Origin of the sequence: Burkholderia sp. BCC0506 (assembly GCF_902833145.1) — a bacterium.
Classification (GTDB): Bacteria; Pseudomonadota; Gammaproteobacteria; order Burkholderiales; family Burkholderiaceae; genus Burkholderia.
Window position 1 is genome coordinate 170911 of the sequence record NZ_CADFEN010000012.1, and the last position, 56503, is coordinate 227413.

The 56503-nt window shown below is 68.0% G+C and carries 55 protein-coding genes, 1 tRNA gene and 1 riboswitch (1 of these 57 cut by a window edge); of the genes, 43 read left to right on the forward strand and 13 right to left on the reverse strand.

Annotation, left to right across the window (positions count from 1 at the left end; genetic code table 11):
* Both fliD and HWX62_RS25785 read right to left on the reverse strand, forming a co-directional pair.
* Positions 1 to 1197 carry the 5' portion of a flagellar filament capping protein FliD gene (gene fliD, locus HWX62_RS25780; protein WP_175930911.1) on the reverse strand. Its footprint begins 312 nt before the window's first position, so the window shows 1197 of its 1509 coding nt (coding positions 1-1197); the start codon lies at positions 1195 to 1197; its stop codon lies off the left edge, out of view.
* Positions 1198 to 1329: 132 nt separating this feature from the next.
* Positions 1330 to 2487 carry a flagellin gene (locus HWX62_RS25785; RefSeq protein ID WP_175930910.1) on the reverse strand — a complete coding sequence of 386 codons (1158 nt, stop codon included), beginning with the start codon at positions 2485 to 2487 and terminating at the stop codon, positions 1330 to 1332.
* Positions 2488 to 3018: 531 nt separating this feature from the next.
* On the opposite strand from HWX62_RS25785, the gene rpsU reads away from it, so the two are divergent.
* Positions 3019 to 3231: a 30S ribosomal protein S21 gene (rpsU, locus tag HWX62_RS25790; RefSeq protein WP_006401410.1), complete on the forward strand. Its 213-nt coding sequence runs from the start codon at positions 3019 to 3021 to the stop codon at positions 3229 to 3231.
* A 160-nt stretch (positions 3232 to 3391) separates the two neighbouring features.
* On the opposite strand, the gene HWX62_RS25795 is transcribed toward rpsU, so the two are convergent.
* Positions 3392 to 5515, reverse strand: a complete 2124-nt coding sequence (locus HWX62_RS25795; RefSeq protein WP_175930909.1) for a TonB-dependent receptor — start codon at positions 5513 to 5515, stop codon at positions 3392 to 3394.
* Positions 5516 to 5744: 229 nt separating this feature from the next.
* On the opposite strand from HWX62_RS25795, the gene HWX62_RS25800 reads away from it, so the two are divergent.
* Positions 5745 to 6980, forward strand: coding sequence for a PepSY-associated TM helix domain-containing protein (locus tag HWX62_RS25800; protein ID WP_175930908.1), 1236 nt, complete (start codon positions 5745 to 5747; stop codon positions 6978 to 6980).
* Between the two features lie 90 nt (positions 6981 to 7070).
* Here the strand turns inward: HWX62_RS25800 and HWX62_RS25805 are convergent, their stop codons facing one another.
* The gene (locus HWX62_RS25805) at positions 7071 to 7673 is read right to left on the reverse strand and encodes a DNA-3-methyladenine glycosylase I (RefSeq protein ID WP_175930907.1); all 603 of its coding nucleotides are present in this window, start codon (positions 7671 to 7673) and stop codon (positions 7071 to 7073) included.
* 142 nt (positions 7674 to 7815) lie between these two features.
* Here HWX62_RS25805 and HWX62_RS25810 point away from each other — a divergent pair, with 142 nt between their 5' ends.
* On the forward strand, positions 7816 to 8697 hold the full coding sequence (locus tag HWX62_RS25810; RefSeq protein WP_175930906.1) for a BadF/BadG/BcrA/BcrD ATPase family protein: 882 nt from the start codon (positions 7816 to 7818) through the stop codon (positions 8695 to 8697).
* Between the two features lie 163 nt (positions 8698 to 8860).
* Entirely contained in the window at positions 8861 to 9685 is an 825-nt protein-coding gene (locus HWX62_RS25815; RefSeq protein ID WP_175930905.1) for a Cof-type HAD-IIB family hydrolase, read from the forward strand.
* Between the two features lie 131 nt (positions 9686 to 9816).
* Here the strand turns inward: HWX62_RS25815 and aqpZ are convergent, their stop codons facing one another.
* Positions 9817 to 10557: an aquaporin Z gene (gene aqpZ / locus HWX62_RS25820; RefSeq protein WP_175930904.1), complete on the reverse strand. Its 741-nt coding sequence runs from the start codon at positions 10555 to 10557 to the stop codon at positions 9817 to 9819.
* Between the two features lie 300 nt (positions 10558 to 10857).
* On the opposite strand from aqpZ, the gene HWX62_RS25825 reads away from it, so the two are divergent.
* Positions 10858 to 11154, forward strand: coding sequence for an H-NS histone family protein (locus HWX62_RS25825; protein WP_006489320.1), 297 nt, complete (start codon positions 10858 to 10860; stop codon positions 11152 to 11154).
* 103 nt (positions 11155 to 11257) lie between these two features.
* On the opposite strand, the gene HWX62_RS25830 is transcribed toward HWX62_RS25825, so the two are convergent.
* Positions 11258 to 12322, reverse strand: coding sequence for a glycosyltransferase family 4 protein (locus HWX62_RS25830; protein WP_175930903.1), 1065 nt, complete (start codon positions 12320 to 12322; stop codon positions 11258 to 11260).
* A gap of 662 nt (positions 12323 to 12984) precedes the next feature.
* Between HWX62_RS25830 and flhD the strand changes: the two genes are divergently transcribed.
* The 24 genes from flhD (at position 12985) to metF (ending at position 38056) form a co-directional block, all read left to right on the forward strand.
* A complete protein-coding gene (flhD, locus tag HWX62_RS25835) occupies positions 12985 to 13305 on the forward strand; it encodes a flagellar transcriptional regulator FlhD (protein ID WP_011350590.1) in 321 nt (106 codons plus the stop codon).
* Positions 13306 to 13397: 92 nt separating this feature from the next.
* On the forward strand, positions 13398 to 13952 hold the full coding sequence (flhC, locus tag HWX62_RS25840; RefSeq protein ID WP_175930901.1) for a flagellar transcriptional regulator FlhC: 555 nt from the start codon (positions 13398 to 13400) through the stop codon (positions 13950 to 13952).
* 180 nt (positions 13953 to 14132) lie between these two features.
* Positions 14133 to 14993 carry a flagellar motor stator protein MotA gene (gene motA, locus HWX62_RS25845; protein WP_175930900.1) on the forward strand — a complete coding sequence of 287 codons (861 nt, stop codon included), beginning with the start codon at positions 14133 to 14135 and terminating at the stop codon, positions 14991 to 14993.
* A 13-nt stretch (positions 14994 to 15006) separates the two neighbouring features.
* On the forward strand, positions 15007 to 16026 hold the full coding sequence (gene motB / locus HWX62_RS25850; protein ID WP_175930899.1) for a flagellar motor protein MotB: 1020 nt from the start codon (positions 15007 to 15009) through the stop codon (positions 16024 to 16026).
* A 24-nt stretch (positions 16027 to 16050) separates the two neighbouring features.
* Positions 16051 to 16428 carry a response regulator gene (locus HWX62_RS25855; RefSeq protein WP_124484107.1) on the forward strand — a complete coding sequence of 126 codons (378 nt, stop codon included), beginning with the start codon at positions 16051 to 16053 and terminating at the stop codon, positions 16426 to 16428.
* A 33-nt stretch (positions 16429 to 16461) separates the two neighbouring features.
* The gene (gene cheA / locus HWX62_RS25860) at positions 16462 to 18735 is read left to right on the forward strand and encodes a chemotaxis protein CheA (protein WP_175930898.1); all 2274 of its coding nucleotides are present in this window, start codon (positions 16462 to 16464) and stop codon (positions 18733 to 18735) included.
* 48 nt (positions 18736 to 18783) lie between these two features.
* Complete coding sequence (gene cheW / locus HWX62_RS25865) at positions 18784 to 19299, forward strand: chemotaxis protein CheW (RefSeq protein WP_059578098.1); 516 nt, start codon at positions 18784 to 18786, stop codon at positions 19297 to 19299.
* 37 nt (positions 19300 to 19336) lie between these two features.
* Positions 19337 to 21295: a methyl-accepting chemotaxis protein gene (locus HWX62_RS25870; RefSeq protein ID WP_175930897.1), complete on the forward strand. Its 1959-nt coding sequence runs from the start codon at positions 19337 to 19339 to the stop codon at positions 21293 to 21295.
* 3 nt (positions 21296 to 21298) lie between these two features.
* Positions 21299 to 22291: a CheR family methyltransferase gene (locus HWX62_RS25875; RefSeq protein WP_175930896.1), complete on the forward strand. Its 993-nt coding sequence runs from the start codon at positions 21299 to 21301 to the stop codon at positions 22289 to 22291.
* Positions 22288 to 23016 carry a chemoreceptor glutamine deamidase CheD gene (gene cheD, locus HWX62_RS25880; RefSeq protein ID WP_175930895.1) on the forward strand — a complete coding sequence of 243 codons (729 nt, stop codon included), beginning with the start codon at positions 22288 to 22290 and terminating at the stop codon, positions 23014 to 23016. The genes HWX62_RS25875 and cheD overlap by 4 nt, the downstream gene beginning before the upstream one ends.
* Positions 23013 to 24104 (forward strand): chemotaxis response regulator protein-glutamate methylesterase, encoded by a 1092-nt coding sequence (locus tag HWX62_RS25885; protein ID WP_279610480.1) that lies wholly within the window; start codon positions 23013 to 23015, stop codon positions 24102 to 24104. Before cheD ends, HWX62_RS25885 begins: the two co-directional genes overlap by 4 nt.
* A gap of 67 nt (positions 24105 to 24171) precedes the next feature.
* Positions 24172 to 24567, forward strand: coding sequence for a chemotaxis response regulator CheY (cheY, locus tag HWX62_RS25890; protein WP_006754880.1), 396 nt, complete (start codon positions 24172 to 24174; stop codon positions 24565 to 24567).
* A gap of 2 nt (positions 24568 to 24569) precedes the next feature.
* On the forward strand, positions 24570 to 25301 hold the full coding sequence (gene cheZ, locus HWX62_RS25895; RefSeq protein WP_175930893.1) for a protein phosphatase CheZ: 732 nt from the start codon (positions 24570 to 24572) through the stop codon (positions 25299 to 25301).
* 254 nt (positions 25302 to 25555) lie between these two features.
* Entirely contained in the window at positions 25556 to 26059 is a 504-nt protein-coding gene (locus tag HWX62_RS25900) for a DUF2844 domain-containing protein (protein WP_175930892.1), read from the forward strand.
* Between the two features lie 16 nt (positions 26060 to 26075).
* Positions 26076 to 27308: a DUF3443 family protein gene (locus HWX62_RS25905; RefSeq protein WP_175930891.1), complete on the forward strand. Its 1233-nt coding sequence runs from the start codon at positions 26076 to 26078 to the stop codon at positions 27306 to 27308.
* A gap of 162 nt (positions 27309 to 27470) precedes the next feature.
* Positions 27471 to 27968, forward strand: a complete 498-nt coding sequence (locus HWX62_RS25910) for a VOC family protein (protein ID WP_175930890.1) — start codon at positions 27471 to 27473, stop codon at positions 27966 to 27968.
* A gap of 414 nt (positions 27969 to 28382) precedes the next feature.
* Complete coding sequence (gene flhB, locus HWX62_RS25915; RefSeq protein WP_175930889.1) at positions 28383 to 29582, forward strand: flagellar biosynthesis protein FlhB; 1200 nt, start codon at positions 28383 to 28385, stop codon at positions 29580 to 29582.
* On the forward strand, positions 29579 to 31681 hold the full coding sequence (gene flhA, locus HWX62_RS25920; protein ID WP_175930888.1) for a flagellar biosynthesis protein FlhA: 2103 nt from the start codon (positions 29579 to 29581) through the stop codon (positions 31679 to 31681). The genes flhB and flhA overlap by 4 nt, the downstream gene beginning before the upstream one ends.
* Positions 31678 to 33474 (forward strand): flagellar biosynthesis protein FlhF, encoded by a 1797-nt coding sequence (gene flhF / locus HWX62_RS25925; RefSeq protein WP_175930887.1) that lies wholly within the window; start codon positions 31678 to 31680, stop codon positions 33472 to 33474. Before flhA ends, flhF begins: the two co-directional genes overlap by 4 nt.
* Positions 33467 to 34285, forward strand: coding sequence for a MinD/ParA family protein (locus tag HWX62_RS25930; protein ID WP_175930886.1), 819 nt, complete (start codon positions 33467 to 33469; stop codon positions 34283 to 34285). Before flhF ends, HWX62_RS25930 begins: the two co-directional genes overlap by 8 nt.
* A 22-nt stretch (positions 34286 to 34307) precedes the next feature.
* Positions 34308 to 35042: an RNA polymerase sigma factor FliA gene (locus tag HWX62_RS25935; RefSeq protein WP_006484033.1), complete on the forward strand. Its 735-nt coding sequence runs from the start codon at positions 34308 to 34310 to the stop codon at positions 35040 to 35042.
* 122 nt (positions 35043 to 35164) lie between these two features.
* A riboswitch (S-adenosyl-L-homocysteine riboswitch) is annotated at positions 35165 to 35290 on the forward strand.
* Between the two features lie 32 nt (positions 35291 to 35322).
* A complete protein-coding gene (ahcY, locus tag HWX62_RS25940; RefSeq protein ID WP_175930885.1) occupies positions 35323 to 36741 on the forward strand; it encodes an adenosylhomocysteinase in 1419 nt (472 codons plus the stop codon).
* Positions 36742 to 36837: 96 nt separating this feature from the next.
* Positions 36838 to 37191 (forward strand): phage holin family protein, encoded by a 354-nt coding sequence (locus HWX62_RS25945; protein WP_006477367.1) that lies wholly within the window; start codon positions 36838 to 36840, stop codon positions 37189 to 37191.
* Between the two features lie 34 nt (positions 37192 to 37225).
* Positions 37226 to 38056, forward strand: a complete 831-nt coding sequence (metF, locus tag HWX62_RS25950; protein WP_175930884.1) for a methylenetetrahydrofolate reductase [NAD(P)H] — start codon at positions 37226 to 37228, stop codon at positions 38054 to 38056.
* Positions 38057 to 38150: 94 nt separating this feature from the next.
* Here the strand turns inward: metF and HWX62_RS25955 are convergent, their stop codons facing one another.
* A complete protein-coding gene (locus HWX62_RS25955; RefSeq protein WP_175931032.1) occupies positions 38151 to 39629 on the reverse strand; it encodes an amidase family protein in 1479 nt (492 codons plus the stop codon).
* An 81-nt stretch (positions 39630 to 39710) separates the two neighbouring features.
* Entirely contained in the window at positions 39711 to 40403 is a 693-nt protein-coding gene (locus HWX62_RS25960) for a dienelactone hydrolase family protein (protein WP_175930883.1), read from the reverse strand.
* 224 nt (positions 40404 to 40627) lie between these two features.
* Between HWX62_RS25960 and HWX62_RS25965 the strand changes: the two genes are divergently transcribed.
* Entirely contained in the window at positions 40628 to 41710 is a 1083-nt protein-coding gene (locus tag HWX62_RS25965; RefSeq protein ID WP_175930882.1) for a nitronate monooxygenase, read from the forward strand.
* Between the two features lie 415 nt (positions 41711 to 42125).
* Positions 42126 to 43268 carry a branched-chain amino acid ABC transporter substrate-binding protein gene (locus HWX62_RS25970; protein WP_034209563.1) on the forward strand — a complete coding sequence of 381 codons (1143 nt, stop codon included), beginning with the start codon at positions 42126 to 42128 and terminating at the stop codon, positions 43266 to 43268.
* Positions 43269 to 43357: 89 nt separating this feature from the next.
* On the opposite strand, the gene HWX62_RS25975 is transcribed toward HWX62_RS25970, so the two are convergent.
* Positions 43358 to 44575, reverse strand: a complete 1218-nt coding sequence (locus HWX62_RS25975) for an MFS transporter (RefSeq protein ID WP_175930881.1) — start codon at positions 44573 to 44575, stop codon at positions 43358 to 43360.
* Between the two features lie 242 nt (positions 44576 to 44817).
* Between HWX62_RS25975 and HWX62_RS25980 the strand changes: the two genes are divergently transcribed.
* From HWX62_RS25980 to HWX62_RS25990, 3 genes are all read left to right on the forward strand, one after another.
* Positions 44818 to 45477: a pyridoxamine 5'-phosphate oxidase family protein gene (locus tag HWX62_RS25980; RefSeq protein ID WP_175930880.1), complete on the forward strand. Its 660-nt coding sequence runs from the start codon at positions 44818 to 44820 to the stop codon at positions 45475 to 45477.
* A 355-nt stretch (positions 45478 to 45832) separates the two neighbouring features.
* On the forward strand, positions 45833 to 46126 hold the full coding sequence (locus HWX62_RS25985; protein ID WP_034209561.1) for an H-NS histone family protein: 294 nt from the start codon (positions 45833 to 45835) through the stop codon (positions 46124 to 46126).
* A 243-nt stretch (positions 46127 to 46369) separates the two neighbouring features.
* On the forward strand, positions 46370 to 47527 hold the full coding sequence (locus tag HWX62_RS25990) for a cation diffusion facilitator family transporter (protein WP_175930879.1): 1158 nt from the start codon (positions 46370 to 46372) through the stop codon (positions 47525 to 47527).
* Between the two features lie 51 nt (positions 47528 to 47578).
* Here the strand turns inward: HWX62_RS25990 and HWX62_RS25995 are convergent, their stop codons facing one another.
* The 3 genes from HWX62_RS25995 to HWX62_RS26005 all read right to left on the reverse strand — a co-directional run bounded on the left by HWX62_RS25995 (position 47579) and on the right by HWX62_RS26005 (position 49429).
* On the reverse strand, positions 47579 to 48049 hold the full coding sequence (locus tag HWX62_RS25995) for an Lrp/AsnC family transcriptional regulator (RefSeq protein WP_006477376.1): 471 nt from the start codon (positions 48047 to 48049) through the stop codon (positions 47579 to 47581).
* 79 nt (positions 48050 to 48128) lie between these two features.
* Positions 48129 to 48788, reverse strand: a complete 660-nt coding sequence (locus HWX62_RS26000; RefSeq protein ID WP_175930878.1) for an exonuclease — start codon at positions 48786 to 48788, stop codon at positions 48129 to 48131.
* A complete protein-coding gene (locus HWX62_RS26005; RefSeq protein WP_175930877.1) occupies positions 48785 to 49429 on the reverse strand; it encodes an MBL fold metallo-hydrolase in 645 nt (214 codons plus the stop codon). Before HWX62_RS26005 ends, HWX62_RS26000 begins: the two co-directional genes overlap by 4 nt.
* A gap of 655 nt (positions 49430 to 50084) precedes the next feature.
* On the opposite strand from HWX62_RS26005, the gene HWX62_RS26010 reads away from it, so the two are divergent.
* The gene (locus HWX62_RS26010) at positions 50085 to 50696 is read left to right on the forward strand and encodes a septal ring lytic transglycosylase RlpA family protein (protein WP_175930876.1); all 612 of its coding nucleotides are present in this window, start codon (positions 50085 to 50087) and stop codon (positions 50694 to 50696) included.
* A 78-nt stretch (positions 50697 to 50774) separates the two neighbouring features.
* Here HWX62_RS26010 and rsmI read toward each other — a convergent pair whose 3' ends face one another.
* The gene (gene rsmI / locus HWX62_RS26015; protein WP_175930875.1) at positions 50775 to 51662 is read right to left on the reverse strand and encodes a 16S rRNA (cytidine(1402)-2'-O)-methyltransferase; all 888 of its coding nucleotides are present in this window, start codon (positions 51660 to 51662) and stop codon (positions 50775 to 50777) included.
* 49 nt (positions 51663 to 51711) lie between these two features.
* Here rsmI and HWX62_RS26020 point away from each other — a divergent pair, with 49 nt between their 5' ends.
* The 8 genes from HWX62_RS26020 (at position 51712) to HWX62_RS26055 (ending at position 56352) form a co-directional block, all read left to right on the forward strand.
* Positions 51712 to 52140, forward strand: a complete 429-nt coding sequence (locus HWX62_RS26020) for a YraN family protein (protein WP_175931031.1) — start codon at positions 51712 to 51714, stop codon at positions 52138 to 52140.
* Positions 52141 to 52266: 126 nt separating this feature from the next.
* A complete protein-coding gene (locus HWX62_RS26025) occupies positions 52267 to 52851 on the forward strand; it encodes an SIS domain-containing protein (protein ID WP_175930874.1) in 585 nt (194 codons plus the stop codon).
* A gap of 17 nt (positions 52852 to 52868) precedes the next feature.
* Positions 52869 to 53669, forward strand: coding sequence for a BON domain-containing protein (locus tag HWX62_RS26030; protein WP_175930873.1), 801 nt, complete (start codon positions 52869 to 52871; stop codon positions 53667 to 53669).
* The gene (locus tag HWX62_RS26035; RefSeq protein WP_175930872.1) at positions 53666 to 54028 is read left to right on the forward strand and encodes a c-type cytochrome; all 363 of its coding nucleotides are present in this window, start codon (positions 53666 to 53668) and stop codon (positions 54026 to 54028) included. The genes HWX62_RS26030 and HWX62_RS26035 overlap by 4 nt, the downstream gene beginning before the upstream one ends.
* A 65-nt stretch (positions 54029 to 54093) precedes the next feature.
* Positions 54094 to 54169: transfer RNA gene (locus HWX62_RS26040), tRNA-Ala, on the forward strand.
* Positions 54170 to 54390: 221 nt separating this feature from the next.
* Entirely contained in the window at positions 54391 to 54921 is a 531-nt protein-coding gene (locus HWX62_RS26045) for a hypothetical protein (RefSeq protein ID WP_175985258.1), read from the forward strand.
* Between the two features lie 33 nt (positions 54922 to 54954).
* Positions 54955 to 55659 carry a PspA/IM30 family protein gene (locus tag HWX62_RS26050; protein ID WP_175933039.1) on the forward strand — a complete coding sequence of 235 codons (705 nt, stop codon included), beginning with the start codon at positions 54955 to 54957 and terminating at the stop codon, positions 55657 to 55659.
* 33 nt (positions 55660 to 55692) lie between these two features.
* Positions 55693 to 56352: a YqiJ family protein gene (locus HWX62_RS26055; protein ID WP_175933041.1), complete on the forward strand. Its 660-nt coding sequence runs from the start codon at positions 55693 to 55695 to the stop codon at positions 56350 to 56352.
* The last annotated feature ends 151 nt before the right edge of the window (positions 56353 to 56503 follow it).

Genomic DNA, 56503 nt, shown 5'->3' on the forward strand with positions numbered 1-56503 from the left:
ATTGTTCTGCAGTGCGCCATTGAGCGCGGTGCTGTCGACCTTGAGCGTGCCGTCGGCCTGCAGCGTGACGCCGATCGACGCGAGGTTGACCGTCGAGCCGTTGGCGCTCACGCCGCTCGCGACAATCGATGCAAGCGCGTTCTTGATCGTGTTCAGCGTCGAGTCGCCGAGCAGCGGGCCTTGCGACGACGCGCCGGACGTGAAGCTCGACAGCGAGCCCATCGTCGTGACGAGCGTGTTGTAGAGCGACGCGAAGTTGTTGATCGCGGCGGCCTGGGATTTCGTGTCGGTGGCGACCGTCAGCGTTTGCGGTTGCGTCGCGCTGACGGCGGCGCTGGTCAGGTTCAGCGTGACGCCGGTGATCGCGCTCGTCACCGTGTTGCTCGCGCTGGTGCCGGCGATCCCGTTGATCGTGTACGCGGCGTCCTGCGCGGCCGTGCTCTGCTTCCACGCGGCGCTGCCGTTCGCCGACGTGATCGTCGACTGGCCGCCCGTCGTGCTGGCCGTGGACGTGACGCCGAGGCTGGACAGGCCGTTGTCGCCGGAAACGTTGCTGAGCGCGACGCCGATCGTGTTCGCCGCGCCGGTCGGCGTCGAGCTGAGCACGAGGTGGGCGCCGTCGCTGCCGTTGACGACCGACGCGACGATGCCCGGGTTACCGGTCGCGGTGTTGATCGCGGCGGCGATGCCGGACAGCGTGTTGTTCGTGCTGTTCACGTCGACGGTGAACGACTGGCTGCCGAGCGACAGCGTCATCGTGCCGGTGCCGAGCGCGGTCGACGCGCCGAACGCGGCCGACGACAGCGACTGCGACGTCGCGATCTGCGTGACGCCGACCGAATAGCTGCCGGCCACCGCGCCGGCGCCCGCGGTCGCGGTGAGGCCGGTGCCGCTCGCGGTCGCGGTGAAGGTGTTCTGCAGCGAGCCGTTCGACAGCGTCGTGAGGCTGGCCTGCAATGCGCTCAGCGCGGCCGACAGCGCGCCGTACGCGGAAATCTGGGTGTTGTCGCTGCTTTGCTGCGCGTTGAGCGCGGCGGCCTGGCCGGCGGTCTTCGCATTGACGAGTGCCGTCACGAGCGAGTTGACGTCCATCGACGAGTTGCCGGTCGAACCGCTGATGATCGATTGGGCAGCCTGCTGCAGCTGGCTGTTGGCCGAATTGTTGGCGGCTGTGACGGCGGAATTGATCGTCGACATCGTGGTGCTCCGTGCGGCGGATGATCCGTGAGATTCTGGGTGAAGACCTGGCGGCGGGGCGAGGCCCCGCGCGCCAAGTGACTGCGGCCGGGCCGCGCATCACGCGGGGCCCGGCCGTGGGTTGCTACGCGATTACTGCAGGAGCTTCAGGACCTGCTGCGGCAGCGAGTTCGCCTGCGCGAGCACCGAGATGCCTGCTTGCTGCAGCACCTGGTTCTTCGACATGTTCGCGGTTTCCTGCGCGAAGTTCGCGTCGGTGATCTGCGACTGTGCCGACGACAGGTCGGTCGATTCCGCTTGCTGCGCGGTGGCGATTGCCGTGAAACGGTTTTGTGCCGCGCCGAGTGCCGCCTGCACGTTGTTCACCGTCTGCAGCGCGTTGTCGATCGACACCATCGCGACGTTCGCACCGCTGACCGTGCTGATGTCGAGGCCCGACACGGTCTTCGGCGTGTTGACGGCGTTGATTTGCGCAACTGCGTTGGAGATCGCGGTGAGCGACGCCGACGACATGCTCGTGCTGGTTGCGCTCGAGCTGATCGTGATTTGCGTGACGCTTGCGCCGTTGGACGCAGTACCGGCCGACGTCGTGAAGATCGCCGCTGCCGTTGCACCCGTGATTGCCGTGCCGTTCTGGTCGGTGTACGTGAAGCCGCCCTTGCCGTCCGACGTCACGTTGACAGCCGTGATCGCTGCGCCCGACGACGTGTACTTGCCGGCAGAATCGAGGCTCAGGCCCGTGACCGTACCGACCGTCTGGCCGCTCTGCACGAGGCCGCCACCAATTTGCGCCGCCGACATGCTCTGGCTCAGGTCCAGCGAAATCGTCTGGCCGACGTTCGCACCGACCTGGAACGACACGATGCCTGCGTTGCCGTTCAGGATGTTCGTGCCGTTGTACGTCGTTTGCGACGCGATACGGTTCACTTCCTGGATCTGCTGCGCGACTTCCTGCTGCAGTGCTGCCTGGTCGGTCGTGGACATCGTGCCCGTCGACGCCTGGACGGCCAGCTGGCGGATACGTTGCAGGCTGTTCGTCAGCGACGACAGTGCGCTCGAAGCCGTTTGAATCATCGACACGCCGTCGTTGGCGTTCGACACGCCCTGGTTCAGACCGTTGATCTGGGTCTGCATCCGGGTCGAGATCGCGAGGCCTGCTGCGTCGTCCGCTGCGCTGTTGATGCGCTTGCCCGACGACAGGCGCGTGATTGCCTGGGACAGGGCGTTTTGCGAGCCGTTGAGGTTCTGCTGTGCAACCAGCGAGTTGATGTTGCTGTTAATTCCGAGCATGAAAAAATCTCCTGTTTAAGCCGAAAGCCCTGGAAAGCCGTTTTGGCGTCGGCGGAAGCACTCGTTCATTGCTGGCCGCCTCAGAGCAGGATTTCGGCGCACCAAAACAAAACTTGAGGGGTGCATGGAGATTCGGCCCGATTTTTTATCCTTCTTTGTCATTTCGGACCGGCCCCGGCGCGACGCCGGATTAAACGGGGGCAGAAACCGGCCCGGCACGGCCTCGGCACGCAGTCGCGACGCTGTGCACGCGCGACCGACAAAAGGGTGGTTTTGTCTGTGATTCCCTGCTATCATGGCGGGCTGAATTGAGATTTTCTGTCACGCCTTTGCCGGTTTCGGCATGTCTGCTGGCAGTCAAACGCGGCGCTGCACGCGGTTGTGAAGCGTACTCGCGGTGCTTTCCGCCTCTCTTTTCCGGCCTCCGAGGCCGTATTTCCGCTCGTTTCGCCTGTTGTGGGGACGCTCGGATGGCCGGTGCGTGGCGCTTGGCCGCTACGTTTTTGACCGTTTAAGCAATTTAGGAACGACATGACGACGATTCTTCTGAAAGAAAACGAGCCGTTCGAAGTGGCGATTCGCCGCTTTCGTCGCGCTATCGAAAAAAATGGCCTGATCGCTGAACTGCGTGAGCGCCAGTCTTACGAAAAGCCGACCGCAGTCCGCAAGCGCAAGAAGGCAGCAGCCGTCAAGCGCCTGCACAAGCGCCTGCGCAGCCAGATGCTGCCGAAGAAGCTCCACTAAGAGCATCTGACGGTTCGCCGCGAAACGGCGGAGTGTGCCTCGAAAGAGGCCGCTCCGCCGTTTTGCTTTTGGGGCCGGGAAAATCCGGGGCCGCGACGGCCGACGGGCCGCGCGGTGTTTCCGGCCGGAGGCCGGCGTATGCAGCCGCCGAGCGCGGCGTTCAGAAGTCGATCTTCGCGCTCAGGCTCACCGTGCGCGGGTCGCCCGGTTTCACGTAGTCCGCGTACTGGTATTCCCAGTAACGACGGTTCAGCACGTTGTCGATCGATGCGCGCAGCGTCACGTCGTGGCGGCCGACCCGCGTCAGGTAGCGCGCGCCCGCGTTGACGACGAGAAAGCCCGGCGCGTCGAGACCGCCGGCCGCGCGCAGCGGCGTCGCGCCGGTGAATTTCGCGTCGACGCCGAGCGTCAGCCCCGGCACGCCGGGCACCGCATAGCCGACTTCGCCGGCGAGCACGAAGCGTGGCGCGCCGGCAACCCGGTTGCCGTTGTTGCCGATTCCGTTCGCGTACCACGAATCGAGCAGCATCGCGTCGACGCCCGCGTTCCAGTGCGCGCCGAATTTCGCGCGCGCGCCCACCTCGATCCCCTGAATGATCGATTCGCCGTCCTGCACGTAGACGTTCGCGGCATTCGCGTATTCGGCGCTGCGCTCGATGCGGAACAGCGCGGCCGTCGCGCTCCAGCGCGCGTGCTCGCTCTTGATCCCGAGCTCGTACTGCTTGCTGCGCAGCGGCTTGAGCACCTGGCCCGCGTTCGCGTAGACATCGTTCACGCGGCTGCCCGGCTCGAGCGATTCGGCGTAGCTGGCGTACGCGGTGGTCGTCGGCGCGAGCTTGAACATCACCGCGAAAGTCGGCGTCACCACGCCGTTCTGGCGGTAGCCGGGATCCTCCGCGCCGCTTGGCTGGAATGCGCGCTGCTCGTAGTTCATGTAGCGCACGCCGGCCAGCACCGACCAGCGCTCGGTCAACTGCACGGTGTCGCTCGCGAACAGCGATTTCTGCACGATCTCGCTCGTGCGGTACTGGATGAAGCCGTGCGGACTCTCGTAGCGGTACGGATTCGGTGCGTAGAGGTTGCCGGCGCCGAGCGGCACGAAGACGCTGTTCGCCGAATAGTCGTTCGCCTGCTTCTGCCACGACGCGCCGAGCACGATCTGGTGGCTGAACGGGCCCGTGCGCACCTTGCCGTCGACCATCGCGCGCCACTGGCTGAAGCGGTGATCCTCCATGCCGACGTAGCGGCTGTCGGTGTAGTTGCCGGCCGCATCCTGCAGGTACAGCGTGCTTTCGTTGCGCCGGCGCGTCGCCTTGCTGTAGCTGTACGCGACGTCGAGCTGCCAGTCGGGCGCGAGCTGGTATTGCAGCCCGGCCGTATAGAGCTGGAGGTTCGTGTTCAGGTACTGGTCCTTGCCGCCCAGATTCGTCGAGCCGCCGCTGATCGTGGCGGGCAACGCGCCGCCCGGATAGCTGCCGGTGAAGATCGACGGCGTCTGGCCGGTCGTGCGGCGTTCCTGGTACAGCGCGCCGAACGACACCGACAGGTCGCGCGTCAGATTCGCCTGCAGCGCGAGCGACACGCTGTCGCGGCGGATGTTGCCGTCGTTGTACGTCTTGCCTTCCTCGTGCGTCGCATTCAGCCGCGCGCCGAACATGTTGCCCGGCCCGAAGCGCTGGCCGAGATCGACGTGCTCGGTCCACACGTTGGTGCTGCGGTAGCCGATATCGACGCTGCGCACCGGCTCGGCGCCGGGCTGCTTCGTCACGTAGTTGACGACGCCGCCCGGCGTCACGAAGCCGTACAGGAAACCGCCGAGCCCCTTCAGCAGCTCGACGCGCTCGAGCTGCTCGTACGGCATCGTGATGCCGTACGTGACGAACGGCAGCCCGTCGATCTTGTAGCCGTTCTGCCAGTCGAGCTGCATGCCGCGCACGGTCATGTAGCTGGCCCAGGCGCTGTAGGCGCCGCTGTTGTCGGATACCGACGCGTCGTTCGCGAACACGTCGCCGAGCTTGTACGGCTGACGCGCCTCGAGTTCTTCCGACGTGACGATGGTCGTCGAGAACGGCGTGTCGAGCTGGCGGCGCGCGCCGAGCGCACCGGTCGACATCGTGTCGGTCAAGTGTTGCGGCGAATCGTGCGCGGCCGTGATGGTGAGGGCAGGCAGCACCGCGGCGTCGCCGGGCGAATCATCCGCATGCGCGAGCGAGGCGGCAAGGCAGGCGAGGGCGGCGGCCGCGCGGCGGGGGCGGACGGGAGGGCGGGCGAGACGGACGGTCATGGCGAGTGAGTAAAAATGCAAGTAAGAATCATTCGCATTGCGTTAAAATGTCGCGCATCGTATCAAAACCCGCCGACCGCGCAACAATTCCATGCCGCGTACAAGGGCATCCGGCCTCGCCAGACGGGGTCGGCTGACCGCCGCGCGGCACCCGACATCAGATGAACTGCCTCCCGTCGAATCGGGGCCGCCGCTCGCGCCGGCCCGCTTCCCATTCGCTGCGCACGCGATGAATGCGTTCCTGCGACCGTTCCTCGTCCGCCTGCACCGCTGGTTCGGGCTCGCCACCGCGCTGTTCCTGTTCGTCGCGGGGCTCACCGGCGCGCTGATCGCGTGGGACCACGAGCTCGACGCGGCGCTGAACCCGGATTTCTATCTCGCGCGCAGCGGCGCGGCGCCGCTTGCGCCGCTCGAACTCGCGGCGCGCATCGAGGCCGCCGATCCGCGCGTGCAGGTGACCTATCTGCCGCTCGCGGTCGAACCGGGGCGCACGCTGCAGGCCGGCGTGACGCCGCGTACCGATCCGGCGACCGGCCAGCCGTACGCGCTCGGTTTCAGCCAGATCGCCGTCGACCCCGCGACCGGCGCGGTGCAGGGCCGCCGCGAATGGGGCGCGCTGTCGCTCGCGCGGATCGACCTGATGCCGTTCATCTACCGGCTGCACTATTCGCTGTTCCTGCCCGTGTACGGCGGGATCAACTTCGGGTTCTGGGTGATGGGCGTCGTCGGCATCGTATGGGCGGTCGACAGCCTGATCGCGCTCGTGCTCGCGTTTCCGAACCTGAAGAGCTGGCGCAAGTCGTTCGCGTTTCGCGTGCAGCGCGGCGGCTATCCGCTCGTGTTCGACCTGCACCGCTCGGGCGGCGTGTGGGTGTGGGGGCTGCTGCTGGTCGTGGCGGTCACGTCGATCTCGATGAACCTCGCCGTTCCCGTCGTGCGCCCGCTGGTCTCGCTGGTGTCGCCGCTCGCCGAGACGCCTTACACGAATCCCGAGCATTTCCCGCCGGCCCCGCCCGGCAGTCACGTGCTGCCGCGCGAGCGGATCGTCGAGATCGCCCGCTCGGCCGGCCGCGACGCGGGAATTGCCGCGCCGCCGGGCGCGCTGCTGTTCGCGCCGGCGATGAACGCCTATGCGGTGGGGTTCTTCACGCCCGGCAACGACCACGGCGACGTCGGGCTCGGCAATGCGTGGCTGTACTGGAATGCGGTGACCGGCCAGCCCGTCGCGGCGCAGGTACCGGGCCGCGGTTCGGCCGGCGACCTGTTCATGCAGGCGCAGTTTCCGCTGCATTCGGGGCGGATCGCCGGCGTGGCCGGACGCGTCGCCGTGAGCGTGCTCGGCATCGTGATCGCGATGCTGAGCGTGACGGGCGTCTGCATCTGGGTGAAGAAGCGCAGCGCACGCGGGCAGGCAGCGCGGCGCGCGCGGCCGGTCGTGCCGGCCTCGTCGCGCACCGCGCGGTAAGGGCCAGCGGCGCGCAGCACGCGGCAACTGGGCAGTGCAACCGCAGCAGGGCAGCGGCGCTGCACCGACTGGGACCTGGCGGCTGCGCCGTCAGCCTGCCTTGCGCCGGCGGGCCGGCTGCTTGCCGCCGAGCGCCGCGCATTGCGCGTGACACGGGCAGCCGGTTTCGTGATCGTTGACCATGCCGGTCGCCTGCATCAGCGCATAGCAGATCGTCGAGCCGACGAACTTGCAGCCGTACGCCTTCAGCGCCTTGCTGAGCGCGTCGGACTGCTCGGTCGACGCGGGCGCGTCGCGGTACGACCGCCACGCATTCTGGACTGGCGTATTGTCGACGAACGACCACAGGAACGCGGCGAGCGACCCGTGCTCTTCGCGGATACGCTGCACCGCACGCGCGTTGACGACCGCCGATTCGACCTTTGCGCGGTTGCGTACGATGCCCGGGTTCTCCAGCAATTTCTCGATGCGTTTGGGTGTGAAGCGCGCGACGGCATCGACGTCGAAATCGGCGAACGCTTCGCGATAACCCGCGCGCTTGTTCAGGATCGTCGACCACGACAGCCCGGCCTGCGCGCCTTCCAGGATCAGCATTTCGAACAGGTGGCGATCGTCGTGCGACGGCACGCCCCACTCGGTATCGTGATAGTGAGCGTCCGCTTCCGTCTTGACCCAGTTGCACCGCTGCGACATCGTCTGCCTCGTTTTCAGTGTCGATTCGATCGCGCCAGCATAGCGGAAGCCCTTTTCGCGGGATAGCCGGCCGAACGGCAGATGGGCGCGCGGCGCCGATCCGGTTAAGCTTGGCGCCTGTTCGAATCAGCGGGATGAAGGCATGGCGGCATTACTTTTTGCGATCGGTATCGACGGCGGCGGCACGGGCACACGCGCGGTGCTGGCCGACCGGCACGGGCGCGAGCTGGCGCAGGGGCGCGGCGGCCCGTCCGGGCTCGGTCTCGGCATCGAGCGGGCATGGGCGTCGATCGGTGCAGCCTGCGCGGACGCGTTCACGCAGGCCGGCCTCGCGTTCGACTGGTCGCAATGCGCACTCGGTTGCGGGCTCGCCGGCGTCAACAACGCGGCATGGCTCGCCGCATTTCGCGCGCAGGCACCGCTCGGTGCGCTCGCGATCGAGAGCGACGCATACACGACCGTCGTCGGCGCGCACGGCGGCGCGCCGGGGCTCATCGTCGCGCTGGGTACCGGCAGCATCGCGGCGGCGCTCGACGCGGCGGGCGCGTGCCGGATCGCGGGCGGCTTCGGCTTTCCGTCCGGCGACGAGGCGAGCGGCGCGTGGCTCGGCGTGCGCGCGCTCGCCTATGCGCAACAGGCGCTCGACGGCCGCGTGCCGCGCGACGCGTTCGCCGCGGCCCTGCTCGCGGAAACGGGCGCACAGGATCGCGACGCGCTCGTCCAGTGGTCGTGCGATGCGAACCAGACGATCTACGCGCGTCTCGCGCCGATCGTGTTCGCGCACCGCGCGCATTCGGTCGCGAGCGCGCTGATCGCGCAGGCCGGCGACGAGATCGGCAAGATGATCGACGCGCTCGATCCGCAGCAGGCGCTGCCGGTCGCGCTGTGCGGCGGGCTGGCGGATGCGCTCGCGCCGGCCGTGCCGGCGCGGCACGCCGCACGGCTGCGCGCGCCGCTCGACGATTCGGCGCATGGCGCGTTGCGGCTCGCGCTCCAGGCGTTGCGGGCGGCGGAAGGCGGCTGACAGTAGCTGAAGGCGGCGCGGCTGAAGGTGGGCGGCGCGCACGGTGGATGCCGCGTCGCAGCAGTACCGCAGGCGCCGCCTGGCCGGCAACGGCCGGGCGCGCTGCCGGGCGCGACGTTAAAATGACGCTTCCTCCGTGCCCGACGCGCCACTTTCCCGTCCCATGTACAAAGTCATCGCCACCGATCTCGACGGTACGCTGCTGAACAGCGACCACCAGCTCGACCCGTACACGATCGATACCGTTCGCCGGCTCGACCGCGACGGCGTGCAGTTCGTGATCGCGACGGGGCGTCACTACGCGGACGTCGCCGGCATTCGCGACGTACTCGGCATCCGGCCGTACCTGATCACGTCGAACGGCGCGCGCGTGCATGCGCCGGACGACACGGCGATCCACGCACAGGACATCGACGCGGCGATCGTTCGCAGCCTCGTGCGGCCGCAAGTCGTCGGCGCGCACGGTCGCGTGATCGTCAACCTGTTTACCAACGACGGCTGGCTGATCGACCGCGAAGCGCCGCACCTGCTCGAATTCCACCAGGATTCGGGCTTCCGGTACGACGTGATCGACATGGCCGCGCACGACGGCGCGGATATCGCGAAGGTGCTGTATATCGGCGAACCGGCCGATCTGGCGGTCGTCGCCGAGCAGATGCGCATGCAGTTCGGCGATGCGCTGTACGTCACCTACTCGCTGCCGGACTGCCTCGAAGTGATGACCGCGAACGTGTCGAAGGGGCGCGCGCTGCGCACGGTGCTCGCGCGGCTCGGCGTCGATGCCGGCCACTGCATCGCGTTCGGCGACAACATGAACGACATCGACCTGCTCGAAACCGCCGGCCATGCGTTCATGATGAACAACGCGAACCCCGACCTGGTGGCGCGTCTGCCGCACATTCCGCGGATCGGCAACAACTTCGACGCGGGCGTCGCCCGCCACCTGCGCACGCTGTTCTCGCTGGAAGACGACGTCGTCGCGTCGTAAGCGCCCGCGCCGGGCGCGCGCGTCGCGCGGAAATGAAAAACGGGCGCCAGCGGCGCCCGTCGAAATTGCCTGCCTCGATGTTCTTCGACAGCGTGAGGCTCGCTGCTCTGCTCGCTTGACCCCGTAGTGTTTTATTCGCTTGTGCGAGCGGATGCCGGCAGAAGGTCGACGGCATTGTCACGCCCGGCGACCAGCGGGTAGATGATCCCTGCGAGTACCGCACCGATCAGCGGTGCAACCCAGAACAGCCAGAGCTGGCCGATCGCGTCGCCGCCCACGAACAGCGCCGGGCCGGTCGAGCGCGCCGGGTTCACCGACGTGTTGGTGACCGGAATCGAGATCAGGTGGATCAGCGTCAGGCACAGGCCGATCGCGATCGGCGCGAAGCCGGCCGGTGCGCGCTTGTCGGTCGCGCCGAGAATCACGAACAGGAAGAAGCCCGTCATCACGACTTCGCAGATGAACGCCGCGCCGAGCGAGTAGTGGCCGGGCGAGCGATCGCCGAAGCCGTTCGTCGCGAAGCCGCTGCCGACCACGTCGAAACCCGGCTTGCCGGTTGCGATCAGGTACAGCACGAACGCACCGAGCGTGGCGCCGACGACCTGCGCGACGACGTACGGCGCGAGATCGCGTGCCGGGAAGCGGCCGGCGACCGTCAGGCCGACGCTCACCGCCGGGTTCAGGTGGCAACCCGAGATGTGGCCGATTGCGAATGCCATCGTCAGCACGGTCAGGCCGAAGGCGAGTGCGACGCCGGCAAAGCCGATGCCGAGGCCCGGAAAGGCGGCAGCCAGCACGGCGCTTCCGCACCCGCCGAGCACCAGCCAGAACGTGCCGAATACCTCTGCAGCGAGACGCTGAGAAAGATTCATCTAAGGACCTCGTTCAAGTGAGTTGAAGACCCCGGACGACGCAACGGAATTATTCCGCCGCCCGGAATTGGTCTGGATTATAGGAAATGAATCGGGTCCGGGAGGGTAAACGATTGTTAAATTTGAATGGCTGACGAATGCCTTTTATTAGAATAAGTCCGCATTCTCGATATAGCTGATTCGGTTAAAGATGGCAGCATTAATTTCGAAGGGCAGGGCGGCAGTGCGGATGACGTAACGGATGTTGGTGTCCCGGCCGGATTCGCCGGGGCCGCATCATCGAAAAAGGGGAGTCGAAAAATGTCTCAATACGCGAAACTCAAGGCGCAGATCGCCGATCTGCAAGCCCAGGCGGACGACGTGCGCCGCCAGGAAGTGGCAGCGGTGATCGCCGATGTCCAGCGAATGATCGCCGAATATGGGCTGACGGCCCAGGATCTCGGCTTCGCGGAGCGAGCGCGGCGCGGCCGTCCGCCGAAGAAGGCGCCGTTGCCGCCGAAATACCGCGATCCGAAGTCGGGTGCAACCTGGAGCGGGCGTGGCAAGCCGCCGAATTGGATCGTCGGCAAAAACCGCGATCGTTTCCTGATCGAATGACCGAAAGCCGAATAGCAAGAGCCGCATCGTCGATGCGGCTCTTTCGTTTTACGCGCCGATTTCGGCGCGGTTTTTACGGCGTATTTCCCGGCGGATTTCCGTGTCAGGCGAGCGCGACCCGGCGCAATGCCGGTTGCTTGGTGGCCGCGCAAAGCGATTCGTACGTCTCGACGTAACGCTGCGCCATCGCCTTCGAGCTGAAACGCGTATCGAAACGCTCGCGGATCGCGGTGCGCGACAGGCTGTCGATCCGGTGCAGCGCGCCGACCGCGCCCTGCACGTCCTCGACGATGAAGCCGGTCACGCCGTCCTCGATCACTTCCGGCACCGAGCCGCGGTTGAACGCGACGACCGGCGTGCCGCAGGCCATCGCCTCGATCATCACCAGGCCGAACGGCTCCGGCCAGTCGATCGGGAACAGCAGCGCCTTCGCGCCGGACAGGAACGCGGGCTTTTGCGCTTCGTTGATCTCGCCGATGAATTCGACGTGCGCCTGGCCGAGCAGCGGCTCGATCACTTCCTTGAAGTAGTCGGCGTCGGCCTTGTCGACCTTCGCGGCGATCTTCAGCGGCAGCCCGCTTTGCGCGGCGATGCGGATCGCGGTGTCGACACGCTTTTCGGGACAGATCCGGCCGAGGAACGCCAGGTATTCGGGCTTCACGTCCGGTTGCGGCGTGAGCAGCGTGTCGGGCAGGCCGTGGTACACGGTGCCGGCCCACGCGGCCTGCGGCAGCGGCTTGCGCTGGTTGTTCGAGATCGACACGACCGGCGAGTTCGGGAACGCGTCGAACACGGGCTGCAGCTCCGGCAGGTCGAGGCGGCCGTGCAGCGTCGTCAAGTACGGTGTGTCGAGGCGCGACATCAGCGGGAACGGCAGGTAGTCGAGGTGGAAGTGCAGCACGTCGAATTCGTGCGCGGCCCGGGCGACCTGCTCGAGGAGCCGCATATGGGGCGCCATCGAATCGCGGACCGACGGGTCGAGCCGCAGCGCGCGCGGCCACGCCGCCTCGAGACGGGCCGACGTGACGGAGTCGCCGCTGGCGAACAGCGTCACGTCATGGCCGAGTTCGACGAGCGCCTCGGTGAGGTACGACACGACACGCTCGGTGCCGCCGTAGAGTTTCGGCGGGACGGCTTCGTAAAGCGGCGCGATCTGGGCAATTCGCATGGAGGTTCTCCTGTGTCGATCCGACGGCGCCACGGCGCCGGTGCGGATCCCGTACAAGGTTGCGGAACTTGCCGACGCACGCGGTTGGCGGTACGTGGCCGGGCCCTGGGCGGGTGCGCGAGGCGCCCGGCGGCAAGCTGCGGGGCGGGCCGGCACGGCTCGCGCCGCCGCCCATTGGAGTTCATTATCGATATCGCCCTGAGGGGTTCGAGTGTTTTTTCAAACACTTAAGGCTTGTTACACGATGAAATACGCAAAAACCCCGAGAAAAAGGGCGCGGAATCGTGAATCGAGATGGCCACAACTATTGTTGCGCTATCGTGAAAAACCACTATAATTTTTACCGATCCGATTGTCGGCAGCCCTGCCGGCAAGCCTTCCGCCACGAGCGCGGCGGCCATCGGGCCCGTCGCAACCGAATCCGCGTTGCAACCCGTTTTTCCGCTTCCCTTTCAATTCGCCTTGTCGGAAAAATTCCTACACGGTTTACAGACAAATCCTGCACGGCATACGCCACTTCGCTGATACCGACATAAATCCCGTTTGGCCAAAATTCGCCCTGTAAGACTATAAACGAGCCGACTGAGCGCCCGGTGCGCACTGATCGAGCAAACGTTTTCATAACATGAATGGCCAAAGCAAAGCTTTTTTACGGGGGAATCATGAGCGCTACCAGCGAAATGCTCAGTGAGATCAAAGAGGTCAACCTGTCGTACCTCCTCCTCGCGCAGCGACTGCTGCGGGAAGACAAGGCGATGGGCATGTTCCGCATGGGCATTTCCCAGGAACTCGCCGACGTGCTCGCCAACCTCACGCTCGCCCAGACCGTGAAACTGGCCGCGTCCAACCAGATGCTGTGCCGCTTCCGCTTCGATGATCACGCGCTGCTGTCGTCGCTCGCCGACAAGGGCCGCAGCGACGTCGTCGCGCATGCCCACTCGGCCATCCTGATGGCCGGGCAGCAGGTCGAAGGCGTCCGCTGATCCATCCCGCCTTGCGTCTGTCCCGGCGTGTCGCGCCGGCCGGCGGCGTATTGGCCATTCACTCGAATAACGTCAAGCGGACGGTTATCACCATGGCAAGCAAAAGCGTCGTGATCGAGGTGAAGGAAATCACCCTCGCCATCGAACTGATCGAACTGGGCGCCCGGCTGCAACTGCTGGAGGCGGAGACGAGCCTGTCGCGCGACCGCCTGATCAAGCTGTACAAGGAACTGAAGGGCGTGTCGCCGCCGAAGGGGATGCTGCCGTTCTCGACCGACTGGTTCATGACGTGGCAGCCGAACATCCACTCGTCGCTGTTCTACAACATCTACCGGTTCATGCAGGACCACGGCCGCTGCGAGCCGATCCAGGCGATCGTGAAGGCGTACCGGCTGTATCTGGAGCACGTGAACCTGTCCGGCGACGAGGCCGCGCTGAGCCTCACGCGGGCGTGGACGCTGGTGCGCTTCTTCGATTCGGGGATGCTGCAGATGACGCCGTGCACGCGCTGCGGCGGCCATTTCGTCGCGCATGCGCATGATCCGCATCAAGGTTTCGTGTGCGGCCTGTGCCAGCCGCCGTCGCGCGCCGGCAAGACCCGCAAGGCCGCCGCCGCGCGCGCCGAACTGGCCGCCGCCGCGGCCTGAGCGCCGGCCGGGCGGGGCGCGAGCGGCGCACGCGCGACGCCCGCGGGCCGCGCGAATCGTCTGCGCATTGCTGGTAAACACCGTCGGGCCGCCGCCGGGCGGCCGCGAAAGTTTTCCTGCCGACTGCCGTAAACCTGTTTAACGGCGGTCTCCCCGCCGGTCTTTCGTGAGGGACAGGCAGTGCTGATTATCGTGGGAACACTCGTGACGCTGTTGTCCGTCTTCGGCGGTTATGCGCTGGCAGGCGGGCATCTGGGCGCCTTGATCCAGCCCGTCGAGATCCTGATGATCGCGGGCGCCGGCGTCGGCGCGTTCATCCTCGGCAACGGCGGCAAGACCATCAAGGCCACGCTGCGCGTGCTGCCGACGCTCTTCAAGGGCTCCAAATACACGAAGGATGTCTATATGGAGCTGATGGCGCTGCTTTACGTGCTGCTCGCGAAGGCGCGCAAGGAAGGCACGCTGACGCTCGAGGCCGACATCGACGATCCGGAAAAGAGCCCGATCTTCACGCAATACCCGAAGATCCTCGCCGATCACCACATCGTCGAATTCCTGACCGACTACCTGCGCCTGATGGTCGGCGGCAACATGAACGCGTTCGAGATCGAAAGCCTGATGGACGAGGAGATCGAGACGCACCACGCGGAAGGCGAGGGCCCGGCGCACGCGCTGATGCGCGTCGGCGACGCGATGCCGGCGTTCGGCATCGTCGCGGCCGTGATGGGCGTCGTGCACACGATGGCCTCGGCCGACAAGCCGCCCGCGGTGCTCGGCGCGATGATCGCGCAGGCGCTGGTCGGCACGTTCCTCGGGATCCTGCTGTCGTACGGGCTGATCGGGCCGCTCGCGAGCCTCGCGGAGCAGCGCGTCGCCGAGTCGACCAAGATGTTCCAGTGCATCAAGGTGACGATCCTCGCGACGCTGAACGGCTATGCACCCGCGATCGCGGTGGAGTTCGGCCGCAAGGTGCTGTTCTCGACCGAGCGCCCGTCGTTCTCCGAGCTCGAAGAGCACGTGCGCCGCGTGAAGGCGAAGTGATGCGGAGCGCCCGATGAGCAAGAGCAAGGATCGCGCGATCGTCGTCAAGCGGGTGGCCCCGGCGAAGAAGGGCCACCACGGCGGCGCATGGAAGCTCGCGTACGCGGACTTCATGACCGCGATGATGGCGTTCTTCCTGCTGATGTGGCTGCTGAGCTCGGTCACGCCGGTGCAGCTCAAGGGGATCGCCGAATACTTCAACATGCCGCTGAAGGCCGCGATTCTCGGCAGCGGCGACCGCAGCTCGCAGGACGCCAGCATCATCAACGGCGGCGGCCGCGACCTGTCGAGCACCGACGCCGGCACGCTGCGCCGCACCGACGGCACGACGTCGCTCGCCGAGCGCCTCGCGAAGGCCGGCGACGAGAATTCCCGGTCGCAGGCGCAGGGCGCGCAGGACCGGCTCGAGCAGACGCGCCTGCATGACCTGCAGATCAAGCTGATGGCCGCGATCGAGGCCAACCCGACGCTGCGCCAGTTCAAGCAGCAGATCCGCATCGATTCGACGCTGATGGGGCTGCGCATCGAGATCGTCGATACGCAGAAGCGGCCGATGTTCGCGATGTCGAGCGATCGCGTCGAGCCGTACATGCGCGACATCCTGCGCGAGATCGGCAAGACGCTGAACGACGTGCCGAACCGGATCATCGTCCAGGGCCACACCGATGCCGTGCCGTACGCGGGCGGCGAGGGCGGCTACAGCAACTGGGAGCTGTCGGCCGATCGCGCGAACGCGTCGCGCCGCGAGCTGATCTCCGGCGGCATGGACGAGGCGAAAGTGCTGCGCGTGCTGGGCCTCGCGTCGACGCAGAACCTGAACAAGGCCGATCCGCTCGATCCGGAAAACCGCCGGATCAGCGTGATCGTGCTGAATCGCAAATCCGAAGAAGCGCTGATGCGCGACGACGCGACGACGACGACGCTGTCCGCCGACGCGGCCGGCTCGAAGCTGCTCGCGCAGCAGCTCGGCGGCTCGGCGCCGGCGGTGCGTCCGGTCGTGGCGAGCGCCGTCGCCGTGGCGCCGAAACCCTGACGTTTCCAAGATTCCGAGACAGACATGATCCGAACCATTCTCGCCATCGACGACTCCGCGACCATGCGTGCGCTGCTGCAGGCGACGCTTGCACAGGCCGGCTACGACGTGACGGTGGCGCCGGACGGCGAAGCCGGCTTCGACATGGCGGCGACGGCCCCGTACGACCTGGTGCTGACGGACCAGAACATGCCGCGCAAGAGCGGGCTCGAGGTGATCGCGGCGCTGCGCAAGCTGAGCGCGTACGCGGACACGCCGATCCTCGTGCTGACGACCGAAGGCAGCGACGCGTTCAAGGACGCCGCGCGCGACGCGGGCGCGACCGGCTGGATCGAAAAGCCGATCGACCCGGGCGTGCTGGTCGAGCTGGTCGCGACGCTGTCCGAGCCGGCTGCCTCCTGACATGAACGCGACGAATTCAACCGGTGACCGGGCATGACTCTCGACATCACTCAGTTCTACCAGACCTTTTTCGACGAAGCGGACGAGCTGCTCGCGCAGATGGAGCAACTGCTGCTGAACCTCGACGTCGATGCGCCCGATCCCGAGGATCTGGCGGCGATCTTCCGCGCCGCGCATTCGATCAAGGGCGGCGCGGCGACGTTCGGCTTTTCCGCGCTGACCGATACGACGCACATCCTCGAATCGCTACTCGACCGTGCGCGCAACCATGAGCTGACGCTGACCAAGGAAATGGTCGACGCGTTCCTGGAAACGAAGGACGTGCTGTCCGACCAGCTCGTCGACTACCGCGCGAGCGCCGAGCCGGACGCGGCCGCCGCCGCGGCGATCTGCGCGAAGCTCGAACGGCTGAAGGCCGAAAGCGGCGCGGCTACGCCTGCTGCCGCGGCCGAGCCTGCGCCGGTCGCCGCCGTCGTGGCGCCGGTTGCCGCAACGGCGGCTCCCGCTGCCGAGCCCGCCGCCGGCGATCGTGCCCCCGACCATGTGGTCGAGCAGGCCGTCGCGGCCGCGCATCCGGCGGCCGCCGCCGGCGGCCCGCACCTGAAGATCACGCTGGTGGGCGTCGACGCGAAGGACCAGGCGCTGCTCACCGAAGAACTCGGCAACCTCGGCCGGATCGTCGCGCGCGAGGAAGCGGGCGCCGACCTGTCGCTGTGGGTCGAATCGGACGTGCCGTCCGACGACATCGTCGCCGTGTGCTGCTTCGTGATCGACGAAAGCCAGATCCGCGTCGCGCGCGGCACGGCGCCAGCCGCGCAGCCGGCGCCGGCCGCCGCGCAGGACGCCGCCGCGGCCGAGTCGACCGCCGCGCAACCCGCGCGCGTCGAGGTGGTCGCGCCGCAGCCAGCCGCACCGCAACCGGCCGCGCCGGCACCGGCTCAGCCCGAGCCGGCCGCAACCGCACCTGCAGCCGCAGCCGCAGCACCCGCCGCGCAGCCGCAGCACCCCGCTCAACCGCAGCCGCCCGAACACGCGGCGCCGGCCGCCGCCGCGCATCACGACGACAAGCGTGCGCGCCCGGCCGCCGCAGCCGCCGCAGGGGCCGAAGGCAGCTCGATCCGCGTCGGCGTCGAGAAGGTCGACCAGCTGATCAACCTCGTCGGCGAACTGGTGATCACGCAGGCGATGCTGGCCGAGACCGCGAGCGCGTTCGATCCGGCGCTGCACGACCGCCTGTTCAACGGGATGGCGCAGCTCGAGCGCAATGCGCGCGACCTGCAGGAAGCGGTGATGTCGATCCGCATGATGCCGATGGACTACGTGTTCAGCCGCTTCCCGCGGCTCGTGCGCGACCTCGCCGGCAAGCTCGGCAAGCAGGTCGAGCTGGTCACGTTCGGCCAGGCGACCGAGCTCGACAAGAGCCTGATCGAACGGATCATCGATCCGCTCACGCACCTGGTGCGCAACAGCCTCGACCACGGGATCGAAACCGTCGACAAGCGCGTGGCCGCGGGCAAGGACGCGGTCGGCCAGCTCGTGCTGTCGGCCGCGCATCACGGCGGCAACATCGTGATCGAGGTGAGCGACGACGGCGCGGGCCTGAATCGCGAGCGGATCCTCGCGAAGGCCGCGAAGCAGGGCATGCAGATCGCCGAGAACATCAGCGACGACGAAGTCTGGCAGCTGATTTTCGCGCCGGGCTTCTCGACCGCCGAGACGGTGACCGACGTGTCGGGCCGCGGCGTCGGGATGGACGTCGTGAAGCGCAACATCCAGTCGATGGGCGGCCACGTCGAGATCACGTCGCTGGCCGGCCGCGGCACGACCACGCGGATCGTGCTGCCGCTCACGCTCGCGATCCTCGACGGGATGTCGGTGAAGGTGGGCAGCGAGATCTTCATCCTGCCGCTGAACTTCGTGATGGAGTCGCTGCAGCCGTCGACCGACGACATCTACACCGTCGGCAACGGCGAGCGCGTGGTGCGCGTGCGCGGCGAATACCTGCCGCTCGTCGCGCTGCACGAGGTGTTCTCGGTCGAGGACGCGCGCACCGACCCGACGCAGGGGATCGTCACGATCATGGAAACCGAGGGGCGCCGCTTCGCGATGCTGATCGACGAGCTGGTCGGCCAGCAGCAGGTCGTCGTGAAGAACCTCGAGACCAACTACCGCAAGGTGCACGGCATCTCGGCGGCGACTATCCTGGGCGACGGCAGCGTCGCGCTGATCGTCGACGTCGCGGCGCTGAACCGCGAAACCCGTGCGACGCACGGCGCCCGTGCCGGCGCCGAGCTCGCGATCTTCTGACTCTCGCCATTCAACCGATTGGGGGCAAACGTGTCCGCTGAAGTTCAAATGATCAATCCGGCCGCGGCGAACGCGGCCACGAGCCGCCGCGACGCCGAACACGGCGACGCGACGGGCCAGGAGTTCCTCGTCTTCACGCTCGGCGACGAGGAATACGGGATCGACATCCTGAAGGTGCAGGAAATCCGCGGCTACGACAGCGTCACGCGCATCGCGAACGCGCCCGAGTTCATCAAGGGCGTGATCAACCTGCGCGGGATCATCGTGCCGATCGTCGACATGCGGATCAAGTTCCACCTCGGCCGCGTCGAGTACGACCACCAGACCGTCGTGATCATCCTGAACGTGTCGAACCGCGTGGTCGGGATGGTGGTCGACGGCGTGTCGGACGTGCTGACGCTGCAGACCGACCAGATCATGCCGGCGCCGGAATTCGGCGCGACGCTGACGACCGAGTACCTGACGGGTCTCGGCACGGTCGACGGCCGGATGCTGATCCTGATGGACATCGAGAAGCTGATGTCGAGCCGTGAAATGGCGCTGATCGAGACACTCGGCGGGTAAGCGCGCGGCGCGCGCAGCAATTTCGGGAGAATCTGCAATGTTGCATAACTGGTCGATCCGCACGACGCTCACGGCGGTCGGACTCATCCTCGTGTGCCTGACCGCCGCGGTCGGCGGGCTCGGCCTCTACGCGCTGAATCATGCGAGCCGCGCGCTCGACGAGATCGCGCACGTCGACCTGCCGGCGCTCCACGCGCTCGACGACACGGCCGCGTACCTGCTGCGCTCGCGCGTGGCGCTCGATCGCTTCCGCACGCTGACCGAAGCCGGCAATGCGGCCGACGCGGCGAAGGTGCTCGACCGCGCGCAGGAGCTGTATACGAAGTCGAACCAGAACTGGCAGGCGTTCCAGTCGACGCCGAAGCTCGGCGTCGAGCAGGCGCTCGTCGACGAGCTCGGCGCACGCTACACGACGATCGTGAAGGAAGGCGTCGAGCCCGAATTCGCCGCGGCGCGCGCGGGCGACATGGCCGCGTACCACGCGATCGCGGATACGAAGATCAGCCCGATGTTCGTCGCGTTCGACCAGACGGCGGCGGCCGTGATCGCGGCGCTGCAGCAGCGCGCGGAAGCCCGTCAGGCCGAGACGCAGTCGCGGATCTCGATGATGGTCGCGCTGATCGCGGCCGGCATCGCGATCGCGTTCGTCGTCGTGATCGCGATCCGCTTCGCGCTGCGCGGGCTGATCGTCAAGCCGCTCGAGGACGCGATCGCACACTTCGAGCGCATCGCCGGCGGCGACCTCACGCAGCCGGTGAGCGTGTTCAGCACGAACGAGATCGGCCGCCTGTTCGGCGGCATCAAGCGGATGCAGGACGCCGTCACGACGATGGTGCAGGCCGTGCATCGCGGCACCGAGTCGATCGACGTCGGCGCGCGCGAGATCGCGACCGGCAACATCGACCTGTCGCAGCGCACCGAGGAGCAGGCCGCGTCGCTGCAGGAAACCGCGTCGAGCATGGAGCAGCTGACGGGCACCGTGCGGCAGAACGCGGAGAACGCGCGGCAGGCGAGCCAGCTCGCGGTGAACGCATCGGACATCGCGACGCAGGGCGGCGAGGTGGTCGGTCAGGTCGTGTCGACGATGCAGGACATCGCGGCGAGCTCGGGCAAGGTCGTCGACATCATCGGCACGATCGAAGGCATCGCGTTCCAGACCAACATCCTCGCGCTGAACGCGGCCGTCGAAGCGGCGCGGGCCGGCGAGCAGGGCCGCGGCTTCGCGGTGGTCGCGGGCGAGGTGCGCTCGCTCGCGCAGCGCAGCGCGAGCGCCGCGAAGGAAATCAAGCAGCTGATCGGCGATTCGGCCGAGAAGGTCGACAGCGGGTCGGCGCTCGTCGCGCGCGCCGGCTCGACGATGGACGAGATCGTGCAGGCCGTGCGCCGCGTGACCGACATCATGGGCGAGATCAGCGCCGCGTCCGACGAGCAGTCGACCGGCATCGAACAGGTCAACCGCGCGGTCGGCCAGATGGATGCGGTCACGCAGCAGAACGCGGCGCTCGTCGAGCAGGCGGCCGCCGCGGCCGCGTCGCTCGAGGAGCAGACGCGCCAGATGAAGGCGATCGTGTCGGGCTGGCGCGTCGCGGGCGGCATCGCGCTCGCGCCGGCGCGCAGCGTCGCGCGGCCGGTCGCGCACGAACCGGCGGCGCTGCCGTCGGGCGCGCGCCACGACACGCCGGTCGCCGCACTGCCGGCGCCGCAGGCTGCGGCCCAGCCGGCGGCGCGGCGCGCTGCCGCGGCGTCGCGCGCGGCTGCCGCGGGCGCCGACCACGAGCCCAGGCATGCGGCCGATGCCGCGTCGCGCCCGCAGAAGGATGCGCCGGCTTCCCGGGGCGCCGCCGCCGCGGGCGGCTACGGCCCGCGACTGGCCAAGACCGCCGCACCGGCGGACAAGCCGGCCGCGAAGGCCGCGCTCGTGCGCCCGGCGCTGAACGGCGAGAAGCCGGCGCTGGCGGCGGCCGGTACGTCCGACGACGACTGGGAGACCTTCTAAGCCATGCAGCACGCGCGCGCGCCGTTTCGACCCGATGCACCGGATGCCTCGCCTCGCGCGGGCGAGCCGGGGCGCGACTTCGCGTTCACCGGCGCGGATTTCGCACGCATCCGCGCGCTGATCCACCAACGCGCGGGCATTTCGCTGTCCGAGCACAAGCGCGACATGGCCTACAGCCGTCTCGCGCGCCGGCTGCGCGCGCGCGGCCTCGACACGTTTCGCGACTACCTCGACCTGCTCGAGCAGGAAGACGATCCGCTCGAGTGGGAAGCGTTCACCAACGCGCTGACGACGAACCTGACCGCGTTCTTCCGCGAGTCGCATCATTTCCCGATCCTCTCCGAGTTCGTGAAGGCGCGGCCGGCGCCGGTATCGATATGGTGCTCGGCGGCGTCGACCGGCGAGGAGCCGTATTCGATCGCGATCACGCTGATCGAGGCGCTCGGCGAGACGGCCGCGCGCGGCGCGTCGATCCTCGCGACCGACCTCGACACGCAGGTGCTCGCGAAGGCGGAAGCCGGCATCTATACGTACGACCAGGTCAAGCACCTGTCGCCGGAGCGGCTGAAGCGCTTCTTCCTGAAGGGCACGGGCGCGCAGGCCGGCCGCGTGAAGGTGCGCCCGGAGCTGCGCGCGATGATCCGCTTCGAGCAGTTGAACCTGACCGATGCGGACTACGGGATCGCGAAGCCGTTCGACGCGATCTTCTGCCGCAACGTGATGATCTATTTCGACAAGCCGACGCAGGGGCAGGTGCTGTCGCGCTTCGAGCCGCTCGTGAAGCCGGGCGGGCTGCTGTTCGCCGGCCATTCGGAGAACTTCACGTACGTGACGCAGGCGTTCCGGCTGCGCGGACAGACGGTGTACGAGCTCACGCGCGACGCCGCGCACGGTGCGCGGCCGCGCGGCACGCCGGCGAGCGTGGCGGCCGCGATGCCGTCGCCCGTGCGCGCGCGGGCCGCGGGCGGCGCGTCCGCCCATGGAGAGCGCGGATGAGCGCACTGCCGATCGCGACCAATCGCTACTTCGACAACCACTTCGAGCGCCCCGGCGTGAAGCTGCTGCCGAACGAGTTCTACACGACGGCCGAGGACATGGTGCTGATGACCGTGCTCGGCTCGTGCGTCGCCGCGTGCCTGCACGACCCGTACGCGGGCATCGGCGGGATGAACCACTTCATGCTGCCGGACGACGGCGCCGATCCGGGCGCGGCCGCGTCGGAATCGATGCGCTACGGCGCGTATGCGATGGAAGTGCTGATCAACGAGCTGATCAAGGCCGGTTCGCGCCGCGAGCGCATCGAGGCGAAGGTGTTCGGCGGCGCGGCCGTGCTGGCCGGGATGACGACGATCAACATCGGCGATCGCAACGCGGATTTCGTGCGCCGCTATCTCGCGCTCGAGCGCATCCGCATCACCGCGGAAGACCTGCAGGGCGTGCATCCGCGCAAGGTCGCGTTCATGCCGCACAGCGGGCGCGCGATGGTGAAGAAGCTGCGGCTGCAGGTGCCGGGCGTGACCGAGCGCGAAGCCGCGCTCGCGCGCGAGGCCGATCGCCTGCGCGCCGCACGGACCCGCGCGCAGGTCGAACTGTTCGCCGCGAAGCGGCCTGCCGCGCCGCAGCCGGCGCGCCCGCGCATCGAGCTGTTCGGCGCGCGCGGCGCCGCGCCGGGCGCCGGGAGCGCGCACGCAGCGAACCTATCAAGAAAGCAGGAGGCCTGACCGCAGTGCAGAAGATCAAAGTGTTGTGCGTCGACGATTCGGCGCTGATCCGCAGCCTGATGACCGAGATCATCAACAGCCAGCCCGACATGACGGTGTGCGCGACCGCGCCCGATCCGCTCGTCGCGCGCGAGCTCATCAAGCAGCACAATCCCGACGTGCTCACGCTCGACGTCGAAATGCCGCGCATGGACGGGCTCGACTTCCTCGAGAAGCTGATGCGCCTGCGGCCGATGCCGGTCGTGATGGTGTCGTCGCTGACCGAGCGCGGCTCGGAAATCACGCTGCGCGCGCTCGAGCTCGGCGCGGTGGATTTCGTCACGAAGCCGCGCGTCGGGATTCGCGACGGGATGCTCGACTACGCGGAGAAGCTCGCCGACAAGATCCGCGCGGCGTCGCGCGCGCGCGTGCGCCAGGCGCCGCAGCCGCAGGCCGCCGCCCGCACGGCCGACAGCGCCGCGGCCGCGCCGATGATCAACAACCCGCTCGTCAGTACCGAGAAGCTGATCATCATCGGCGCGTCGACGGGCGGCACCGAGGCGATCCGCGAAGTGCTGACGCCGCTGCCGCCGGATGCGCCGGCCGTGCTGATCGCGCAGCACATGCCGCCGGGCTTCACGCGATCGTTCGCGCAGCGCCTGAACGGCCTGTGCCGGATCGCGGTGAAGGAAGCCGAGCACGGCGAGCGCGTGCTGCCCGGCCATGCGTACATCGCGCCGGGCCACGCGCACCTGTTGCTCGCGCGAAGCGGCGCGAACTATATTGCGCAACTGTCGGACGAGCCGCCGGTGAACCGGCACCGCCCGTCGGTCGACGTGCTGTTCCGCTCGGCGGCGACGCACGCGGGCAAGAACGCGATCGGCGTGATCCTCACCGGGATGGGCCGCGACGGTGCGGCCGGCCTGCTGGAAATGAAACGCGCGGGCGCGCACACGTTCGCGCAGGACGAGGCGAGCTGCATCGTGTTCGGGATGCCGCGCGAGGCGATCGCGCTCGGCGGCGCGGACGAGATCGCGCCGCTCGCCGACATGAGCCGCCGCGTGATGGCGCGCCTGGCGACGATGGGCGACCGCGTGCAGCGCGTGTGAATGGAATGTCACGGGGCGCGTGGCACGCTGCGCGTCCCGACGGAAACGAATCTGGAAAGGAACGACGATGGACAAGAGCATGAAAATCCTGGTGGTGGACGATTTCCCGACGATGCGCCGGATCGTCCGCAACCTGCTCAAGGAACTGGGCTACACGAACGTCGACGAGGCCGAGGACGGCGCGGCCGGTCTCGCGCGGCTGCGCGGCGGCGGTTTCGACTTCGTGATCTCCGACTGGAACATGCCGAACCTCGACGGCCTCGCGATGCTGAAGGAAATCCGCGCGGACGCGACGCTCACGCACCTGCCGGTGCTGATGGTCACGGCGGAGTCGAAGAAGGAGAACATCATCGCGGCCGCGCAGGCCGGCGCGAGCGGCTACGTCGTGAAACCGTTCACGGCCGCGACGCTCGACGAGAAGCTGAACAAGATCATCGACAAGATGGCCAAGGCCGGGAGCTGAACGTGAACGAGCCGATCCATGCGGCGCTCGCCGGCGCGGCGGTCAACGCCGACGGCCATGCCGAAGGCGCCGATTACGCGAGCGACCGGATCCTCGCGCGCATCGGCCACGTCACGCGCACGCTGCGCGATTCGATGCGCGAGCTCGGGCTCGACAAGCATGTCGAGCGCGCGGCCGAAGCCGTGCCCGATGCGCGCGACCGGCTGCGCTACGTCGCGACGATGACCGAGCAGGCCGCGGTGCGCGTGCTGAATGCGATCGAGGTCGCGAAGCCGATGCAGGAGCGCATCCAGAACGAGGCCGAGGCGCTTGACGCGCGCTGGGCGCAGTGGTATGCGGCCCCGATCGAGCACGCGGAAGTGCGCGAGCTGATGGACGACACGCGCACGTTCCTGCGCGCGCTGCCCGAGGCCGCGTCCGCGACCAGCGCGCAGCTGCTCGAGATCATGCTCGCGCAGGATTTCCAGGACCTGACCGGGCAGGTGATCAAGAAGATCATGGACATGGTCTACCTGATCGAGCAGCAACTGCTCACCGTGCTGGTCGAGAACATCGCGCCCGAGCGGCGCGAGCAGTTCGCGGCCACCGCCGCCGCGCTCGCGGCCGAACAGATCAGCGCGACCGGCAGCCCCGAGTCGCTGCTGAACGGTCCGCAGATCGCGCCGGAGGGCAAATCCGACGTCGTCCAGGACCAGGGGCAGGTCGACGACCTGCTCGCGAGCCTCGGCTTCTGACGCTGCCGCCCCGCACCGGCGCGCCCCGTCCGGGGGGGCGGCCCGATGCATGCATTCCCCGTCCCGGCTTCGTTTCCGGCCGCCCGCCCCCAGCACCGGGTGGCGTGATCCTGCGTCGAATTGACACTTAGCCACACTCCGCAGGCATACTACGCGTCAGCAGCAACGTAGCGTCATTCGTACGATTCATAAGTTGGCAGGCGGCGGGCCGACGGTGCGCCGTCGGCCACGAAGCCAGTCCCGTGGGGGGGAACGTGAAGCTGAAACGCTTGGGCTGGACCGTCGCGCACGCGACGGCTGCAATGGGTGTGCTGTGGGCCGTCCACGCACACGCGGAACTGGGCGGCGCGCCGATGTCGCCGCCGGCGGACGATCAGGCCGCCACCGTGCGCGCGCTGCAGCGCGCGATGCGCGCGGCGGACGGCGCGCAGACGAGCACGGCCGCCTATACCGTCCGCGAGATCACGCTCGGATCGGGCACCGTCATCCACGAATACACGTCGGTCGCCGGCAGCGTGTTCGGCCTCGCGTGGCGCGGGCCGACGATGCCGGATCTCGCGTCGCTGCTCGGCAGCTATTTCCCGCAGTACACCGCCGGTGTCCAGGCGGCGCACCGGGCGCGCGGCTGGCGCGCGCCGGTGGCCGTCGAGACGAGCGGCCTCGTGATCCGGACGGGCGGCCACATGGGCGCCTTCTCCGGCCAGGCATGGCTGCCGTCGGCGCTGCCGGCCGGCGTGGCCGGCACCGATATCCAGTGACAGCGGGAGAGCGATCTTGAGCATTCCTCGTACATTCAAGCGCTGGCTCGGCGTGCTGGGCCTCCTGGCCGCAACGGCCGTGCTCGTGACCGCCTGCGGCGGCGGCGATGGCGGCGGTTCGGGTAATGCCGGCAATACCGGCGGCAACGGCTCGGGCGGATCCGACGGCAACAGCGGCAACACGGCCGTCGTCACGGTCTCCGCCGGCGCCGCGAACGTGATCAACATCCCGACCATCAGCGTGAAGGTCTGCGTGCCGGGCACGTCGAACTGTCAGATTGTCAACAACGTGCTCGTCGATACCGCGTCCTACGGGCTGCGGCTCGTCGGCAGCGCGGTGGCCGGCGTGCACGACAGCCTGCCGCAGGTGACGAGCGGCGGCGCGCCGGTCGCCGAATGCGGCAAGTTCGTGTCGAGCTACACGTGGGGCTCGGTGCGCACCGTCGACCTGTCGATCGGCACCGAGCAGGCGACGTCGCTGCCCGTGCAGATCATCGGCGACCTCGGCACGACGAACGTGCCGAGTTCGTGCACGAACGGCGGCGCGTCGGCCAACTCGACCGGCGCGCTCGGCGCGAACGGGATCCTCGGCATCGGGCCGGCGCCGTACGACTGCGGCACGACCTGCGCGACGTCGACGTCGACGAGCAACAACTACTACGCGTGCCCGAACGGCGACAACGCGAGCTGCACGGTCGCGCTCGTGCCGCTCGCGCAGCAGGTGGCCAACCCGGTGCATCGGTTCGCGAACAACGACGGCGTGAGCGTGCAGATGCCGGCCATCTCGGACAACGGGCAGGCGAGCGCGACCGGCACGCTGACGTTCGGCCTGCCGAACCTGAGCGGCAAGACGGTGATGACGTCGACCACGACCGGCGACGTCAACGCGACGTTCCAGGGGCGCACCGTGACCGCGTTCTTCGATACGGGCTCGAACGCGTATTTCTTCAACGATTCGGCGCAGACGGTCTGTTCGAAAAATACGCAGTTCTACTGCCCGGCGGCGACGACCACCTACTCGGCCACGCTGAGCGGCCAGAACGGCGCGTCGGGCACCGTGTCGATGCCGGTCGCGAACGCGGATGCGCTGTTCTCGAACCCGTCGACGTTCGCGTTCAACGACATCGCGGGCCCGTTCGGCTCGTCCAGTTGGCTCGACATCGGCATGCCGCACTTCTACGGCAAGACGATCTATTTCGGGATGGACAAGACCGCGAGCGGCGGCCCGCAGCCGTTCGTCGCATTCTGACGCGGCACGGCGCACGCACGAACGAGGGGGCGAGCGATCGCCCCCTTTTTTTCATCCCGCGGCCGTGCGGCGGCTACGGACCGGCGCGCCGCCGGGCGCCGCCATAGCGTCTACGATGTAAGACCGGCACCGGTGCCGGCACGACATCGAGGAGACAGCGCCATGACCCCGCGTATCCAGCGCATCACGCCGTTCCTGTGGTTCGACCGCGACGCCGAGGCGGCGGCCGCTTTCTACGTATCGGTGTTCGACCACGCGCGCATCGTGCACGTCGCGCGCTACGGCAAGGCCGGCGCGCACGCGTCCGGCAACGCCGAGGGCGCGGTGATGACCGTTGCGTTCGAGCTCGACGGGCAGGCGTTCGTCGCGCTGAACGGCGGCCCCGTGTTCCAGATGACGCCGGCCGTGTCGTTCGTCGTCAACTGCCGCGACCAGGGCGAGATCGACCATTACTGGGCGCGCCTGTCCGAAGGCGGCGACGAGCGCGCGCAGCAATGCGGCTGGCTGCGCGACCGCTTCGGCGTGTCGTGGCAGGTCGTGCCCGTGCAGATGGCCGAGCTGATGACGGGCGACCCGGCCCGCGCCGAGCGCGTGATGGCGCAGGTGATGACGATGAAGAAGCTCGATCTCGGCGCGCTGCAGCGGGCGGCGGCCGGCTAGCCCATTTCGGTCGGCCGGGCCGTCCGGGCTCGTGACCGCGTGTCCCGTACTGCCCTCGTGCGGCGCGAGTCGGCCCGCCCGGGCCGCTCCTGCTGCGCGCACCGATTCCGCTCGTCGGCGGCATCGCGCCGCTCGCGTGGATGGGAGCGGCTCGCGCGGCGCCGCGGGCCCGAACCGTCCCGGCGCCGCCCCGATCGCACGGGGCCGACCGTCTCGCCCGTGCGCCGGCCGGCCGGTTTTTCCGCCGCGCCGCGCGTCGTTTCGCCCCCACGCCGGCCGTGTTCGCGGCGGCTCGCCCGATTCCCCGAAATACCCCCCTTTCCCGGCTTTGCTCGACCGATCGGCGTTTGACGCGTCCATGAATAATCGGTGTCACTGGAAAGCGGCATTCCGCCGTCCCCGACTGGAGGCCCCGTGGCAGACGAGAGCGATCTCGACAAGACCGAAGCCGCCACTCCCAGGCGCCGCGAGAAGGCGCGCGAGGAGGGGCAGGTCGCGCGTTCGCGCGAGCTGGCTTCGTTCGCGCTGCTCGCGGCGGGATTCTACGGCGCATGGCTGCTCGCGGGCCCGTCGGGCGCGCATCTGCAGGCGATGCTGCGCGGCGCGTTCACGTTCGATCGCGCGACCGCGTTCGACACCCACCGGATGCTGTCGGCGGCCGGCAGCGCGAGTCTCGAAGGCTTCGCCGCGCTGCTGCCGCTTCTCGCGCTCACCGGCGTCGCCGCGCTGCTCGCGCCGATGGCGCTCGGCGGCTGGCTGATTTCGCAAAAGACCTTCGAACTGAAGTTCGACCGCCTGAACCCGATCTCGGGCCTCGGCCGGATCTTCTCGATCCAGGGGCCGATCCAGCTCGGGATGTCGATCGCGAAGACGCTGGTCGTCGGCGGGATCGGCGGCATCGCGATCTGGCGCAGCAAGGACGAACTGCTCGGCCTCGCGACGCAGCCGCTCGGCGCCGCGCTGCCCGATGCGCTGCATCTGGTCGCCGTGTGCTGCGGCACGACGGTCGCCGGGATGCTGGTCGTCGCCGGGCTCGACGTGCCTTACCAACTCTGGCAGTACAACAAGAAGTTGCGCATGACGAAGGAAGAAGTGAAGCGCGAGCATCGCGAGAACGAAGGCGATCCGCACGTGAAGGGGCGCATCCGCCAGCAGCAGCGCGCGATCGCGCGGCGCCGGATGATGGCGGCCGTGCCGAAGGCCGACGTGGTCGTCACGAACCCGACGCACTTCGCGGTCGCGCTGCAATACACGGACGGCGAGATGCGCGCGCCGAAGGTCGTCGCGAAGGGCGTGAACCTCGTCGCCGCGCGCATCCGCGAACTCGCGGCCGAACACAACGTGCCGCTGCTCGAAGCGCCGCCGCTCGCGCGTGCGCTGTATCACAACGTCGAACTCGAGCGCGAGATCCCCGGCTCGCTGTACTCGGCGGTGGCCGAAGTGCTCGCATGGGTCTACCAGCTCAAGCGCTTCCGCTCGGAAGGCGGCGCGTTCCCGGCGGTGCCGGTCGATCTCGACGTGCCGGCCGAACTCGACAAGGGCGCGTCGGTCGCCGCCGACGACGAGCGCGAAGAAGCCGAAGACGCGCTCGGCGCGCAAGGGAACGCGGCATGAGTACCCCGACCACCGGCCTGTTCGCGAAGCGCCCGAACCTGCTGGCAGGCACGAACCTGCGCGCGCTCGCGGGCCCGATCCTCATCTGCATGATCCTGGGGATGATGATCCTGCCGCTGCCGCCGCTGCTGCTGGATCTGCTGTTCACGTTCAACATCGCGCTGTCCGTGATGGTGCTGCTCGTCAGCATGTACACGATGAAGCCGCTCGACTTCGCGGCGTTCCCGAGCGTGCTGCTGTTCTCGACGCTCTTGCGCCTGTCGCTGAACGTCGCGTCGACGCGCGTCGTGCTGCTCGAGGGCCATACCGGCCCCGACGCGGCCGGCCAGGTGATCGAGGCGTTCGGCCACTTCCTCGTCGGCGGCAACTTCGCGGTCGGCATCGTCGTGTTCGTGATCCTGATGATCATCAACTTTATGGTGATCACGAAGGGCGCGGGGCGGATCGCCGAAGTGTCCGCGCGCTTCACGCTCGACGCGATGCCCGGCAAGCAGATGGCGATCGACGCCGACCTGAACGCGGGCCTGATCAACGAGGAGCAGGCGCGCAAGCGGCGCCTGGCCGTCTCGCAGGAAGCCGAGTTCTACGGGTCGATGGACGGCGCGTCGAAGTTCGTGCGCGGCGACGCGATCGCGGGCCTGATCATCATGGCGATCAACGTGATCGGCGGGCTGATCGTCGGGATGGTCCAGCACGACATGAGCTTCGCCGCGGCCGGCACCAACTACACGCTGCTGACGATCGGCGACGGCCTCGTCGCGCAGATCCCGTCGCTCGTGATCTCGACCGCGGCCGGCGTGATCGTGTCGCGCGTCGCGACCGACGAGGACATCGGCACGCAGATCACCGGCCAGCTCTTCACGAACCCGCGCGTGCTGACGATCACCGGCGCGATCATCGTGCTGATGGGGCTGATCCCGGGGATGCCGCACTTCGCGTTCCTCGCGCTCGGCGGCGGCGCGATCTGGCTGGCGCGCACGCAAACCCGGCGCGCGGCAGCCCGCAAGGCGGCCGGCGACGTGACCGACATCGCACCGCCCGCCGTGCTGCCGGCCGACAGCCACGAAGCGACCTGGGACGACGTGCAGCTGATCGACCCGCTCGGCCTCGAAGTCGGCTACCGGCTGATTCCGCTCGTCGACCGGAACAGCGACGGCGAGCTGCTCAAGCGCATCAAGAGCATCCGCAAGAAATTCGCGCAGGAAATCGGCTTCCTGCCGCCGGTGATCCATATCCGCGACAACCTCGAGCTGCGGCCGAACGCGTACCGGATCGCGCTGAAGGGCGTCGAGATCGGCGCGGGCGAAGTGTTCCCGGGCCAGTGGCTCGCGATCAACCCCGGCCAGGTGACGGCCGCGCTGCCGGGCGCCGTCACGCAGGATCCCGCGTTCGGGCTGCCGGCCGTGTGGATCGACGTCGCGCTGCGCGAGCAGGCGCAGGTGTACGGCTACACGGTGGTCGACGCGAGCACGGTCGTCGCGACGCACCTGAACCATCTCGTCGTCCAGCACGCGGCCGAGCTGCTCGGCCGCCAGGAAGTGCAGGCGCTCGTCGAGCGCACCGGCAAGGACGCGCCGTCGCTCGTCGAGGACCTCGTGCCGAAGACGATCTCGCTCACCACGCTGCAGAAGGTGCTGCAGAACCTGCTCGAGGAAGGCGTGCCGATCCGCGACATGCGCACGATCCTCGAGGCCGTGTCCGAACATGCGGGCCGCGGCGACGCGTTCGAGATCACGGCCGCCGTGCGCCTGTCGCTCGGCCGCGCGATCACGCAGCAGTGGTATCCGGGCAACGGCGAAATGCAGGTGATGGGCCTCGACGCGAATCTGGAGCGCGTGCTGTCGCAGGCGCTTGCCACCGGCGCGAACCCCGGCCTCGAACCGGGCCTCGCGCACAACCTTCTGACCGGCACGCAGCAAGCGATGCTGCGTCAACAGAATCTCGGGCTGCCGCCGGTGCTGCTGGTACAGCACGCGCTGCGCGCGATGCTCGCGCGTTTCCTGCGCCGCAGCCTGCCGCAATTGAAAGTGCTGTCGTACGCCGAAGTGCCGGACACACGCACGATCAAAGTCGTTAACGTCATCGGGGGTTCCGCTTGAACATTCGCAAATTCACCGGCGCGACGAGCCGCGACGCGCTTCGTCTCGTGCGCGAGGCGCTCGGCGCCGACGCGGTCGTGCTGTCGAACCGCACGCTCGATGACGGCAGTGTCGAAATCGTCGCACTCGCCGATTCGGATCTCGCCGCGGTGGCGCCGCCGGCCGCGCGTGCGCGCCTCGTCACGCCGCGCGTGCCGGAATCGGTGCCGGCCGCCGCCGTGCCGGGCATCGTGTCGCGCCCGGGCAGCGCCCCGCGCCCGGCCGTCAATCCGTATGCGGCGGGCGAAGGCGGGCTGCCGGACGTGTTCTCGTCCGTGTTCGGCGCGAGCGCCGACGCGCAGGAGACCGATGCGCATCCTTCGTCGCTCGATGCGGACGCGGCCGGCGCGGCAGCGCTGTCGGCCGCCGGGTCGCCCGCCGCCGGTACGCCCGCCGCCGGGTCGCCGGCCGCCGGATCGCCGGCCGCCACTTCCGAACCCGCGCCGTGGCTGGTCGAGCACGCGAAGCGCCTGACGCAGCAGCGCGACGCGCTGATCGCCCGTGCGCAGGCGCCTGCCGAGCCGCAGGCCGCCGCGCCCGCGCCGCGGCCCGCTGCCGGCGCGACGCCGCCGGACTGGGCGCGCGACATCGTCCGCGATGCCGAGCGCCGGGCCGCCGGATCGCCGGCCGCCGGATCGCCGGCCGCCGCGAAGCGCGCCCCCGACATGGGTGCCGCGTACGCCGGCAGGGCGACGGAGCGCACGCGCCTGTCCGCCGACGCGGCCGCCGCGGTGGCCGATGCGGTGAAGTCGCGCATCGAGCGGATCGTCAACGACACGGTGATGCAGGAGCTCGGCGAGCTGCGCGGGATGATGGAAGAGCAGTTCGACAGCCTGATGTGGCACGACCGCCAGCGTCGCAGCGCGGTCCACAGTGCGCTGACCAAGCACCTGTTCGCGGCCGGCTTCTCCGCGCAACTGGTGCGGATGCTGGTCGACCACCTGCCGTCCGGCGACGGCGCGCAGACCTTCGAGCAGGCGGCCGAATGGGCGCAGTCGGTGCTCGCGTCGAACCTGCCGGTGCTCGACAGCGAGGACGCGCTGATGGAGCGCGGCGGCGTGTTCGCGCTGATGGGGCCGACGGGCGTCGGCAAGACGACCACCACCGCGAAGCTGGCCGCGCGCTGCGTGATGCGCTTCGGTGCGAGCAAGGTCGCGCTGCTGACCACCGACAGCTACCGGATCGGCGGCCACGAGCAATTGCGCATCTTCGGCAAGATCCTCGGCGTGCCGGTGCACGCGGTGAAGGACGCGGGCGACCTCGCGCTCGCGCTGTCCGAGCTGCGCAACAAGCACATCGTGCTGATCGACACGATCGGCATGAGTCAGCGCGACCGCGCGGTGTCCGACCAGATCGCGATGCTGCATGGCGCGAACGCGCCGGTGCAGCGCCTGCTGCTGCTCAACGCGACGAGCCACGGCGACACGCTCAACGAAGTCGTGCAGGCGTACCGCAGCGTGGGCGAGCATCCGGATCTCGCGGGCTGCATCCTCACGAAGCTCGACGAGGCGACCCACCTCGGCGGCGTGCTCGACACGGTGATCCGCTACAAGCTGCCGGTCCACTACGTGTCGACCGGCCAGAAGGTGCCGGAGAACCTGTACGTCGCGTCGACCCGATTCCTGCTGAAGAGCGCGTTCTGTGTGCCGCGCGACGGCTCGCCCTTCGTGCCGCAAGACGAGGACATGCCGACGCTGCTTTCCGCACTGACCGCACGTTCCACCGCCGAGCTGCACGAGGTGCGATTTGGATAAACGGATCATCGACCAGGCTGAAGGGTTGCGGCGCCTGCTCGCCGGGCGCGCGTCGCGCATCGTCGCGGTGACGGGCGGGCCGGCGGGCGTCGGCTGCACGTCCACCGTGGTGAATCTCGCGGCGGCGCTCGCGTCGCTCGGCAAGGACGTGCTCGTCGTCGACGAGCGCGCCGACGTGCATTCGGCCAGCGCGACGCTCGCGGGCGCGTGGCTGCGCGACGGCGAACGCACGCGGGTGGCGGCCGGCTTCGGCCTGTGCGGCGCCGCGCGGCTCGCGCGCGCAGGCTACAGCGACGCGCAACTGAGCGACTTCATCGACGGCCCGGCCGACATCGTCCTCGTCGACGCGCAGCTCGGCGCCGACGGCGCGTTCTCGGCGCTCGCGCGCGAAGCGCACGACGTGCTGGTCGTCACGCGGGTCGCCGCGCAGGCGATCACCGAGGCGTATGCGTGCATGAAGCGGCTGCATTTCGCGCATGCGTTCGCGCAGTTCCGCGTGCTGACCAATCACGTCGGCAGCCACGCGGACGCGAAGACGGCCTTCGACAACCTCGCGGGCGTCGCGAGCCGCTACCTGACCGTGTCGATCGCCGACGCGGGCTGCGTGAGCGCCGATCCGCTCGTCGAGCACGCGCGTGAACTGATGCATGCGGCGGTCGACGCGTTCCCGTCGTCGCCTGCCGCGCGCGACTACCGGCAGATCGCCGCCGACCTGTTGTACTGGCCGATGCGCCCGCGCTCGGGTGCGGGCCGCGCGGTCCACGCCGGCGGCAAGCCGTCGTACGAGGCGGGCGCGGCCCACGCCGCGTGAGCGCCACCCGAAGGAGGGAGCCATGATGTACAACGCTCAAGGAAAGATGTCCCAGGCCGACGTGCTCGCGCAATATGCGCCGCTCGTGCGCCGCCTGGGGCTGCAGCTCGTCGCGAAGATGCCGGCGAGCGTCGATCTCGACGACCTGATCCAGGCCGGCATGATCGGCCTGATGGACGCGGCCGGCCGCTACAAGGAAGACCAGGGCGCGCAGTTCGAGACCTACGCGACGCAGCGCATCCGCGGCGCGATGCTCGACGAGCTGCGCAGCAACGACTGGCTGCCGCGCAGCCTGCGCAAGACGTCGCGCGAGGTCGAGCACGCGGTGCACCAGGTCGAGCAGCACCTCGGCCGCTCGGCGAGCGAGACCGAGATCGCGCAGCACCTGAACATGCCGCTCGACGAATACCAGGGGATGCTGCAGGACCTGCACGGCAGCCAGCTCATCTACTACGAGGATTTCGACCGCGCGGCCGACGACGAGCCGTTCCTCGACCGCTATCGCGTCGATCACGCCGATCCGCTGTCGGCGCTGCTCGACGAGCACCTGCGCGAGGCGCTCGTCGAGGCGATCGAGCGGCTGCCGGAGCGCGAGAAGCTGCTGATGTCGCTGTACTACGAACGGGGTCTGAATCTGCGCGAGATCGGCGCGGTGCTCGAGGTGAGCGAATCGCGCGTGTGCCAGCTGCACAGCCAGGCCGTCGCGCGCCTGCGCGCGCGGCTGCGCGAACAGGCGTGGGTCGGCGCCGAGTCCTGACCCTTTGCCGACGGCCGCGCGCGCCGGCGCCGCGCGCTTCTGCCGTGCTCGTGTGCGGTGCTTGCGCGGTCCTTGCGCGGTCCTTGCGCATTTCACGCGCCGATTTGCTACAATCCCCTCCGTTTTCCGAGGAGCGTTGCGACGGACCATCCTGCGTCCGCCAGGCTCGGAAGGCTTCACCAAGCAGCCGTGCGGCGCGTTTCGCGACCGTCGCGCCGGCCCCGCTTCCTGAACGGCGCTCACGTCACCAATCTAGAAACTTTTTAGAAAGGAGGGCGTGATGAACGCCATTATCGATTCCAAGGCTTCCCACGATTACGTCGTCGCCGACATGGCGCTGGCCGGCTGGGGCCGCAAGGAACTGAACATCGCCGAGACCGAAATGCCGGGCCTCGTGCAGATCCGCGACGAATACAAGGCGCAGCAGCCGCTGAAGGGCGCGCGCATCGCGGGTTCGCTGCACATGACGATCCAGACCGGCGTGCTGATCGAGACGCTGAAGGCGCTCGGCGCGGACGTGCGCTGGGCGTCGTGCAACATCTTCTCGACCCAGGATCACGCGGCGGCCGCGATCGTCGAAGCCGGCACGCCGGTGTTCGCGTTCAAGGGCGAATCGCTCGACGAATACTGGGAGTTCTCGCACCGCATCTTCGAATGGCCGAACGGCGAATTCGCGAACATGATCCTCGACGACGGCGGCGACGCAACGCTGCTGCTGATCCTGGGCTCGAAGGCCGAGAAGGACCGTTCGGTGATCGCGAAGCCGACCAACGAGGAAGAAGTCGCGCTGTACAAGTCGATCGCGAAGCACCTCGACGTCGACGCGAACTGGTACTCGAAGCGCCTCGCGCACATCAAGGGCGTGACCGAGGAAACCACGACCGGCGTGCACCGCCTGTACCAGATGGAAAAGGACGGCCGCCTGCCGTTCCCGGCGTTCAACGTGAACGATTCGGTCACGAAGTCGAAGTTCGACAACCTGTACGGCTGCCGCGAGTCGCTCGTCGACGGCATCAAGCGCGCGACCGACGTGATGATCGCGGGCAAGGTCGCGGTCGTCGCGGGCTACGGCGACGTGGGCAAGGGCTGCGCGCAGTCGCTGCGCGGCCTGGGCGCGACCGTGTGGGTCACCGAAATCGATCCGATCTGCGCGCTGCAGGCGGCGATGGAAGGCTACCGCGTCGTGACGATGGAATACGCGGCGGACAAGGCCGACATCTTCGTGACGGCGACCGGCAACTACCACGTGATCAACCACGATCACATGAAGGCGATGCGCCACAACGCGATCGTCTGCAACATCGGCCACTTCGATTCGGAAATCGACGTCGCGTCGACGCGCCAGTACCAGTGGGAAAACATCAAGCCGCAGGTCGACCACATCATCTTCCCGGACGGCAAGCGCATCATCCTGCTGGCCGAAGGCCGCCTCGTGAACCTCGGCTGCGCGACCGGCCACCCGTCGTTCGTGATGTCGAACTCGTTCGCGAACCAGACGCTCGCGCAGATCGAACTCTTCACGCGCGGCGACCAGTACGAGAACAAGGTGTACGTGCTGCCGAAGCATCTCGATGAAAAGGTCGCGCGCCTGCACCTCGCGCGCATCGGCGCGAACCTGTCGGTGCTGTCGGACGAGCAGGCCGCGTACATCGGCGTGCAGAAGGACGGCCCGTTCAAGCCGAACCACTACCGCTACTGATGCGCTGCCGCCGCCGCGCCGTGCGTGCCCGTTGCGGGCGCACGGCGCGGCGGCGCTCACCGAGCGTACCGATCGACAACCGAACCGGAGCCCTCCATGAGCGTCATCCTCACCTGGGTCATCAACGCGCTCGCGCTGCTGATCATCACGTACCTCGTGCCGTCGATCCACATCAAGAGCTTCGGCACCGCGCTGATCATCGCGGTCGTGCTCGGGCTGATCAACACGGTGATCCGGCCGGTGCTGATCCTGCTGACGCTGCCCGTCACGATCGTCACGCTCGGAGTGTTCATCCTCGTCGTGAACGCGCTGTGCTTCTGGTTCGCGTCGTCGCTGCTGAAGGGCTTCGAGGTGTCGGGGTTCTGGTCCGCGTTCTTCGGTTCGATCCTGTACAGCATCGTGTCGTGGCTGCTGTCCGCCCTGATCTTCGGCCAGCGCGACATCGGCTGAAGGCGGGCGGGCGCAGGCCCAACCCCATCGAATCATGAAACCGATCGAACTCTCGTTTGAATTCTTCCCGCCGAAGACGGCGGACGGCGTCGAGAAGCTGCGCGCGACGCGCGCGCAGTTGCTGCCGCTGAAGCCGAAATTCGTCTCCGTGACGTTCGGCGCCGGCGGATCGACGCAGCAGGGTACGCTCGATACCGTGCTCGACATGCAGAAGGACGGCCTCGAGGCCGCACCGCACCTGTCGTGCATCGGTTCGTCGCGCGACAGCCTGCGCGCGATCCTCGACCAGTACCGCTCGCACGGCATCCGGCACATCGTCGCGCTGCGCGGCGACCTGCCGTCGGGGATGGGCGAGGTCGGCGAGCTGCGCTATGCGTCCGAACTCGTCAGCTTCATCCGCGCCGAGCACGGCGACTGGTTCCACATCGAAGTCGCCGGCTACCCGGAGTACCACCCGCAGTCGCGCTCGCCGAAGGCCGATCTCGAGAATTTCGCGCGCAAGGTGAAAGCCGGCGCGAATTCCGCGATCACGCAGTACTTCTTCAACGCGGATGCGTATTTCCGCTTCGTCGACGATGCGCGCAAGCTGGGGGTCGAGGTGCCGATCGTGCCGGGCATCATGCCGATCACGAACTTCTCGCAACTGATGCGCTTCTCCGAGATGTGCGGCGCCGAAGTGCCGCGCTGGGTCGCGCGCCGGCTCGAGAGCTTCGGCGACGATCGCGAGTCGATCCGCGCGTTCGGCGCGGACGTCGTCACGAGCCTGTGCCAGCGCCTGATCGACGCGGGCGTGCCGGGGCTGCACTTCTACACGCTGAACGCGGCGACCGCCACGCGGACGATCTGCGAACGGCTCGCGGTGTAAGCGCCGTCGCGCGGTTGCATGCGGAACAGCCCCGCCGGTTTTGTGCCGGCGGGGCTTTTTTCATCGTGGCGCGGGGCGGAAACGACGGTGCGCGTCAGCGCTGCGCCTGCATCAGCGGCGGGCGGCGGTCGAACCACGGGCGCGCCTGCTCGAGCTGGCGCGCGAGCTTCAGCAGCAGCGCATCGTCGGCGTGGCGCGCGGCGAATTGCACGCCGATCGGCAGCCCGCGCGCGTTCCAGTACAGCGGCACCGACATCGCCGGCTGGCCCGTCAGGTTGAACAGCTCGGTGCAGCCGGCCCATGCGAACGCCTTCTCCGACGATCTCGCGAGCATTTCCTTCAGCAGCGGCTTCACCGGCAGCGCGGCGACGAGCTTCATCTGCGCGGATTCGAACGGCGTCGGCTGCAATTCGCCGATCTTCACCGGCGGGCCCGCAAGCGATGCGCACAGGATCGCGTCGTAACGCGACACGAGGCCGGCGACCTGCACGGTGAGCTGGCGCTGCCATTCGAGCACGTCGGACAGGCGCGTGCGCGCGAGGCGGCGGCCGACCACGGCCATCGCCCACGTCGCGGCCTCGAATTCGCCGCGCCGCGGCGTGCGGCCCGTGAGCGCGCGCGCGCCGAGCACCATGTCCTCGGCGATCGTCGCCCACAGCGTCAGGAAGGTTTCGGCCGCGCGCGCGTAGTCGATTGGCAGCGTCGCCGGTTCGACGTGGTGGCCGAGCGATTCGAGCAGCGCGGCCGCGTCGTCGAGCGCTGCGCGCGTGTCGTCGTCGAGCGCCGGCGCGAGCATCGGGTCGACGACGAGGCCGATCCGCAGCGGGCCGGGCGGCGTGTCGAGCGCGCCGAGGAAGGTGCCGGGCGCGCCGGGCGGCAGCGTCTGGCCGGTCGTCACGTCGAGCAGCAGCGCACTGTCGCGCACGCTGCGCGACACCGCATGCTGGACGACGAGTTCGCCGTTCGACGGCAGGTCGACGAGTACCGGGTTGCGGCTCGGCTTCAGGCCGAACAGCCCGCAGCACGACGCCGGAATGCGGATCGAGCCGCCGCCGTCGGACGCATGCGCGAGCGGCACGATGCCGGCCGCGACGGCCGCCGCCGCGCCGCCGCTCGAGCCGCCCGGCGTGTGATCGAGGTTCCACGGGTTGCGGCACGCGCCGAACAGTTCCGGTTCCGTGTACGGCATCTGGCCGATCTCGGACGTGTTGGTCTTGCCGAATACGTTCAGGCCCGCCGCGCGGCTGCGCGCGATCACCGGCGAATCGTCGGCCGGCACGAAGTAACGATAGTGCCGGCTGCCCATCGACAGCGGCAGCCCGGCGACCGCCGCGCCGAGATCCTTGACGAGATACGGTACGCCCGCGAACGGCGTATCGGCGCCCGGTTCGGGCGCGGCCGCCGCACGCGCGCGCGCGGCTTCGTAGTCCTGCAGCACGATCGCATTGACCGCGCCGTTGACCGCTTCGGCCTGGCCGATCGCGGCGTCGAGCAGTTCGCGCGGGCTGGCCTGGCGCGCGCGCACGAGCGCGGCGAGGCCGATGGCGTCATGCGCGAGATAGTCCGAGTGCATCGCGGTCACCCCCGTTGTGACTCGTGGCGATGGTGCGAGCATAACGCGGGCCCGGCGCGCGAGGCCCGCGGTCGGGCGTTTTTAGAGGTGCTCGGCGAGGAAGGTCAGCGTGCGGCCATGCGCGAGCGCGGCCGCACGCTGGTTGTACGACGCGCGGTCCGGGCAGTTGAAGCCGTGCTCGGCGCCCGGGTACACGTGGAACGACGCGTGCCCGTGGCCGGCGAACGCGGCCTTCACCTGATCGACGGCGCTGAGCGGAATCGCGTGGTCGTTTTCCGCGTAGTGGAACAGGATCGGCGCCTTGACCTGGCCGGCGAGGTCGAGCGCGTTCTGGATGCCGCCGCCGTAATAGGACACCGCCGCGTCGAGCTTGCCGGTTGCCGCCGCGCGGTACGCGAGCTGGCCGCCGAAGCAGTAGCCGATCGCGGCGAGCTTGCCGTCCACTTCGGGGCGCGCGCGCAACGCATCGGCCGCCGCGCCGATGTCCGCGACCGCGAGGCCCACGTCGGTCTTCTTCATCAGCTCGATGCCCTTGTCGCGATCCGCGCCGTCGTAGGTCAGCTCGACGCGCGGCTGCGTGCGCCAGAACACGTCGGGCGCGAGCGCGACGAAGCCGTCGGCCGCGTACTGGTCGGCGACCGCACGGATGTGCGAATTCACGCCGAAGATCTCCTGGATGATGATGACGGCAGGGCCCTTGCCGCGCTTGGGCAGGGCAAGATAGCCGCCGAAGCTGTCGTTACCGGTCGGGATGTCGATCCATTGGGCAGTCACGTTCTGAACTCCTGGCGTGCGGAGCGCGCGACGCGCGCCGCGGGGTGAAAAGAAGGCGGCCTAGTGTGCCACCAATCGTGCGGTGCTGCAGCGCACGCGGGCGCTTCTCGCACAGCGATCGTTTCGATCTCGATTATTCATTTTTCGTCGCCGCGCGGCTTCGATAGAGTCGATGTACCGGCCTTTACAAAGCGCTTTCGCGCATCGTCATCGAAGGATTCGCCATGTCTGCCCGCTCGTTTTCCACGCCCTTTTCCGAACGCTTCGGCCTGCGTCTGCCGCTCGTGCAGGCGCCGATGGTCGGCGCGACCACGACCGCGATGGTCGCCGCCGCCTCGAATGCCGGCGCGCTCGGCAGCCTCGGCGCCGGCGCGCTCGCGCCCGAGCGTATCGAGGCCGAAGTCGCCGCGATCCGCGCGGCGACCGATCGCCCGTTCGCGATCAACCTGTTCGTGTTGCCCGACGACGCCGCGCCGGACGCGGCGACGGTCGCGCGCGCACTCGCGGCGATCGACCCGCTGAACGCCGCGCTCGGCCTGCCGCCGGGCACGGCGCCCGCGCGCTACGCGCCCGACTTCCGCGCGCAGCTCGATGCGCTCGTCGCGCTGCGCGTGCCGGTCGCGAGCTTCACGTTCGGCGCGCTCGACGCGGCCGACGTCGCACGCCTGCATGCCGCCGGCACTTATGTGATCGGCACCGCGACGCACGTGGCCGAAGGGCTCGCGTGGCAGGCGGCCGGCGCCGATGCGATCTCCGCGCAGGGCGCCGAGGCGGGCGGCCATCGCGGCACCTTCATCGGTTCCGCCGACGACGCGCTGATCGGCACGCTCGCGCTCGTCCCGCAGCTCGTCGACGCGACGCGCCTGCCCGTGCTGGCCGCGGGCGGCATCATGGACGGCCGCGGCATCGCGGCGGCGCTCGCGCTCGGCGCGCAGGGCGCGCAGCTCGGCACCGCGTTCCTCACGTGCGCGGAAAGCGCGATCGCGCCGGACTGGAAGGCGCGCCTGCTCGCGAGCGCCGACACGTCGACGCAGGTCACGCGCGCGATCACCGGCCGTCATGCCCGCGGGCTGCGCAACACGCTGATGGCGCGGCTCGGCGAGCACGTGGCCGACGTCCCACCGTATCCGGTGCAGAACGCGCTGACCCAGCCGTTGCGCCAGGCCGCCGCCCGCGCGAACGACGGCGACTACCTGTCGCTGTGGGCCGGGCAGGGCGCACCGCTCGCGCGGCGGCGCGGCGATACGCTGACGACGGCGCAACTGGTCGCCGCGCTCGATGCGGAATGGCGTGCGTCGGCCGCCTGAACCGTCCGTATGGAAGGCGAAACGCGCGTGTCGTCACGCGCGTTTCATTCAATGATCCCGGGCACAAAATACCGAATCGAAATGCCCCGGGATTGCGTTGAAACGACCTTTCGAAAGGTCGCCTGAATTAGCGGAAACCCTTATCCGGCGGGGCTTGCCGCGATATTCGAGTCATCTTTCCAAAGCGCGCATATCGGTAGTGTTACCACTACCCCAAAAAAGTCCCACAAATTAATTTGATCGCCTACACTTGCGCGCAAGTACGAGCGGGCGGCTGCTAAAAGCGGCGGTTTTCACGTGCTTGAGGCCAAGTGCATGAAGGATGCAACCGGCGAATCGTCCAGTGATTGCAAACACAGGGATGGCAGCGGGGCACCGGGCGATGGCGTTTATTGGGACCGAACTGGAGACTTACATGAATATCAAGATGCAAAAGCTGTTGCCGATCACCGCAGCGGCGATGCTGTGTGCCGCAGCTGCAAGCAACGCGTCCGCCGATCAAGTCGTCAAGATCGGCCACGTCGCGCCGTTGACGGGCGGCATTGCACACCTGGGCAAGGACAACGAAAACGGCGCGCGTCTCGCCGTCGAGGAAATCAACGCGAAGGGTCTCACGATCGGCGGCCAGAAGATCACGCTGCAACTCGACCCGCAGGATGACGCCGCCGACCCGCGGCAGGCGACGCAGGTTGCGCAGAAGCTCGTCGACGACAAGGTCGTCGCGGTGGTCGGCCACCTGAATTCGGGCACGTCGATCCCGGCCTCGAAGATCTACAGCGATGCGGGCATCGTGCAGATCTCGCCGTCGGCGACCAACCCGGCGTACACGCAGCAAGGCTTCAAGACCACGTACCGCGTGGTCGCGACCGATGCGCAGCAGGGCCCGGCACTGGCGAACTACGCGCACTCGAAGGGCATCAAGAGCGTGGCGGTGGTCGACGATTCGACCGCGTACGGCCAGGGTCTCGCGAACGAGTTCGAGAAGAAGGCGAAGGCGCTCGGCCTGAAGGTGATGTCGCATGACGCGACCAACGACAAGGCGGTCGACTTCCGCGCGATTCTGACCAAGATCAAGGGCGAGAACCCGGACGCGATCATGTACGGCGGCATGGACGCCACCGGCGGCCCGTTCGCGAAACAGGCGAAGCAGCTCGGCCTGCGCGCGAAGATCTTCGCGGGCGACGGCGTGTGCACGGAAAAGCTGGCCGACCTGGCCGGCGACGCGACCGACAACGTCGTGTGCTCGGAAGCCGGTGCGTCGCTCGAGAAGATGCCGGGCGGTGCCGCGTTCAAGGCGAAGTACGAGAAGCGCTTCGGCCAGCCGATCCAGATCTACGCACCGTTCACGTATGACGCCGTGTACATCATCGCCGACGCGATGAAGCGCGCGGACTCGACGGACCCGGCGAAGATCCTCGCGGCGATGCCGGCGACGAAGTACACGGGCGTGATCGGCACGACGACCTTCGATTCGAAGGGCGACCTGCAGCACGGCGTGATCTCGCTGTACAACTACAAGAGCGGCAAGAAGTCGCTGCTCGACGAAGTGAAGATGTAACGCGACCAGCGGTCAACAGCAGGGGTGAAAGCGCGCATGCGGCCACGCATGCGCGCTTTCTTTTTGGGCCGGCGTGCGCCGCCGCGCCGTCAGATCTTCAGGTGCGCGAGCACCTTCGGCGCGACGAGCGCGACGAGCGCCGCGCACAGCGCGACGACCGACAGGCCGATCGTCAGGTTCACGGCCTGCGCGACCGCGCCGATCACGACCGGACCGAACAGCAGCCCGAAATACGCGAGCCCGGCCACGTGCGCGAGCCCTTCGGCTGCGTGAATGCCTTTCACGCGCGCGGCGGCGGCGAACAGCACGGGCATCATGTTGGCCAGCCCGAGGCCCATCAGCGTGAAGCCGGTCAGCACCGCGGCCGGATACGGCAGCAGCAGCGCGCCGATCATCCCCGCGCAGGCGAGCGACGCGCTCGCGAACACGAGCTGCGGCGCGCCGAAGCGGGCGCGCACGGCGTCGCCCGCGAAGCGCGCGACGGCCATCCCGCCGGAGAACGCCGCGTACGCGGCGCTCGCGAGCGCCGGGCTCGCCGCGACCACGTCGCGCATGTAGACCGTCGCCCAGTCGTACATCGCGCCTTCGGCGATCAGCGCGATCAGCGCGATGCCGCCGAGCATCCACAACGCCGGCGAGCGCCAGCGGTTGCCGCCGCCGTGCGCCTGTTCGTGGTGCGGCACGTGCGGCAGCACGGCCGGGCTCGCGGCCACGAGCACCGCGGCGCTCGCCGCCGCCGCGAGCGCGAGATGCGCGGCCGGCGCCATGCCGGCCGACAGCAGCGCGCCGCCGGCCGCCGCGCCGGCCATCCCGCCGATGCTGAACATGCCGTGCAGCGACGACATGATCGGTTTGCCGAGCGCGATTTCGACCGCGCTGGCCTCGGCATTCATCGCGACGTCGAGCGTCGCCATCGAGAAGCCGAACAGCGCGAGCACCGCGATCAGCATCCAGTAGTCGGGCACGACGAGAATCAGCGCCGCGCACGCGGCCATCACGAGCCCGCCGGCGAGGCACGCGGTGCGCGAGCCGACGCGCGCGATCCAGCGCGCGATGGTCAGCATCGCGGCGATCGACCCGCCGGCGACCGCGAACAGCGCGATCGACAGCAGCCCGGGGCTCAGCGCGAACTTGTCGCGCACGGTCGGTACGTGCACGCCCCACGACGCGTACATCATGCCGGCGACGAAAAACAGCGCCATCGACGCCGCGCGCGCCCGCTGGCGGGCCGGCAGCGACAGCACGCGGTGCGCATCGGGCGGCGCGGCGAACGGGGACGACGATTTGGCGGAGGAGGATTCGGACACGGGAAGGCTCGTCAGGAAAATGCGCGGGCGCACGCGGCGCCCGTCGGATTTGTCCGATTCTATCGAAGCGCTTACGATCGTGCCGGACGCTGGCCGTTCGCTCGATGCTCGGGTCCTCGGGCCATCCCGCGGCGGCGCCCCGCCGCCGCATTGGCCGTTCGACCGATGCGCGGCGCGCGGCGCCGGCAGGTAACATCGAAACGCATGCCCGGCACGCCGCCTTTCGACCGCAGGAGTCCCGCTTGAACATCGATCCCGCCTTCGCCCTGCATCTGCTGCACCGCTGCCCGGTCGGCACGCTCGCCACCCATGCGCGCGAGCCGCACGGCTTTCCGTATCCGACGGTCGTGCCGTTTGCGCCCGATGCGAGCCATCGGCCCGTGATCCTCGTGAGCGGCCTGGCCGAGCACACGCGCAATCTCGCCGCCGATCCGCGTGCGGGTTTCCTCGTCGTCGATGCCCGCGACGGCGAGGTCCTGAACGCCGAGCGCGCGACGCTGCTGGGCCGGTTCGTGCCGCTCGGCGACGATCCGCACGTCGCCGCGCGTTACCTGCGCTACGAACCGGACGCCGCGCGCTATCTCGCGCTCGGCGATTTCTCGTTCTGGGCGCTCGAGATCGAGCGGTTGCGCTACATCGGCGGGTTCGGGCGAATGGGGTGGGTCGACGGCACGCATCTCGATACGCTGCCGCCGCTCGCATTCGACGACGAACGGGCGCTGTGGCACGCATACGACGCGGGCGACGCACGCCGCGACGGGCTCGACCTGCTTGGCGTCGATCGCCATGGCGCGGACTGGCGATGTGACGGTCGCCGCGTGCGCACGCCGTTCGACGCGCCGTCGGCCGATATCGACGCGCTGCGCGAGCGGCTGATCGCCTGCGCGAACGATGTGACGTGACGTCGCGGGTCAGTGATTTGTCCGCTTAGCAAACGGCGTCATGTGGTTTTTGCAAAACTGTCGTCCGATGAAAGCTTTGATTTTCCGAATGCAGGGTAATTGCGTATGTTGATAGACCGAATAGCCAATCGCTAATGTCCTAATCTCTATGCAGGAGCGTGAAAATTTGAGAAAAGGCCGCGGCCGGTCAAAATGACATGTGTGAATTACAATCGGTCTCGGGATTTTCATGAATCTCGCTTCTATCAAATCTTTTTTGTGCTAATCTCTGCCTTCGAAAATCCGAGGCACATATATTTCATGAATGGTGAGCTGGCTGCAGACCGGCGCCATTGGTCAGATAGAAAGGGAAACTATGTCTTCTTACAAGGACCTGCTGGCCCAGCGGGAGAAGCTGGAGAAGCAAATCGAAGAAGCGAAGTCGCGTGAATACGCTGAAGTACTGAATGACGTGAAGCAGAAAATTGCCGACTACGGCTTTTCGCTCGCCGAACTCGGTCTCAGCCGCGCGAAGGCCGGCAAGGTAGGCCGTCCGCGCGCAGGCGTGGCGGCGAAATACCGCGATCCGGAAACGGGCGCGACGTGGTCGGGTCGCGGCAAGCCGCCGCGCTGGATCGCCGGCAAGAACCGCGACCAGTTTGCGATTTAAACGTCCGTTTAGATTGCCCGCTCTTCAAAAGAGCCGCGTGTCCGTCGAGGAGCGCGGCTTTTTTGTTTTCCGGACACCGGCGGGCCTCTCTGCGTCGTCATGAAAATGTAAGAGTGCCACGTGAATGAAAATGCGACACGTTCGCATAAGCGATTGATTTAAATAAGAAATTTGTGGGTATCGGAAGGGCGTGCGACGCGTCTTTGATAGAATTGCGTACCGCACACCGATATCTCATATTTCATGTCCACGTTTTCCGGCGACGCGCAGAGCCCAGATAAGCACGCCGTTGCGCGCAAGAGCACGCTCGTCAGTATTGTCCTGAATGTCGTGCTTGCGACATTTCAGATCGTCGTCGGCGTGATTGCGCATTCGCAGGCATTGATTGCCGACGGCGTGCATTCGATTTCCGATTTGATCTCGGATTTTGTCGTGCTGGTTGCGAATCGGCATAGCGGCGCATCGCCGGATGCGGACCACAATTACGGCCATAGCCGCTACGAGACGGTCGCGTCGCTGTTTCTCGGCGCGATCCTGATTGCGGTCGGCATCGGCATGCTCTGGCGCGCCGGCGACCGCCTCGTTAATCTCGACAACATTCCGGCCGTGCATTTTTCCGCGCTGATCGTGGCGCTGACGGTGCTCGTGTCGAAGGAAGCGCTGTTTCGCTACATGCTGCGCGAAGCGCGGCGCGTGCGCTCGGCGATGCTCGTCGCCAACGCGTGGCATGCGCGTTCGGATGCCGCGTCGTCGCTCGTCGTCGCGCTCGGCATCGTCGGCAGCCTGGCCGGCGTGCGGTTGCTCGACCCGATCGCGGCGGCGATCGTCGGCTTCATGGTCGCGCGCATGGGCTGGACGTTCGGCTATGACGCGTTGCAGGACCTCTCCGATCGCGCGCTCGATACGGCCGACACGGCCGAGATCCGCGCGCTGCTCGCCGCGACGCCCGGCGTGCGCGACGTGCACGACCTGCGCACGCGCAAGATGGGCGATGCCGCGCTCGTCGATGCGCACATCCTCGTCGATCCGAAGATCTCCGTCTCCGAAGGCCACTACATCGCCGAGACCGCGCGTGCGCGCGTGCTGTCCGACCCGCGCGTGCTCGACGCGCTGATCCACGTCGACCCGGAGAACGACGCGGCGCGCCGTCCGGCGCTCGCGCTGCCGCCGCGCGGCGAGCTCGCGGCCCGGCTCGAGGCCGCGCTCGCGCAGCGCGGGCTGCACGCGGCGGCAATCAACCTGCACTACCTGAGTACGGGGCTCGAGGTCGACGTGACGCTCGACAGCGATCCGCGCGACACCGATGCGGCGCTGGCCGACCGGCTCGACATCGATACGCTGAAGCGCGAGTTCGGCGCGCGCCGGATCGGCTTCACGCGCACGTTGCCCGCGCGGACGTGACGGGCAGCCCGCAACCGTCAAGGCGGCGCGCCGCTCGGGCCGGCCCGCGCGTTACAGCGGCAGTTGCGTGTCGAACTTGATTTCGCGCAGCACCACGCTCGTGCGCACCTGCGACACGGCCGGGATCTTGAAGATGCGTTCGTGCAGGAATACGTCGTAGGCCTTGATGTCCGGCGCGACGATCTTGAGGATGTAATCGGCTTCGCCGGTGGTGCTGTAGCACTCGGTGACTTCCGGGCAGGTGGCGATCTCGCGCTCGAACTGCTCGACGCCGCCTTCGTTGTGGCGCGTCAGGTGCACGTGCGCGAGCGCGCACACGTGCAGGCCGAGCTTCTCGCGATCGAGCAGCGCCGTGTAGCGCTGGATCACGCCCGACTGTTCCATGTCCTTGATGCGGCGCCAGCACGGTGTGCTCGACAGCCCGACCTGGTCGGAGATTTCCTGGACGGAACGGCGCGCGTCGAGCTGCAACAGGCGAAGGATTTTTTGCGAAAAGGAATCGAGCGTCACCTGCGCCTCCATGCGGCAGCTACAACACGCTGAATGTTAGAGGGCCGGGAAAGGAAAGGCAATCTGGCGACGCGCTGTTGAGCGAGATTCGCTAATTTGCTCGCGGATCCGTGGGGTTTTGTCCCGCCCCCGCGCTGTCCGACCGATCGGTGTCCGACACGGCCAGGCCCGCGAGCGCGGCCTGCTGCCGGCGCAGGTCGGCGAGCATGTTGCAGAACAGCGCGCCTTGCTCGATCGCGTCGTCGAGCGCGACGTGCGTGTGCGGATGGTCGTCGAACCAGTGCTTCGGAAAGCGCGGCTTGATCGCCTTGCGATAGGGCAGGCCCGTCATCGCGAACGCGAGCGTCTTGATGTCGAGCGCCGACCACGAGAACGGGCAGCGCCCCGCGAAGCGCATCATGTACCAGAACATGAACGTGAAATCGAAGCCGGCCGGCATCGCGACGAACACCGGCTTGCCGGGCAGCGCCTCGACCCATTCGACGTACGCGACCAGCGCCGCCTCGGGCGTCTGCAGATCGCGCCGGCATGCGGCCCAGGCCTCCGGCTCCGTCTTCCACCACGCTTCCTGCACCGGGTGCGCGTGCGCGCCGGGCAGGGTCTCGAGGTTCGCCGAGAACGTCGCGATCAGCTGCTTGTCCTCGGTATAGGCGGCCGATGCGAAGCTCAGCATCGAGTGCGGGCCGGGAATCGGGCCGTCCGCCTCGACGTCGGTGCTGACGTAAATTTCGGGGATGGCGGTCTGGTTCATCCGAATACCTTGTCGGACACGAACGGGTTCGTGCGGCGCTCGTCGCCGAACGTCGACACCGGGCCGTGACCGGGCACGAACGTGACGTCGTCGCCGAGCGGCCACAGCTTTTCCTTGATCGAACGCACGAGATCCTCGTGATTGCCGCGCGGGAAATCGGTCCGGCCGATCGAGCCCGCGAACAGCACGTCGCCGACGATCGCGACGCGATGCGCGCGACTGAAGAACACGACGTGGCCAGGCGTGTGGCCCGGGCAGTGATAGACCTCGAGCGTCTCGTCGCCGAACCGCACGGTGTCGCCGTCGTTCAGCCACCGGTCGGGCTCGAAGGCGTCGGCGGCCGGAAAGCCGAAGCGTTCGCTCTGCATCGGCAGCTTCTCGATCCAGAAGCGTTCTTCTTCCTGCGGCCCCTCGATCGGCACGCCGTAGCGCGTCGCGAGCGTCTTCGCGCCCGCGCAGTGATCGATGTGTCCGTGCGTGAGCAGCACCTTCTCGACCTGCACGTTCTGCCGCGCGACTTCCTGTTCGATCCGGTCGAGGTCGCCGCCCGGATCGACGACGGCGGCGCGGCCCGTCTTCTCGCAGACGAGCAGCGAGCAGTTCTGCTGGAACGGCGTGACCGGAATGAGCGTGACTTTCATGGGGGCACCGGCGGCTAAAAGGAGCGATTGTACCGGTCGTGCGTGCGGCCTGCCGGCCGTGCGATGCGTGCCGCGGCGTGCGGATCAGGGCATTCCCTGAGCATGCCGATTGTTACAGCCATAGCGAGAATCAATGGTCCGCCGCGGGCGCTTTTCGAGACAAGGTTTTGATTTATGTATAATGCGCCCCATTGCACGTGAATTTCACGCAATTCGCTGGTGTTTCGGCCCCGTTAAACGAGGCGTCCGATTCACCGTCAAGCATCGGCCGCCGGGGAGTCCGGCGGTGTATCCAGCACCGAACATTCGGTGCTCACGTCTTGTCCGGCCGGGTGCTGCGCGCCCGCCTGCGGCCCTGCTGCCGCGCCGCCGGATGAGGCCTGTGCCGCCGTTCCTGTGCGTTGGTCGTATCGACGCGCGCGAACGTGGAGCCATGTTCGATGGCGGCATGTGGGGTCTGGTCAGGCTGTTGGGGACAGGTTGCGCCAGACGTGAAAGCTAATCAGGACGGTTGCGGCCTAGACGAACGCCGCGCCCATGCTAGCCGCCTGCTCGTATCCGAGCGGGGCGTGCACGCATTTGCCGTCCGGGCCGCATGTCTGCGTTGTGAAGCAGCGTTGTATCGATGCGGCCCGAACCAGAAGGCGACACGTCGATGAATTTACGTTTTCCGAGCCGATTCGGAACCATTGCATTGTTTTTCGCGCTGACGGGCTGTGCGGTGCCATCCAGCCAGACCACCGGCAGCGTGAGCCAGAAGAAGGCGGTCGACAAGACCGTCGCCGCCGCGAAGGCGGACGACGACAAGCAGCCCCTCAATTTCGATTCCGCGCTGGCATCGATGCCGGCGGCCGACAGCAAGGACGCGAAGAAGTCGTCGCTGGCGGACGCCGAGCCGATCGACGGCAAGGATGTGTCCGAATTCCGCCAGACGGGCCGCGCATCGTGGTACGGGCGGGATTTCCACGGCCGCCGCACCGCGAACGGCGAGCGTTTCAACATGAACGCGTTCACCGCCGCGCACCGTACGCTGCCGCTGTCGTCGTACATCAAGGTGACGAACGCATCGACCGGCAAGTGGGTCGTCGTGAAGGTCAACGATCGCGGGCCGTTCAAGCGCGGCCGCGTGCTCGACCTGTCGTACGCCGCGGCCAAGGTGATCGGCCTCGTGCACGCCGGCACGGGCCGCGTGAAGATCGAAGGGCTGTCCCCGCAGGAAGCGCGCGAGGCGCGCGACGAAATGTTCGCGTCGATCTCGGCGAAGTAACGCGGCGGATCGTCCGCTCATGCACAAAGGGCTGCCTTCCGGCAGCCCTTTGTCGTTTCCGCGCGGCGGCGGCGCGCGTCAGCCGTCCGAGCCTTCCTTCAGCACGAGCGCACGCGCATACAGCGTGTTGCGCGATGCGCCCGTCAGCGCGGCCGCGACCTTGGCCGCGCTCTTCACCGGCACCTCTTCCAGCAGCAGCCTGAGCAGTGCGTCGTGCGCGGTGTCGTCGGCCTCGCCGCTCGCTGCCGGCGCGCCTTCGACGACCAGCACGAACTCGCCGCGCTGCCGGTTCGCGTCGCCCGCGAGCCAGCTCTGTCCTTCGGCCAGGGTGCCCTGGAACAACTGCTCGTGTAGCTTGGTGAGCTCGCGCGCGATCAGCAGCCGGCGCGCGGGGCCGAATGCCTCGGCGAGCGCGGCGACGGTGTCGGCGATCCGGTGCGGCGCTTCGTAGACCACCAGCGCATACGGGTGCGACACCAGCGCCTGCAGCGCGGTCGCGCGCTGTTTCGCCTTCGGCGGCAGGAAGCCCGCGAACGTGAACGCGCCGGCCCAGTCGCCGGCCACGCTCAGCGCGGTCACGGCCGCGCTCGCGCCGGGCAGCGGGACCACCGCGAAGCCGGCCGCGCGCACCGCGTCGACGAGCCGCGCGCCGGGGTCCGAGATGCCGGGCGTGCCGGCGTCCGACACGTAGGCCACGCGTTCGCCGCCGCGCAGCAGTTCGATCACGCGCTGCGCGGCTTCGCGTTCGTTGTGCTCGTGCACGGCGACGAGCGGCTTCGAGATCCCGTAGCGGGCGAGCAGCTGGCCCGTGTTGCGCGTGTCTTCGGCCGCGATGCGGTCGGCGAGGCCGAGCACGTGCAGCGCGCGCAGCGTGATGTCGGCCGTATTGCCGATCGGCGTGGCGACCACGTAGAGCGCGGCGTCCGGGTAGTGCTGCGTATGCGCGAGTTCGAGGAGGGCAGTCATGGCAGGCAATGCACGCAATCGCGGCACGAGCGGAGGAACAAGGACGGCATTGTGCCACGCGGCGCCGGCCCGGCCGGCCGGCGCGCGCGGCCGGCCGCAGTCGGGCGACAACTTTTCCGGCGCGGCGCGATCCAAACCGGTCGGCGCGGCGTTCGAGCAGCGCGCGCGGCAGTTTCTCGAGCGCCATGGCCTCGGGTTCGTCGCCGCGAACGTGACGATGCGCGGCGGCGAGCTCGATCTCGTGATGCGCGAGCCCGACGGCATGCTCGTGTTCGTCGAGGTGCGCGCGCGGCGCAATACCCGGCATGGCGGTGCGGCCGCGAGCGTCGGCTGGCGCAAGCGGCGGCGTCTGGTCGCGGCCGCGTTGCAGTTCTGGTCGCGGCATGGCGCCGGCGCCGCGTGCCGTTTCGACGTCGTCGCGTTCGAGGCTGGCCGGCTTGCGTGGCTGCGCGACGCATTTCGTACCGACGATGCGTAGTCGTGAGCTGTGACCAGATGTAAAGAGTTCTTGCCGGACCCCTGGAGAGGGTGCCGGAGTACGGTAAACTCGCCGCACCCACGATGTCGCGCGAGCGGTGCCACGCGCCCAGTTCACCAGGAATCGATGTCAGTCGAACGTATTCAGCAACAATTCCGCGACAGTGCCGCGCTTCACGCCGAAGCCGCCGACGCGCTGTCGCTGCCGATCGCAGCCGCGGTCGATGCGATGTTCGCCGCACTGGCGAACGGCAACAAGATCGTCGCGTGCGGCGACGGCCCGTCGGCCGCCGCCGCGCAATACCTCGCCGCGTCGCTCGTCGGCGGTTTCGAGCGCGAGCGTCCGGGCTTGCCCGCGATCGCGCTGGCCACCGACGCGTCGCAGGCCGGCCTCGCGGGCGCCGCGGCCCCCGAGCAGTTGTTCGCGCAGCAGGTGCGCGTGCTGGGCCAGACGGGCGACATCCTGCTGGTGCTCGACGCGGGTGGCGCATCGCCGCGCGTGCTCGCGGCGATCGACGAGGCGCACGAGCGCGAGATGACCGTCGTCGCATTGACGGGCGGCAACGACCACACGGTCGCGGCCGCGCTGTCCGACACCGATATTCCGATCAGCGTGCCCGCCGTTCGCGCGGCGCGCATCCATGAAGTCCATCTGCTGACCATCCACTGCCTGTGCGACGGCATCGACGCGATGCTGCTGGGTGAGGATTGAACGAAGGAGAGCCGTCGATGAATCAAAGCCGCGTCAAACAGACGCTCGTCAGAACCACGTTGCTCGCCGCGCTGACGGCGGGCCTCGCCGTGTCGCTGCAGGGCTGCGTGCTCGGGGTCGTGGGCGCAGCGGCCGGCGGCGGCGCGCTGATCGCGACCGATCGCCGCACGCTCGGCGCGCAGACGGAGGATCGCGAGATCCAGGTCAAGTCGCTCTCGCAGATCAACAACGGGCTGCCGGACCAGTCGCACGTAAACGTGACGGTGTTCAACCGCCGCGTGCTGCTGACGGGCGAAGTGCCGAACGACGCGTCGAAGCAGCGCGCCGAGGAGATCGTGCGCGGCATCAACAACGTGAACGGCATCGTCAACGAGCTGTCGGTCGAGCCGGCGTCGTCGCTGTCGTCGCGCGCGAACGACTCGTATCTCGAAGGGCGCGTGAAGTCGGAGCTGATCGCGACGAAGGGCATCTCGGCGAACTACTACAAGGTCGTCGCCGAGCGCGGCAATCTTTACCTGATGGGGCTCGTGACGGTGGACGAAGGCAATCGCGGCGCGGAGGCCGCGAGCCAGGTGCCGGGCGTCGAAAAGGTCGTGAAGGTGTTCCAGTACGTGAAGCCGCAGGACGCGCAGGCGCTGCAGGACGCGTCGCCCGCGAGCGGCGCCTCCGGCGCGCAGGCGGCTGCCGCACCGGCGGACAGCGCGACGGTCGGCGCGGTGCCTGACGCGTCGGTGCAGTCCACGCCGCTGCAGCCGCCCGCGCCGATCTCGAATTCGTCGAGCGTGCATCCGGGCAATCCGAAGGCGAAGGCGCAATGACGGGCAGGCAGATGACGCAGATGAAACGATGGATGGTGCAGGGCGCCGCCGCCATGGCGCTCGTGGCCGGCACGCTGGGCACCGCGCACGCGGACGTCGGCGACGGCCTGAAGGTCGCGCGCAGCAACGCGTGCATGGGCTGCCACGCGGCCGACCGCAAGCTCGTCGGGCCGTCGTTCAAGGATATCGCCGCGCGTTACAAGGCCGATCCGCAGGCCGTCGCGAAATTGTCGAAGAAGGTGAAGGACGGCGGCTCGGGCGTGTGGGGCGCGATTCCGATGCCCGCGCATCCGCGCATGAGCGACGGCGACGTCCGCTCGGTGGTCGAATGGGTGCTGGCCGGCGCGCCGTCGAAGTAACGCGTCGGGGTGACGCAACCCCTATTGCCAAGCGCGGAAATGCGTGTGTATGATGGTCGACTGTTGGGGCGGTAGCTCAGCTGGGAGAGCGTCGCGTTCGCAATGCGAAGGTCGGGAGTTCGATCCTCCTCCGCTCCACCAATAGAATTCCGGCATCCCGATGCCCTTCAGAAAACCCCGTCGAGCGTGGCTCCACGGGGTTTTTTGCATTTCGAGGCGTGATCCATCCGCCTTTCCACCTCGCCCCGATCATTTCCCCTTGCGCCTGCTCGTCTACGCGGCCGACGGCACGCTCTCACCCTCCAGAGAGCCTTCGGGTCAATCTCAAAATACAAACGTATACATTTGCATACGGACGGACTATGCTTGAGTCAATCGACTCGAAGAGGCTGGATGTCATGCAAACCGTATCGGTAAGAATCCCGGAGGACGATCTCGCGTGGCTGGTCGAGCTGCAACTGCCGGACGCCACGAGTCCGAGCGACAAGATTCGTGCACTGATCGCGGACGCGCGCCGCCGGATCAAGGGCGCGCACGACTTCGCTAGGTGCGCGGCGCTGTTCAGGGAGCAGGTACGGCCTGTCCTCGACGCGCTGGAAGCGTATGAGCACGAGACGCATCGCCATTCGGAACTCGTCGCGCTGCTTGCCGCGCAATTGCCCGACTTGATGGCGAGTCTCGTGACGGCGGCGCTCCCGGGCCAGGCGATTGCGGACGCCGCGAGCGAACTCGAAGCGCGCTTGACCGCAAAAAGCATGCGGATGTTGCTCGGTCTGTTACGCCTCGCCGTCACCGGCAATCCCCCCACGTATCATCGTGCCGTGCTCGATCCGTACGTGCGGGAAATCAAAGAGCTGGCGAACCTCGTTCAGCCGGCACAGGCGGCGAGCTGAGCCGCCTGCTCTCACCACAAGGAGCGACAAGTCGTGACGACAGAACATTTCGGTATCCGGGTAAAAAGGCTGTTGACCGCCAACGTCCATGCGCTGATCGGTTCTCTGGAAACCCGCATGCCCCAGGTGATTCTGGAGCAGTATCTGCGCGAGTTCGACGACGTGATCGGACAGGCGCGCGTGGGGCTCGGGCGGCACGAAGCCGCGCGCTACCAGGCAGCCAAGGCGATCGCCCGCATCAACAATGAAATCGAACGGCTGAACGACCTGCTGGGCACCGCGCTCGCGAGGAGCGATGACGCGGCGGTGCGTGCGGGCGCGGCGCGCCAGATCGAACTGGAAGATCAACTTGGCGTGCTCCAGCAGTCGCTTCACGAGGCGAGCGAGCGCGCGCAGGTCGCCGAGTCCGAACTGCTCGGCCTACGTGCCAAGCGGGGCGAGATGGAGGCGGGGCTTCGCGAGCTGATCGCGGCACGCGCGGCCGGCATCGGTACTCCCACTGGCGAGCGACAGCCGGACAACGGGGTGACGAGCGATCCGCGAGCAGAGCAACTCGAGCAGGGCTTCAATCGGACAATCGCCGGCGCGACCGGCGTGGCCGGGCTGGGGACCGCTGCATCGTCCGCCGATCCGTCGCTGCTGCATCGCCTCGAGGTCCTGCACAAGGAGCAGCGCATTGAAGAGCGTATCGCCCGCTTGAAGTCTCGCCCGGGCGGAATGACGGACGACGTGTCCTGATCGGCCGTCCGTGGACCTGAGAGCAAAACGACAATGACATCTTCACTGCTGCTGCCGGGCAATGCGCCGTTCATCGTCGCAATCGGCCTGATGGGCGCCATCGGTATCCTGGAATGCCTCGCGATGCTGTTGGGGCTGAGTCTCACCGAGCATGCGGGCAGCCTGCTCGTGCTGCATTTCGGTCTCGACCACGTGGATGGCGGCGCGGACGCCGGCATCGTCGGCCAGTTTCTCGGCTGGCTGCACGTCGGCCGCGTTCCGCTGCTGATTGTGATGATCCTCTTTCTCCTTGGATTTTCGGTCGCTGGATTCGCATTGCAAGCCGCGTTGCACGCGATGGTGGGCTTCATGATGCCGGCTGCGCTCGCCGCGGGATTGGCAGCGCTGGCGGCGCTGCCGTTCGTGCGGCACACCGGCAAGCTGGTCGCGCACATCCTTCCGCAGAGCGAAACCACCGCGCTGTCCGAAATCGAATTCGTCGGCCGCACCGCACGAATCGTGACGGGCGAAGCATCGGCGGGCAATCCCGCCGAAGCGCGGCTCGTCGACGAACACGGCCAGGCGCATTACGTCCGGGTCGAGCCCGACGACGCCGGGCAGTCGTTCCCGAAAGGCACGACGGTACTGCTCGTGTCGCGCATTTCGGGTTCGCACTATCACGCCATCGAAAACCCGCTGCCCGAACTGCTCTGAATTCCTCTTCGCCAACGGGCCGTCGCCATTCCGGACGTCGCGAGGGCGCATGTTGCTGTCACCATTCGTAATACAGGAGTCGAATAAACATCATGATGAATGCACTCTCATACTGGGGCGCTGTCGCATTGGCAGTGGTGGTGGGCCTTTG

Excerpts from the sequence above, each read along its gene's own strand:
- HWX62_RS25855 (WP_124484107.1), top strand. The coding sequence starts at position 16,051 with ATGATCCGAACCATTCTCGCCATCGACGACTCCGCGACCATGCGTGCG.
- HWX62_RS25935 (WP_006484033.1), top strand. The coding sequence starts at position 34,308 with ATGATGTACAACGCTCAAGGAAAGATGTCCCAGGCCGACGTGCTCGCG.
- HWX62_RS25825 (WP_006489320.1), top strand. The coding sequence starts at position 10,858 with ATGTCTCAATACGCGAAACTCAAGGCGCAGATCGCCGATCTGCAAGCC.
- HWX62_RS26005 (WP_175930877.1), bottom strand. The coding sequence starts at position 49,429 with ATGAAAGTCACGCTCATTCCGGTCACGCCGTTCCAGCAGAACTGCTCG.
- HWX62_RS26030 (WP_175930873.1), top strand. The coding sequence starts at position 52,869 with ATGAATCAAAGCCGCGTCAAACAGACGCTCGTCAGAACCACGTTGCTC.
- HWX62_RS25875 (WP_175930896.1), top strand. The coding sequence starts at position 21,299 with ATGCAGCACGCGCGCGCGCCGTTTCGACCCGATGCACCGGATGCCTCG.
- HWX62_RS25815 (WP_175930905.1), top strand. The coding sequence starts at position 8,861 with ATGTACAAAGTCATCGCCACCGATCTCGACGGTACGCTGCTGAACAGC.
- HWX62_RS25805 (WP_175930907.1), bottom strand. The coding sequence starts at position 7,673 with ATGTCGCAGCGGTGCAACTGGGTCAAGACGGAAGCGGACGCTCACTAT.
- HWX62_RS25995 (WP_006477376.1), bottom strand. The coding sequence starts at position 48,049 with ATGGAGGCGCAGGTGACGCTCGATTCCTTTTCGCAAAAAATCCTTCGC.
- HWX62_RS26010 (WP_175930876.1), top strand. The coding sequence starts at position 50,085 with ATGAATTTACGTTTTCCGAGCCGATTCGGAACCATTGCATTGTTTTTC.
- HWX62_RS25830 (WP_175930903.1), bottom strand. The coding sequence starts at position 12,322 with ATGCGAATTGCCCAGATCGCGCCGCTTTACGAAGCCGTCCCGCCGAAA.
- cheD (WP_175930895.1), top strand. The coding sequence starts at position 22,288 with ATGAGCGCACTGCCGATCGCGACCAATCGCTACTTCGACAACCACTTC.
- HWX62_RS25985 (WP_034209561.1), top strand. The coding sequence starts at position 45,833 with ATGTCTTCTTACAAGGACCTGCTGGCCCAGCGGGAGAAGCTGGAGAAG.
- HWX62_RS25810 (WP_175930906.1), top strand. The coding sequence starts at position 7,816 with ATGGCGGCATTACTTTTTGCGATCGGTATCGACGGCGGCGGCACGGGC.
- HWX62_RS25795 (WP_175930909.1), bottom strand. The coding sequence starts at position 5,515 with ATGACCGTCCGTCTCGCCCGCCCTCCCGTCCGCCCCCGCCGCGCGGCC.
- HWX62_RS25910 (WP_175930890.1), top strand. The coding sequence starts at position 27,471 with ATGACCCCGCGTATCCAGCGCATCACGCCGTTCCTGTGGTTCGACCGC.
- HWX62_RS26025 (WP_175930874.1), top strand. The coding sequence starts at position 52,267 with ATGTCAGTCGAACGTATTCAGCAACAATTCCGCGACAGTGCCGCGCTT.
- cheW (WP_059578098.1), top strand. The coding sequence starts at position 18,784 with ATGATCAATCCGGCCGCGGCGAACGCGGCCACGAGCCGCCGCGACGCC.
- aqpZ (WP_175930904.1), bottom strand. The coding sequence starts at position 10,557 with ATGAATCTTTCTCAGCGTCTCGCTGCAGAGGTATTCGGCACGTTCTGG.
- HWX62_RS25945 (WP_006477367.1), top strand. The coding sequence starts at position 36,838 with ATGAGCGTCATCCTCACCTGGGTCATCAACGCGCTCGCGCTGCTGATC.
- HWX62_RS25965 (WP_175930882.1), top strand. The coding sequence starts at position 40,628 with ATGTCTGCCCGCTCGTTTTCCACGCCCTTTTCCGAACGCTTCGGCCTG.
- flhC (WP_175930901.1), top strand. The coding sequence starts at position 13,398 with ATGGCAAGCAAAAGCGTCGTGATCGAGGTGAAGGAAATCACCCTCGCC.
- HWX62_RS25870 (WP_175930897.1), top strand. The coding sequence starts at position 19,337 with ATGTTGCATAACTGGTCGATCCGCACGACGCTCACGGCGGTCGGACTC.
- HWX62_RS26035 (WP_175930872.1), top strand. The coding sequence starts at position 53,666 with ATGACGGGCAGGCAGATGACGCAGATGAAACGATGGATGGTGCAGGGC.
- flhD (WP_011350590.1), top strand. The coding sequence starts at position 12,985 with ATGAGCGCTACCAGCGAAATGCTCAGTGAGATCAAAGAGGTCAACCTG.
- HWX62_RS25970 (WP_034209563.1), top strand. The coding sequence starts at position 42,126 with ATGAATATCAAGATGCAAAAGCTGTTGCCGATCACCGCAGCGGCGATG.
- HWX62_RS26000 (WP_175930878.1), bottom strand. The coding sequence starts at position 48,788 with ATGAACCAGACCGCCATCCCCGAAATTTACGTCAGCACCGACGTCGAG.
- HWX62_RS26045 (WP_175985258.1), top strand. The coding sequence starts at position 54,391 with ATGCTTGAGTCAATCGACTCGAAGAGGCTGGATGTCATGCAAACCGTA.
- cheY (WP_006754880.1), top strand. The coding sequence starts at position 24,172 with ATGGACAAGAGCATGAAAATCCTGGTGGTGGACGATTTCCCGACGATG.
- ahcY (WP_175930885.1), top strand. The coding sequence starts at position 35,323 with ATGAACGCCATTATCGATTCCAAGGCTTCCCACGATTACGTCGTCGCC.
- rsmI (WP_175930875.1), bottom strand. The coding sequence starts at position 51,662 with ATGACTGCCCTCCTCGAACTCGCGCATACGCAGCACTACCCGGACGCC.
- motB (WP_175930899.1), top strand. The coding sequence starts at position 15,007 with ATGAGCAAGAGCAAGGATCGCGCGATCGTCGTCAAGCGGGTGGCCCCG.
- HWX62_RS25800 (WP_175930908.1), top strand. The coding sequence starts at position 5,745 with ATGAATGCGTTCCTGCGACCGTTCCTCGTCCGCCTGCACCGCTGGTTC.
- rpsU (WP_006401410.1), top strand. The coding sequence starts at position 3,019 with ATGACGACGATTCTTCTGAAAGAAAACGAGCCGTTCGAAGTGGCGATT.
- HWX62_RS25990 (WP_175930879.1), top strand. The coding sequence starts at position 46,370 with ATGTCCACGTTTTCCGGCGACGCGCAGAGCCCAGATAAGCACGCCGTT.
- HWX62_RS25955 (WP_175931032.1), bottom strand. The coding sequence starts at position 39,629 with ATGCACTCGGACTATCTCGCGCATGACGCCATCGGCCTCGCCGCGCTC.
- HWX62_RS26055 (WP_175933041.1), top strand. The coding sequence starts at position 55,693 with ATGACATCTTCACTGCTGCTGCCGGGCAATGCGCCGTTCATCGTCGCA.
- cheA (WP_175930898.1), top strand. The coding sequence starts at position 16,462 with ATGACTCTCGACATCACTCAGTTCTACCAGACCTTTTTCGACGAAGCG.
- metF (WP_175930884.1), top strand. The coding sequence starts at position 37,226 with ATGAAACCGATCGAACTCTCGTTTGAATTCTTCCCGCCGAAGACGGCG.
- flhA (WP_175930888.1), top strand. The coding sequence starts at position 29,579 with ATGAGTACCCCGACCACCGGCCTGTTCGCGAAGCGCCCGAACCTGCTG.
- HWX62_RS25785 (WP_175930910.1), bottom strand. The coding sequence starts at position 2,487 with ATGCTCGGAATTAACAGCAACATCAACTCGCTGGTTGCACAGCAGAAC.